60 protein-coding genes and 1 pseudogene (2 of these 61 only partly in view) are annotated in these 55,448 nt (G+C 64.6%); 35 read left to right on the top strand and 26 right to left on the bottom strand.

Going from position 1 to position 55,448, the window contains the following annotated elements; translation table 11 throughout:
* The 4 genes from LL253_RS06380 to LL253_RS06365 all read right to left on the bottom strand — a co-directional run.
* A protein-coding gene (locus LL253_RS06380) for an ATP-binding protein (protein WP_228226602.1) crosses the window boundary here: on the bottom strand, positions 1-1,444 show its 5' portion. 218 nt of this gene lie to the left of the window's left edge; only the first 1,444 of its 1,662 coding nucleotides appear in the window; the start codon lies at positions 1,442-1,444; the stop codon falls past the left edge of the window.
* Between the two features lie 325 nt (positions 1,445-1,769).
* Positions 1,770-3,167: an SIR2 family protein gene (locus LL253_RS06375; RefSeq protein WP_228226601.1), complete on the bottom strand. Its 1,398-nt coding sequence runs from the start codon at positions 3,165-3,167 to the stop codon at positions 1,770-1,772.
* Positions 3,168-3,240: 73 nt separating this feature from the next.
* Positions 3,241-3,636, bottom strand: coding sequence for an XRE family transcriptional regulator (locus LL253_RS06370; RefSeq protein ID WP_456115071.1), 396 nt, complete (start codon positions 3,634-3,636; stop codon positions 3,241-3,243).
* On the bottom strand, positions 3,633-4,004 hold the full coding sequence (locus LL253_RS06365; protein ID WP_228226600.1) for a type II toxin-antitoxin system RelE/ParE family toxin: 372 nt from the start codon (positions 4,002-4,004) through the stop codon (positions 3,633-3,635). Before LL253_RS06365 ends, LL253_RS06370 begins: the two co-directional genes overlap by 4 nt.
* Before the next feature lie 736 nt (positions 4,005-4,740).
* Here LL253_RS06365 and LL253_RS06360 point away from each other — a divergent pair.
* Both LL253_RS06360 and LL253_RS06355 read left to right on the top strand, forming a co-directional pair.
* A complete protein-coding gene (locus tag LL253_RS06360) occupies positions 4,741-6,885 on the top strand; it encodes a ParB/RepB/Spo0J family partition protein (RefSeq protein WP_228226599.1) in 2,145 nt (714 codons plus the stop codon).
* A 105-nt stretch (positions 6,886-6,990) separates the two neighbouring features.
* Complete coding sequence (locus tag LL253_RS06355; protein ID WP_228226598.1) at positions 6,991-7,215, top strand: hypothetical protein; 225 nt, start codon at positions 6,991-6,993, stop codon at positions 7,213-7,215.
* Positions 7,216-7,360: 145 nt separating this feature from the next.
* Here LL253_RS06355 and LL253_RS19765 read toward each other — a convergent pair whose 3' ends face one another.
* The 3 genes and pseudogenes from LL253_RS19765 to LL253_RS06345 form a co-directional block, all read right to left on the bottom strand.
* Positions 7,361-7,483, bottom strand: coding sequence for a hypothetical protein (locus tag LL253_RS19765; protein WP_266100886.1), 123 nt, complete (start codon positions 7,481-7,483; stop codon positions 7,361-7,363).
* A gap of 59 nt (positions 7,484-7,542) precedes the next feature.
* Positions 7,543-7,641, bottom strand: a pseudogene (locus tag LL253_RS06350) (type II toxin-antitoxin system RelE/ParE family toxin); the annotation flags it as partial.
* 2 nt (positions 7,642-7,643) lie between these two features.
* Positions 7,644-7,922 (bottom strand): ribbon-helix-helix domain-containing protein, encoded by a 279-nt coding sequence (locus LL253_RS06345; RefSeq protein ID WP_228226597.1) that lies wholly within the window; start codon positions 7,920-7,922, stop codon positions 7,644-7,646.
* A 678-nt stretch (positions 7,923-8,600) separates the two neighbouring features.
* On the opposite strand from LL253_RS06345, the gene LL253_RS06340 reads away from it, so the two are divergent.
* The 27 genes from LL253_RS06340 (at position 8,601) to LL253_RS06210 (ending at position 31,382) form a co-directional block, all read left to right on the top strand.
* A complete protein-coding gene (locus LL253_RS06340) occupies positions 8,601-8,819 on the top strand; it encodes a DUF736 family protein (protein ID WP_266100885.1) in 219 nt (72 codons plus the stop codon).
* Positions 8,820-8,967: 148 nt separating this feature from the next.
* Positions 8,968-9,351 carry an A1S_2505 family phage non-structural protein gene (locus LL253_RS06335; protein ID WP_228226596.1) on the top strand — a complete coding sequence of 128 codons (384 nt, stop codon included), beginning with the start codon at positions 8,968-8,970 and terminating at the stop codon, positions 9,349-9,351.
* A gap of 322 nt (positions 9,352-9,673) precedes the next feature.
* Positions 9,674-10,519, top strand: coding sequence for a DUF932 domain-containing protein (locus tag LL253_RS06330; RefSeq protein ID WP_228226595.1), 846 nt, complete (start codon positions 9,674-9,676; stop codon positions 10,517-10,519).
* Positions 10,520-10,765: 246 nt separating this feature from the next.
* Entirely contained in the window at positions 10,766-11,017 is a 252-nt protein-coding gene (locus LL253_RS06325) for a helix-turn-helix domain-containing protein (RefSeq protein ID WP_066549555.1), read from the top strand.
* A gap of 139 nt (positions 11,018-11,156) precedes the next feature.
* On the top strand, positions 11,157-11,420 hold the full coding sequence (locus LL253_RS06320) for a DNA -binding domain-containing protein (protein WP_228226594.1): 264 nt from the start codon (positions 11,157-11,159) through the stop codon (positions 11,418-11,420).
* A 159-nt stretch (positions 11,421-11,579) separates the two neighbouring features.
* Positions 11,580-12,356, top strand: coding sequence for a DUF2285 domain-containing protein (locus tag LL253_RS06315; RefSeq protein WP_228226593.1), 777 nt, complete (start codon positions 11,580-11,582; stop codon positions 12,354-12,356).
* 120 nt (positions 12,357-12,476) lie between these two features.
* Positions 12,477-12,743, top strand: a complete 267-nt coding sequence (locus LL253_RS06310; RefSeq protein WP_228226592.1) for a helix-turn-helix transcriptional regulator — start codon at positions 12,477-12,479, stop codon at positions 12,741-12,743.
* Between the two features lie 6 nt (positions 12,744-12,749).
* Positions 12,750-13,643 (top strand): replication initiator protein A, encoded by an 894-nt coding sequence (locus tag LL253_RS06305; RefSeq protein ID WP_228226591.1) that lies wholly within the window; start codon positions 12,750-12,752, stop codon positions 13,641-13,643.
* 238 nt (positions 13,644-13,881) lie between these two features.
* Positions 13,882-14,631 carry a DNA-methyltransferase gene (locus LL253_RS06300; RefSeq protein WP_228226590.1) on the top strand — a complete coding sequence of 250 codons (750 nt, stop codon included), beginning with the start codon at positions 13,882-13,884 and terminating at the stop codon, positions 14,629-14,631.
* Complete coding sequence (locus tag LL253_RS06295) at positions 14,628-15,149, top strand: DUF2840 domain-containing protein (protein WP_228226589.1); 522 nt, start codon at positions 14,628-14,630, stop codon at positions 15,147-15,149. Before LL253_RS06300 ends, LL253_RS06295 begins: the two co-directional genes overlap by 4 nt.
* Positions 15,146-15,724, top strand: coding sequence for a S26 family signal peptidase (locus LL253_RS06290; protein ID WP_228226588.1), 579 nt, complete (start codon positions 15,146-15,148; stop codon positions 15,722-15,724). The genes LL253_RS06295 and LL253_RS06290 overlap by 4 nt, the downstream gene beginning before the upstream one ends.
* Positions 15,705-16,037, top strand: a complete 333-nt coding sequence (locus LL253_RS06285; protein ID WP_228226587.1) for a DUF736 domain-containing protein — start codon at positions 15,705-15,707, stop codon at positions 16,035-16,037. Before LL253_RS06290 ends, LL253_RS06285 begins: the two co-directional genes overlap by 20 nt.
* A 3-nt stretch (positions 16,038-16,040) precedes the next feature.
* Complete coding sequence (locus tag LL253_RS06280) at positions 16,041-16,943, top strand: lytic transglycosylase domain-containing protein (RefSeq protein ID WP_228226586.1); 903 nt, start codon at positions 16,041-16,043, stop codon at positions 16,941-16,943.
* Positions 16,944-17,202: 259 nt separating this feature from the next.
* Positions 17,203-18,933 (top strand): relaxase/mobilization nuclease domain-containing protein, encoded by a 1,731-nt coding sequence (locus LL253_RS06275; RefSeq protein ID WP_228226585.1) that lies wholly within the window; start codon positions 17,203-17,205, stop codon positions 18,931-18,933.
* 235 nt (positions 18,934-19,168) lie between these two features.
* Positions 19,169-21,199 carry a conjugal transfer protein TraG gene (locus LL253_RS06270; protein WP_228226584.1) on the top strand — a complete coding sequence of 677 codons (2,031 nt, stop codon included), beginning with the start codon at positions 19,169-19,171 and terminating at the stop codon, positions 21,197-21,199.
* Entirely contained in the window at positions 21,196-21,615 is a 420-nt protein-coding gene (locus LL253_RS06265; protein WP_228226583.1) for a CopG family ribbon-helix-helix protein, read from the top strand. The genes LL253_RS06270 and LL253_RS06265 overlap by 4 nt, the downstream gene beginning before the upstream one ends.
* Before the next feature lie 139 nt (positions 21,616-21,754).
* On the top strand, positions 21,755-22,741 hold the full coding sequence (trbB, locus tag LL253_RS06260; RefSeq protein ID WP_228226582.1) for a P-type conjugative transfer ATPase TrbB: 987 nt from the start codon (positions 21,755-21,757) through the stop codon (positions 22,739-22,741).
* The gene (locus LL253_RS06255; RefSeq protein ID WP_407696079.1) at positions 22,738-23,073 is read left to right on the top strand and encodes a TrbC/VirB2 family protein; all 336 of its coding nucleotides are present in this window, start codon (positions 22,738-22,740) and stop codon (positions 23,071-23,073) included. The genes trbB and LL253_RS06255 overlap by 4 nt, the downstream gene beginning before the upstream one ends.
* The gene (locus tag LL253_RS06250; protein ID WP_228226581.1) at positions 23,070-23,351 is read left to right on the top strand and encodes a VirB3 family type IV secretion system protein; all 282 of its coding nucleotides are present in this window, start codon (positions 23,070-23,072) and stop codon (positions 23,349-23,351) included. The genes LL253_RS06255 and LL253_RS06250 overlap by 4 nt, the downstream gene beginning before the upstream one ends.
* Positions 23,348-25,804, top strand: a complete 2,457-nt coding sequence (gene trbE, locus LL253_RS06245) for a conjugal transfer protein TrbE (RefSeq protein WP_228226580.1) — start codon at positions 23,348-23,350, stop codon at positions 25,802-25,804. The genes LL253_RS06250 and trbE overlap by 4 nt, the downstream gene beginning before the upstream one ends.
* The gene (gene trbJ, locus LL253_RS06240) at positions 25,801-26,517 is read left to right on the top strand and encodes a P-type conjugative transfer protein TrbJ (RefSeq protein WP_228226579.1); all 717 of its coding nucleotides are present in this window, start codon (positions 25,801-25,803) and stop codon (positions 26,515-26,517) included. The genes trbE and trbJ overlap by 4 nt, the downstream gene beginning before the upstream one ends.
* Positions 26,518-26,526: 9 nt before the next feature.
* Positions 26,527-26,841, top strand: coding sequence for a putative entry exclusion protein TrbK-alt (trbK-alt, locus tag LL253_RS06235; protein ID WP_228226578.1), 315 nt, complete (start codon positions 26,527-26,529; stop codon positions 26,839-26,841).
* Positions 26,838-28,223 carry a P-type conjugative transfer protein TrbL gene (trbL, locus tag LL253_RS06230; RefSeq protein WP_228226577.1) on the top strand — a complete coding sequence of 462 codons (1,386 nt, stop codon included), beginning with the start codon at positions 26,838-26,840 and terminating at the stop codon, positions 28,221-28,223. Before trbK-alt ends, trbL begins: the two co-directional genes overlap by 4 nt.
* Before the next feature lie 6 nt (positions 28,224-28,229).
* Positions 28,230-28,913 carry a conjugal transfer protein TrbF gene (gene trbF / locus LL253_RS06225; protein WP_228226576.1) on the top strand — a complete coding sequence of 228 codons (684 nt, stop codon included), beginning with the start codon at positions 28,230-28,232 and terminating at the stop codon, positions 28,911-28,913.
* The gene (trbG, locus tag LL253_RS06220; RefSeq protein ID WP_228226575.1) at positions 28,910-29,935 is read left to right on the top strand and encodes a P-type conjugative transfer protein TrbG; all 1,026 of its coding nucleotides are present in this window, start codon (positions 28,910-28,912) and stop codon (positions 29,933-29,935) included. The genes trbF and trbG overlap by 4 nt, the downstream gene beginning before the upstream one ends.
* Positions 29,932-31,164: a TrbI/VirB10 family protein gene (locus LL253_RS06215; RefSeq protein ID WP_228226574.1), complete on the top strand. Its 1,233-nt coding sequence runs from the start codon at positions 29,932-29,934 to the stop codon at positions 31,162-31,164. The genes trbG and LL253_RS06215 overlap by 4 nt, the downstream gene beginning before the upstream one ends.
* Positions 31,161-31,382, top strand: coding sequence for a DUF2274 domain-containing protein (locus tag LL253_RS06210; protein ID WP_228226573.1), 222 nt, complete (start codon positions 31,161-31,163; stop codon positions 31,380-31,382). The genes LL253_RS06215 and LL253_RS06210 overlap by 4 nt, the downstream gene beginning before the upstream one ends.
* A gap of 15 nt (positions 31,383-31,397) precedes the next feature.
* Here LL253_RS06210 and LL253_RS06205 read toward each other — a convergent pair whose 3' ends face one another.
* From LL253_RS06205 to LL253_RS06160, 10 genes are all read right to left on the bottom strand, one after another.
* The gene (locus LL253_RS06205; protein WP_228226572.1) at positions 31,398-31,706 is read right to left on the bottom strand and encodes a hypothetical protein; all 309 of its coding nucleotides are present in this window, start codon (positions 31,704-31,706) and stop codon (positions 31,398-31,400) included.
* 5 nt (positions 31,707-31,711) lie between these two features.
* Positions 31,712-32,650 carry a LysR family transcriptional regulator gene (locus LL253_RS06200; RefSeq protein WP_228226571.1) on the bottom strand — a complete coding sequence of 313 codons (939 nt, stop codon included), beginning with the start codon at positions 32,648-32,650 and terminating at the stop codon, positions 31,712-31,714.
* A 115-nt stretch (positions 32,651-32,765) separates the two neighbouring features.
* The gene (gene bktB, locus LL253_RS06195; protein WP_228226570.1) at positions 32,766-33,959 is read right to left on the bottom strand and encodes a beta-ketothiolase BktB; all 1,194 of its coding nucleotides are present in this window, start codon (positions 33,957-33,959) and stop codon (positions 32,766-32,768) included.
* 136 nt (positions 33,960-34,095) lie between these two features.
* A complete protein-coding gene (locus LL253_RS06190) occupies positions 34,096-35,160 on the bottom strand; it encodes a phosphotransferase (RefSeq protein WP_037543599.1) in 1,065 nt (354 codons plus the stop codon).
* A complete protein-coding gene (locus LL253_RS06185) occupies positions 35,157-36,317 on the bottom strand; it encodes an acyl-CoA dehydrogenase family protein (RefSeq protein ID WP_228226569.1) in 1,161 nt (386 codons plus the stop codon). The genes LL253_RS06190 and LL253_RS06185 overlap by 4 nt, the downstream gene beginning before the upstream one ends.
* The gene (locus tag LL253_RS06180) at positions 36,314-36,970 is read right to left on the bottom strand and encodes a 3-oxoacid CoA-transferase subunit B (RefSeq protein WP_228226634.1); all 657 of its coding nucleotides are present in this window, start codon (positions 36,968-36,970) and stop codon (positions 36,314-36,316) included. The genes LL253_RS06185 and LL253_RS06180 overlap by 4 nt, the downstream gene beginning before the upstream one ends.
* Entirely contained in the window at positions 36,970-37,677 is a 708-nt protein-coding gene (locus tag LL253_RS06175; RefSeq protein ID WP_021227695.1) for a CoA transferase subunit A, read from the bottom strand. Before LL253_RS06175 ends, LL253_RS06180 begins: the two co-directional genes overlap by 1 nt.
* Positions 37,678-37,693: 16 nt before the next feature.
* Positions 37,694-38,458: an SDR family NAD(P)-dependent oxidoreductase gene (locus tag LL253_RS06170; RefSeq protein WP_009822998.1), complete on the bottom strand. Its 765-nt coding sequence runs from the start codon at positions 38,456-38,458 to the stop codon at positions 37,694-37,696.
* Positions 38,451-39,479, bottom strand: coding sequence for a 3,4-dihydroxy-2-butanone-4-phosphate synthase (locus LL253_RS06165; protein WP_228226568.1), 1,029 nt, complete (start codon positions 39,477-39,479; stop codon positions 38,451-38,453). Before LL253_RS06165 ends, LL253_RS06170 begins: the two co-directional genes overlap by 8 nt.
* A gap of 10 nt (positions 39,480-39,489) precedes the next feature.
* On the bottom strand, positions 39,490-40,086 hold the full coding sequence (locus tag LL253_RS06160) for an NADPH-dependent FMN reductase (RefSeq protein ID WP_228226567.1): 597 nt from the start codon (positions 40,084-40,086) through the stop codon (positions 39,490-39,492).
* A gap of 150 nt (positions 40,087-40,236) precedes the next feature.
* On the opposite strand from LL253_RS06160, the gene LL253_RS06155 reads away from it, so the two are divergent.
* Positions 40,237-41,307, top strand: coding sequence for a zinc-dependent alcohol dehydrogenase (locus LL253_RS06155; protein WP_228226566.1), 1,071 nt, complete (start codon positions 40,237-40,239; stop codon positions 41,305-41,307).
* A gap of 66 nt (positions 41,308-41,373) precedes the next feature.
* Here LL253_RS06155 and LL253_RS06150 read toward each other — a convergent pair whose 3' ends face one another.
* The 8 genes from LL253_RS06150 to LL253_RS06115 form a co-directional block, all read right to left on the bottom strand.
* Positions 41,374-42,150, bottom strand: a complete 777-nt coding sequence (locus LL253_RS06150; protein ID WP_228226565.1) for an SDR family NAD(P)-dependent oxidoreductase — start codon at positions 42,148-42,150, stop codon at positions 41,374-41,376.
* Positions 42,151-42,177: 27 nt separating this feature from the next.
* Positions 42,178-42,501 carry a DUF4286 family protein gene (locus tag LL253_RS06145; RefSeq protein ID WP_228226564.1) on the bottom strand — a complete coding sequence of 108 codons (324 nt, stop codon included), beginning with the start codon at positions 42,499-42,501 and terminating at the stop codon, positions 42,178-42,180.
* A gap of 18 nt (positions 42,502-42,519) precedes the next feature.
* A complete protein-coding gene (locus tag LL253_RS06140; protein ID WP_228226563.1) occupies positions 42,520-43,278 on the bottom strand; it encodes an SDR family NAD(P)-dependent oxidoreductase in 759 nt (252 codons plus the stop codon).
* The gene (locus tag LL253_RS06135) at positions 43,275-44,078 is read right to left on the bottom strand and encodes an alpha/beta fold hydrolase (protein WP_228226562.1); all 804 of its coding nucleotides are present in this window, start codon (positions 44,076-44,078) and stop codon (positions 43,275-43,277) included. Before LL253_RS06135 ends, LL253_RS06140 begins: the two co-directional genes overlap by 4 nt.
* A 57-nt stretch (positions 44,079-44,135) precedes the next feature.
* Positions 44,136-44,903, bottom strand: a complete 768-nt coding sequence (locus tag LL253_RS06130; protein ID WP_228226561.1) for an alpha/beta fold hydrolase — start codon at positions 44,901-44,903, stop codon at positions 44,136-44,138.
* 12 nt (positions 44,904-44,915) lie between these two features.
* Positions 44,916-46,184 carry an LLM class flavin-dependent oxidoreductase gene (locus tag LL253_RS06125; RefSeq protein ID WP_228226560.1) on the bottom strand — a complete coding sequence of 423 codons (1,269 nt, stop codon included), beginning with the start codon at positions 46,182-46,184 and terminating at the stop codon, positions 44,916-44,918.
* 56 nt (positions 46,185-46,240) lie between these two features.
* Positions 46,241-47,026, bottom strand: coding sequence for an SDR family NAD(P)-dependent oxidoreductase (locus tag LL253_RS06120; protein WP_228226559.1), 786 nt, complete (start codon positions 47,024-47,026; stop codon positions 46,241-46,243).
* A 65-nt stretch (positions 47,027-47,091) separates the two neighbouring features.
* A complete protein-coding gene (locus tag LL253_RS06115; RefSeq protein ID WP_228226558.1) occupies positions 47,092-49,452 on the bottom strand; it encodes a TonB-dependent receptor in 2,361 nt (786 codons plus the stop codon).
* 488 nt (positions 49,453-49,940) lie between these two features.
* On the opposite strand from LL253_RS06115, the gene LL253_RS06110 reads away from it, so the two are divergent.
* Positions 49,941-50,540 (top strand): TetR/AcrR family transcriptional regulator, encoded by a 600-nt coding sequence (locus LL253_RS06110; RefSeq protein ID WP_228226557.1) that lies wholly within the window; start codon positions 49,941-49,943, stop codon positions 50,538-50,540.
* 170 nt (positions 50,541-50,710) lie between these two features.
* On the opposite strand, the gene LL253_RS06105 is transcribed toward LL253_RS06110, so the two are convergent.
* The gene (locus LL253_RS06105; protein ID WP_228226556.1) at positions 50,711-51,748 is read right to left on the bottom strand and encodes an NADP-dependent oxidoreductase; all 1,038 of its coding nucleotides are present in this window, start codon (positions 51,746-51,748) and stop codon (positions 50,711-50,713) included.
* Positions 51,749-51,999: 251 nt separating this feature from the next.
* On the opposite strand from LL253_RS06105, the gene LL253_RS06100 reads away from it, so the two are divergent.
* The 4 genes in view from LL253_RS06100 to LL253_RS06085 are tightly spaced (at most 41 nt apart) and all read left to right on the top strand, a layout consistent with a single transcriptional unit that may run on beyond the window.
* The gene (locus tag LL253_RS06100; RefSeq protein WP_228226555.1) at positions 52,000-52,845 is read left to right on the top strand and encodes an SDR family NAD(P)-dependent oxidoreductase; all 846 of its coding nucleotides are present in this window, start codon (positions 52,000-52,002) and stop codon (positions 52,843-52,845) included.
* 41 nt (positions 52,846-52,886) lie between these two features.
* A complete protein-coding gene (locus tag LL253_RS06095) occupies positions 52,887-53,663 on the top strand; it encodes an SDR family NAD(P)-dependent oxidoreductase (RefSeq protein WP_323133405.1) in 777 nt (258 codons plus the stop codon).
* A gap of 10 nt (positions 53,664-53,673) precedes the next feature.
* The gene (locus LL253_RS06090) at positions 53,674-54,477 is read left to right on the top strand and encodes an SDR family oxidoreductase (protein ID WP_228226554.1); all 804 of its coding nucleotides are present in this window, start codon (positions 53,674-53,676) and stop codon (positions 54,475-54,477) included.
* Positions 54,474-55,448, top strand: partial view of an MFS transporter gene (locus LL253_RS06085; RefSeq protein WP_228226553.1) — the 5' portion only. 564 nt of this gene lie beyond the right edge of the window; only the first 975 of its 1,539 coding nucleotides appear in the window; the start codon lies at positions 54,474-54,476; its stop codon lies beyond the right edge, outside the window. The genes LL253_RS06090 and LL253_RS06085 overlap by 4 nt, the downstream gene beginning before the upstream one ends.

Below are 55,448 nucleotides of genomic sequence, written 5' to 3'. Positions count from 1 at the left end.
TGCGCCGGAAATGGTCGATGTCGTCAGGGTTTTGTAGGCGATGGCTGATGAAGTTGGCGCACTGACTGATGATAGTCTGGCTGATCTCGCTCGGCCGCTGGCTGGCAATGATGAGCGAAAGGCCGAATTTGCGGCCCTCCTTGGCGATCCGCTCGTAGGTCAACCGGGCGAGGCGATGTCCGCGATCCTCATCTGAGCGGGCCGGGCGCGCATAATTGTGTGCCTCTTCGAGAACGAGCACCCACGGATGCTTGTAGCGCGAGGCTGCGGGCAGGCGTTCACGCGCCTCCAGCAGCACCCGCCCGATCACCGCGCACGCATAGGGGAGAACCTCGTTGCTCAACATCGACAAGTCGAGCACCGAAACTTTCGGCCCTGTGGCAGCGCCAAGTCCGAAGCGCGCGAACCACGAGGACAGCTTCTCGATCTTCGTATCGGCTTCCTCATAGTTGAGGAAGGAACGCCACCGCTTATCGTCGAGGCGGGTTTTCAGCCGCAGCTTCAACGTCGTCAGATGGGCATCCACGCGGAACGTATCCTCCTTGGACACGGCGCGATTGATGAGCGACGGATCAGTGAGGGTTGCGCGGGCGATTGGTAGGGGAGAGTCAGCCGTGCGCGCGCCTGCTTCCGTTGTTTCGCTCCCGCTGACAATCAGCGCGCGGATGGCATCTTTGAGTTTGTTCCCCTCCGTCGAGATCGTGGCCTGATTAGCCATCAAATCCTGATTATACTGATCGACAGTGCGATGAGTGGCAAAGAGCGCTTCAAACGCCGCAGTGTCGATGTCCGTATCCGCGAGGTGTCCGACAATGGCATCACAGTAAGAACCGGCAAATTTTCGCTTCACTTTTGTAAGTTCGCTTAGCAACTGGTCGAGCGCGCTCATCGCATTTTGAAGCGCGCTCATGCTCGCAGCAGCCATCTCATCGCCGCCTTTGGCGATTGCCCACCAATCCTTGAGCACCGGCTCCTGCGTCTGTTCCGACGCGCTCAGCCACGCACAGATTTCCTCCGCATTCAGAAACCAGAGAGGAAGGCCGAACTCCTTCCCGTTGAGATAAACCCGATCAGGCAATCGCTGAACCGCTTCGGCGGACGGGAAGGCTTTGGCATACTCCCCATTGATGTCGAGGATGAAAACGTGCGGTTCCTCGGCAGCGCCATCGAGCGCCGCCATCGCCTTTTGGATCAGGCTAGATACGGAAAATGACTTGCCCGAGCCGGTATTGCCCACGATCGCCAAGGGCCTGGAGAACAGGTCATTGTAGGACGCACGGACGACATTGCGATCCTGTCCGGTAGGAAAACCGATTTTCAGATCGCAGTCGAAATCCTTTTCGTCATAGCCTTCAGGCCTGTTGAGCCGAGGCGGAATCTCGAACACTGCACGCAGGATGTCCGGCGACCCGATTTCCGCCGGTGTATCGAGCGTCGGCAGCACGGAAATGCCCGGACTGAAGGCGGGCTCGTCATCGGTATGTTCGATCGTCCCCAGCAACTGCACGCTGGCAGCGCGGCGCGGCTTCATGAGTTCGAGGCTGAGATCATCGCCGCTGCCGGGATCGAACGTCTCGCGGGCTTCGAGATCGGTGATGATGCCAATCACCGTTTCGCCGGCGCCCAGCGAAAATGTGAGGTAGGCGTTGATGGCAATCGCCGCCTGGACCCCATCCGGCGTCGCGCGCAGCGCCGATCGGGTCTCGGGCAGCAGCTCCACCTTCACCCGAAAGCCCTGAACCGAGACGATGTGGCCGACGAGCCGGGGATTATCCATTCGTCGTCTCGGCGTCCGGTTCGGCCAACGTCGCGGACGAAGCAATCTGCTTCTCGAAGCGCCGCAAGCGTAGGAAATCGTCGAGCCACTGCACGTCCGGCATCACCGTTCGCGCGAAATCGTCAAAGGTCGCGTGCTTGAACGGCGCTGCGGCGAAGGCATCCGTCGTCGGACACAGGACGAAGGCGCGCTTGCCGAGATCCTTGTATCGTCGGATGCGCTCGATCACCGCACTGTTCGGATTGGGTTTGACCACCAGCATCACCAGCGACGGATTCATCAGCGCGTTCTCGATGATCCGGCTGACATGATCGTCGCCAAAGCCATATCCGAGCACGAGGAGGAAGGTCTGGGGGATGCCGAGACGGACCTGAAAAGACCGGAACAGATGCGCGTAGGGCATCGTCAGCGTTTGAGCGAATTTGTTGGCGGTCGGCAGGATTCCGACCGAGGGCGTGCCTCCGGCCAAAGCCACGAGCGATCCCGCCTTCTCCTGCGGGGTCAGGGCGGCGTATGACCGAAACGGAGCAAGGTCGGGGTGACGCGCGCGCATTTCATTGCCATGCTCGAACCAGTGGATCGAGCCGTGCAGCTTGTAGAAATGCAGAAACTTGTCGAAGCGTCGGACACGCCCCTCCGCCACCTCGCCGGGATAGTAGATGTCCAACCCATAGACGGAAGGATCGAACCGCGCCGACGCGCGCCCGGTGAACCCGTCGAAATACTGCACGCCGAGCAATTCAAGCGCCTGCTCGAACAGCGTGTCATAATTGAGCGTGAAAAGATGAGTGCGCCCGAGATTGCTATCCCGCGCCACGAGCTTGGACAGGAACGCGAGATGCGGCGCGATCTTGTCGGCGGACGCGGCCGGCCCGATGTCCGGCAGAGAAAGCGCGCATTCGGCGAAGATCGCCATGCGAAGCCGATCGCCGAACCAGCGCAGGTCGGCAACGCTGGGCGCGGGCGTGCTGGGCCAGGTCACGGCGGAAAATGGCCCGCCCGCTGATTCCACAACGACCAGGGCATTGGCGACGAACGAGAGCCATGCCTCGAAACCGATTGGCTCATCGTCATCGAAGGCGGCAAGAAGGACAGCGTTTTTACGGGCTTCGATAATGGGAGTGATCGAGGCCGGAATGTCGGGCAGCGCCTCTATCGCGGCGAATACTGCCGTTTCGAGATTGGCCATCGTCTTGCCGCCGACGGAAACCGACGTGCCCGATCCCGTCAGGACGACGAGATTCTCCATCCGCAGCCATTCGGAAATGAGCGCCTGAAGGCGGACGCGCCCCTGCTTCTGATCGAGGCCCGCCAGCAAATCTCCGACGCCGCCGTCTTCGGCGAGGCCGATGAGCTGATATTCGATAGGCGCTGGCGGCACAGCCGTCATAATTCTCCCCCCCTTACATGCCACCACGCTTACACGCTGATGATCTGAAACCCTTTCCGTGCCGCCAATATCGTCAGCCTGCGCGAGCGGCCGTCTTCGGCTTCGCCCGGCGTTTGGTGGTGATCTTGCCGGACCTGGCTGCGGCCCCGAGAGCAACATCGCCCAAACGCTCGATCCGCAACGGCGCCCGTGATGGCAGCCGCACGATCAGATCGAGTTGCCCACCAACCGCCTCGACATAGCTCCTGAGCGTCGAGAGATACATATCGGCCTGCTTCTCGATCTTGGATACCGAGGGCTGCTTGACGTTGAGCGCCGAAGCGATCTCGACCTGAGCCTTGCCCGCCACGCGGCGCAATTCGCTCAGGCTCTCCACTTGCTCCTTCAGCTCCTGCGCGCGCGCCTCGACACGGGCGCGGCGCGCTTCGGGAAGCGCGGCAACGACATCATTTAGATTCCGGCCCATCACTTCTTTCCCTTCTTCGCGGCCGCCAGCCGATCAAGGTGCGCTTGGTAGCGTTTGTCCGCCTTGGTGATGAGCGTCTTGTAGAAACGCTTTTCACTGCCGCCGGACTTGTCACCAGCTACCAAGAGGATCGCCCTGCGCTCGGGGTCGAACGCGAAGGCCACCCGCCACACACCGTTATCGGCATCGAACCGCAATTCCTTCATGTTCGCGAACGACGAGTCGTTCAGCGTGTCCGCGTGCGGTCGGCTCAGTTGTGGACCGAACGCGGCGAGGAGCTTGGCCGAAGCGAGCAGTTCGTCCTGCACCGCTTCCGGCAATTCCTCGAACTCCGCATCAAACTCGTCGCCGAACGCGACTTTCCATTCCATATATAGCCTCCAAGCTATATCGTCAAGTTTGGCCTGTTGGGCGCTGGCCCATTCACTGGCAGCGTGGCAACCCTTCGGTGAGAAGATGAGCATCGACGGGCCGGCGATGGTTTCGCCCTTGATGTTTTTGCCCCGATAAGTCCTATAGAGTGAGTATCCCCCGGTGGTCCCTGCTCTGCATACCGCCGGGGCACTTTATTTCTAGCCACAGCCGACAGTGTTCGCAACGCGCTTCCAGCGTGCGGATTATGCTGTTGCTGTCCTCATCCTATAGGGTTTTGAGGGGGAAAGCCTTCCCCTGCTGACAAGCCCCGGACGGGTCTCGCCAGACCCCTTCGAGCGGGGACACCCCGCAACACCCCGATATAGAGCGCGGGGATTTAAGGAGCGCACTCTGGCGGCTGACGCCGCGCAGGGGTCGCGCGTCATTTTCTCCAGCGCAGCACTCTCGCTCTGGCGGGAGGGCACGGCGACGGCTGGCCCCCAGGCCCGCGCGCACGCCGCCGCGCCGGCCGTCCGCCGCAAGGGTGCGTCTCTTGGTGGCGCCGCGAGCGGCGCGGTGCTTGGGGCTCCGCCCCTGGCGCACTTCGGAGCGTCTTCCGCCCAGCTTCCTCCGCTTCGCTCCGTGCAGCCGGTTCCCCGCGAAGCCGCCCCTCCGTTTGCACCCCCGGTCTCGCCGACGGGCAGGATTTCAGCGCGGCGCTTCCCGCTGCGCGGAAACCCAAGGAGTAGGAAGATGACCAAGACTGTTCAAATCGAAACCACCGCTGCCGAGCCTGTGTCGGGCATCGAGATTTTCGTGCCCCTCAACAAGCTCAAGAAGTCCCCCAAGAACGCCCGCAAGGTGCCGCATGGAGAGGCCGCCATCGAGGCGCTGGCCGCTTCCATCGGGCATAAGGGCTTGATCCAGAACCTTGTGATCGAACCGGAAATGAAGGGCGACAAGCCGACCGGCGCCTATTTCGTCACCGCTGGCGAAGGCCGCAGGCTGGCCTATCTGTTGCGCGCCAAGCGCAAGCAGATCAGGAGGAACCACCCGGTTCGCTGCCGTCTCGACACCGAGAACGACCCGTCCGAGATCAGTCTGGACGAGAACGTGACCCGGACCCCGATGCACCCCGCCGATCAGTTCGAGCGGTTCCGTGAGCTTGCGGACGGCAAGGGATGGGGCGCGGAGGAAATCGGCGCGCGGTTCGGCGTGTCGGGCGGTGTGGTGAAGCAGCGGCTTCGCCTTGGCGCTGTGAGTCCGAAGCTGTTACAGGTCTATCGCGAGGACGGGCTGACCTTGGATCAGCTTATGGCCTTTGCCATCACCGAGGAGCACGCCCGGCAGGAGCAGGTATTCGAGAACCTGCATCACAACCGGGAGCCGTGGATCATTCGGCGCGACATGACCGCCAACAACGTGCCCGCCGATGATCGCCGTGCCGTGTTCGTCGGAGCCGACGCCTATATCGAAGCGGGCGGCAACATCATCCGCGACCTGTTCAGCGAGGATCGAGGCGGTTTCTTCGAGGATGCCGGTTTGCTCGACATGCTTGCCGTCGAGAAGCTGCGCGAGATCGCGGACGGAGTGCAGGCAGAGGGGTGGAAGTGGGTTGAGGCCCATATCGACTATCCCCATGCCCACGGTATGCGGCGCTTCTATCCGCAGGCCGTGGACCTGTCTGACGAGGACGAGGCCCGGCTTGATGCCCTGTCCACCGAGCATGACGAGCTTGCCGAAAGCTATTCGTCCTATGACGAAATGCCCGAGGACGTGGCGGCGAAGCTGGAAGCGGTGTCCGATGAGATCGACGCCATTTCAGCCAAGCGTTACGCCTACGATGCCAACGTGATCGCGCATGGCGGGGTGTTCGTCGTGCTTCACCATGACGGCACGGTCAGGATCGAGCGGGGTTTCGTCCGTCCCGAGGACGAGGCGCTGGCCGATCCGCAGCCCGAGGACGAGGCCGACGCCATCGACCCGGAGGCCGGAGACGTCGCGCAGGCCGAGGACGGCGACGAGGACGTTCAGGATTTCGAGGATGAGGACGAGGAACCGGGCAAGCCCATTTCCGACAGCCTCATTCGCGACCTGTCCGCCCACCGGACGCTGGCCCTTCGCGTGGCGCTTGGCGAGCAGCCCGGCGTTGCGTTGATCGCCGTGACCCATACGCTGACCGCGCAACTGTTCTACAGCTACGCCGAGGCCGGTTGCCTTGAAATCCGTCCGACCGTGACCCCGCTTGGCGGTCATGCGGCGGGGATCGAGGATACGCCGCTGGCGGCGCGGGCGAGCGAGGCGCATGACGCATGGGCCGAGCGGATGCCGCGTGACGCGGCCGACCTGTGGGGCTTCATCGTCGCGCTGGGCGATGAGCAGCGGTTGGCGTTGCTGGCGCATTGCGCGTCCCGCACCGTCAACGCCCTGCGCCTGCCGTGGGATCGCAAGCCCCGGACGCTGCAAACGGCGGACAGGCTGGCGACCGCGCTGGCGCTGGACATGGCGAAGGACTGGACGCCGACCGTGGACAGCTACCTTGGCCGTGTCACCAAGGCGCATATCCTTGAGGCCGTGGCCGAAGGGGTGTCGGAGGATGCGGCCCGCCGTATCGCGGACAAGAAGAAGCCGGACATGGCCGAAGCCGCCGAGCAGCGTCTTGCCGGGAAGGGCTGGCTTCCCGCCGTGCTGCGAACGCCGGAGCCGGAGGCCGAACCCGTCGAGACGGAGGACGCCGAAAGGATCGCGCAGCCGTCCGAAGCGGAGGCCCCCGATACCGGAGCGCAGGACGGCGAGGCCGTGGAGGTCGAGGCGGTGGAGCAGCCGACCGAACCCGAGGCGGACGCCGACCGTGAGCCGGTGGACGAGGACGCCGCCTACTCGGTTGCCGCCGAGTAGCACGGCAAGAGGCCGGGGCCGCGCGAGCGGTCCCGGCCTTCCTTTTGTTCCGGTGTCGCGCAGCCCTGTCCCGCGCGATGCCGCACCCCGCAAGGAGGCTCCATCATGCGTCGCCGCTTCCGTGTCATTGCCCGCCGCAACAACCAGCCCGGAATATTCTGCTGTGTGCGGTATGGTGAGCCGATCAACGACTTTTCCGAGGATCGCACCATCGTCCACGATTATGTTCTGGACCATTGCACCGCCTTCATAGCCGAGCATCGCGCCTGTGCGGGCCGTCCCTTGTTCAACGCGGCGGCGGCGCGGCGCTGGCGGGAGGCGCACCGCTGATCGACGCCTGCGGCTTCCCTTACACAGCCTGCGAAAAATCGTGGCCGGGCCCCTCACCGGGCGCGGCCGCTCTGTCATGAGGATGATCGGCGCTCGCCGGGCATGGCCCGGCTCGCGATTCTATCAATCCTCGGTCAGCAGGCTCTCAAAATCCCGGCCGCCATAGAAAACCGACTACGACGACCGCCGTGTCTTCCACCGCGAAGGCGATGGTGACGCGGCGGCGCCAGGCCGTCGTCCGCAAGCCCGGCCGCAGATCGTCGCGCATCGTGCCGCGATGGGGAAATCGGTCAGCTTGCCGATATGGCCGACGATGCCATCGGTGAAACGCTGCGCAATATCCGGCGACGCGGCAGCGGCGATATGGTCGTAAATGGCATCGAGATGGTCACGCGCTTCCGGCGTGAGGACGATGGAATGTCCCACGTTCAGCCGCGCTTGGCGACCCCCTTGTGGCGTTCGGCCAGGCCGGCGCGCACGTCTTCGAGCGGAATCCCGCGCGAAGGATCGGCCTTGTAGGCGTCATAGGCGGGAACGACCTCGTTGCGCAGCCATTGCTCGACAGCCCGGTCCCGCGCCTGGAGCGCGCGCAGCCGGTCGCGGATCACTTCGCTTTCGCTGGCATATTCGCCCGACGCCACCTTGGCGCGGACCTGCGCCGCCATGTCGTTCGGCAGCGTCACGCTGAACTGTTGAGTCGTCCGCATGTATGGGCTCCTTTACGGATATGATTTAATCCTATCCGCACTATCCTTCAAGGTCGCTCGCCGCAGCTCACGCGACCAGAGGGCGGGAGCGCCCCGCCCATGTCGGGCGATGCGCTGCGCCGGCCAGCGCAGCTAGCCCCTATTCGCCAGCGTCCCGGTCCCGAGACCACGCTCGACCGGCATCGCACAGGCCGGGCCGGGACCTGTCCGAAACGTAAGGGGCGCCCCGCCCGCCGATCTTCCGTATGGCAGCGCCGCGCTCCTCTGCATCGGCCGCAACGCCGCGAAAGCCGGGGCCACGTCGCCCTTGCGGCTCGCCCGGTCGAAACCCGCCCGTCCCGCCTTGGGCACCGAACCATCGCCGGCGCTGCCACGGCCGGCAGGCGGCAACGCCCCTCCGACCATCTCGTCAGGCCCATGTTTTTGCACGGCACCGCCGCCCACGCGGCCTCTCGAAAGGCTTGTCTGGCCGAAGCCCGCCCGTCTCCCCGCAACGGCGGCGGGCGATTTTTTTTCGCCGCCGACCATGCCGGCTTTGCATCGCGAAGCCAAAAAAACCGCCCGCCGCCGCCAGCCACTTCGTTCCGCCCTTCGGGTGCGGGCCGGTCGTCCCCCGTCCGATCGACAGCCATCGAGGCCGCGATAGGCGCGGTCCCGAAGCAAGAAAGGACTGACGACATGATCCGCGGAACCTTCACCAACTCCGATCGCGGCTACACCGGCGAAATCCGCTCCTTCGGCGTGCGCGAGCAGGTCGAACTGCGCCGGGTCGAGGGCAAGGACAACGACAAGGCCCCCGACTTCCGCATCCATCCGGCCGACGACGATGGATCGACTACGGCGCCGCCTGGGCGAAGATCAGCAAGGAGAATCGCCCTTACGTCTCGTTCAAGCTGACCCTTCTCGGCGGCACGCCGGTCTATCTCCGGCTGTTCAAGAACGAGACGACCCCCGGCATCTACGAGCTGGTCTCCGACTGACCCGCCGCGCCCCGCCCGACATGGGCGGGGCGCTCCTCTTCCGATCGTCCGAAAGGAGCGCGACGATGCACAGCCATTCCACCACACTTCCGGTTTTTGTCTTCGGATCGAACCTCGCCGGCCGTCACGGCAAGGGCGCCGCCTTATGGGCGCGGCGGCATCGCGGCGCGATCTATGGTCGGGGCGTCGGACGGCAAGGCAACGCCTACGCTATTCCGACCAAGGATGCACAACTGAGGCCGCTCCATCTCGGCGAGATACGTGGATATGTCGGAGGCTTCCTCCAATATGCCCGGCTACATCCCGACTTGTCGTTCGAGCTGACGCCGATCGGCTGCGGCCTGGCCGGATTCCGGCCCGACCAGATCGCCCCCATGTTCGCCAATGCGCCCGCGAACGTCCGCTTGCCCGATGTTTTCCGCGCGGTGCTTGCCGCACGCCCGAACTGACGCGCCCGGAACGGCGGACGAGGTAAACGGCCTTGCGGCCGCGCCGGTATCCCGGCGGTCGCGTCGTCTATCCCCCTCCCTTGGGGAAGGATGGCGCATTGATCGGCAATCCGCCGCGCGGGACGCGGCGGGAGGCTTGGGGCTCCGCCCCCAGCGCCCTTCGGAGCGGCTTCCGCCCAGCTTCCTCCACGCTTCGCGTTCCGTGCAGCCGGTTCCCCGCGAAGCCGCCCACTCCGGTTGCACCCCCGGTCTCGCCGACGGGCAGGGTTTCAGCGCGGCGCTCCGCTGCGCGGAAACCCAGACCCAAGGAAAGGAAAGACCCATGAGCATCCATCACCTTGCTACCCGGTTCGGCCGCAACAGCCATCAGATCGGCGGTTATGAGCCGCTCGACAACGAGGCGCTTTATCGCCACGTCCCGTCCATCTTCGCCCGCGAGGCGCACGACAGCCGTTCCGAGCGGTATGTCTATGTCCCCACCATCGATATCGTGGAAGGATTGCGCCGGGAAGGATGGTTCCCGTTCTTCGCCGTGCAGTCCGTTCCCCGCGACGGCAACCGCCACGGCCACGCCAAGCATATGCTGCGCCTGCGCCGGGAGGACGGCATCGGCAAGCCCGAGGCCGCCGAGGCGATCATCGTCAATTCGCATGACGGCACGTCCGCGTTCCAGCTATTCGCGGGTATGCTGCGGTTCGTCTGCACCAACAGCATGATCGCGGGCGAGCGGTTCGAGGAGGTGCGCGTGCCGCACAAGGGCAATATCGAGCACGACATTATCGAGGGCGTTTACACGGTTGCCGAGGACTTCCCCCGGCTGATCGACGCCAGCGAGACGATGAAGGGGGTTCGGCTGTCCGAGGATGAGCAGCGCTTGCTTGGCGAGGTCAGCCTTGTCGCCCGCTATGGCGAGGATGAAAGCCCGCTCACCCCGGAGCAGATCATCGAGCCGCGCCGCTACGAGGATCGGGGCGATAGCCTGTGGACCACGTTCAACGTCATTCAGGAGAACGTCATTCGGGGCGGACTGCATGGCCGCAAGCGCAATGCCGAGGGCCGTATCCGCCGCAGCCGTTCGCGTCCGATCAACAGCATCGACCAGAATGTGACGCTCAATCGCGCGCTCTGGACGCTGGCCGAGGGGATGCAGCGCCTCAAGGCGGGTTGACCCTTCGCGCGCCGCAGGGCTGGACCGTCCGGCCCTGCGGCTTGCCTTTTCCGACATCGCAGAACGCCGCCGACCCGCCCCCGGATCGGCGGCGGCCGCGTGTCCCGATGGTCCGCGCGGCCGCCGGAAGGGTCGCGCTCGCCGGGCGTTCGCCCGGCTCGCGATTGGGATATTCCCATTCCCCTAAGACGACTATAATAGTCGTTTTCGTAGCGAATGACCCGAAGGTTGTGGAGGTGATCTTGCATGATCACTTCCCGCCAGGTGCGGGCCGCTCGCGCACTTCTCGGCTGGACACAGGAGACGCTCGCCGAGAAGGCCATCATTGCTCTGACCGCACTCAAGCGGCTGGAATCGGAGAGTTATAAGCCCGTGAACGACAATACTCGGCATCAGGTGATGAAAGCGCTGGAGGCGGCCGGGATCGTCTTCCTCGATTCGGATCGCGGCCGAGGCGTGCTGCTCGTGACGGATTCAAGTCCCGAACAGCGCAAGTAACCGGCAACGGCGCGGGTCCAACTGTTCGCATAGCATCAGACGGCCATAGCAAAGACGGTGCGATTACTTCGGTCCATTATGGTGTATAGACCATGAATCAGCAGGCGCAGGGGGCTATGGCTGAAAGCGGAACAAGGCGATGGCGATAGCCGCTTTCGAGGATCGCGCCCCGGACGCGAACTATGTCACCGCCTATGACGAGCGCCATCATCGCACCTATTGGCGACTGCTCGATGCGGCCGACGAAAATGCCGACTGGCGCGAAGCCGTTCGCATCATCTTCGGGATCGACCCTGCCGCCGAACCGGAACGCGCCCGCTCCGTCTATGACTCGCATCTCGCCCGCGCCCGCTGGATGACCGAGACCGGCTATCGGCATTATTTGCGCCCGCCACCGAACTGAGAACGGCACCAAGATACGCGCGGCGGCGCCGATAATCCTTTCAAGATGCTGATATGAATCCGCTATGCGGCCGCCTGCCCGGCAGGGCTTCTCGGCAACGGCGGCGGTGAGAAAATCTTCCAACGCGCCCCGCAGAGGGCCATGCTTGGGAGGGTTACGATGCCGCCTGAGAGGGACTGGCGCGCGCCCCTGGACGAGACCGGGGACGACGCGCTGCAATATACGGACATCGCCATCGGCTATCTCGGCCGCAACGCTCGCTATCGCGCCGAATACCGCCGCGCGCTCGGCCGCGTGAAACGGGGCGCGATCTCCGCCGACGATGCGACCGCCGCCCTGGTGGATCGCTGGGGGATCAGCTACCACGCCGCGCCCGGCGCGGCCTTCGACCGCAAGCTGGCGGTCGCGCGCCCGGACCTTTCGCCGGCCAGCATCATCCTCGCGCCCGCGATCGCCGGCATCGGCGCCAGCCCGCTCGACTTGGCGGCGCTCGGCGATGTTCGCGCCCGGATCAGGATGGGCGACGTCCTGCACGTTATCCTCGCCGATCCCGATGGCGACGAGCATCTATGCGTGTGCGGATCATGTCACCGCCCGATGGCTTTGATGGTGCCGGTCGAGCCCGACCCCTTCGCGCGCCTGGCATCGGCCGAGCGCCTGTACCGACGCCTCAGCGGCATGGCGGCCGGCCCGCCGGCGCTGCGCCCGCCGCCCTTCCGGCGCGAACATCTCCTCACCCTGCTGCAAGTGCTCGACGGCCTTCACGCGGGCGCCAGCCAGCGCGAGCTGGCCGCCTCGCTGATCCATCCCATGGTCCGCCGCTACACCCCCACCGAATGGATTGAGAGCAAGCAACGCAAGTGCATCAGACGCTGGATCAAGGAAGCCGTCGAATTGCGTGACGGCGGCTACATCCGGTTGCTGCGCGGCGGCTGAGGGGGACATTCAGAGCCCTGTCTCCGGCGTCCCCTTCTCCGCATAGGGGGCATTTCGCCACAATTCCCTCTTGTCCGCCGGACCTCTTTTCCGGGGCCGGCCGCCACCCGGAGGATCATCATGGCCGAGCCTGTCGCCGCCACAACGCCACGCTATCTCAAGACGCCCGACGCGGCGATCCACCTTGGTCTCTCGGCCCGCACGCTGGAGAAGCATCGCTGCTTCGGCACCGGCCCGGTGTTCCGCCGCCTTGGCGGCCGCATCGTCTATGCGATCGCCGATCTCGACGCCTGGGCCGCCCTCGGCACGCGCCGTTCCACGTCCGATCCGGGCAACGGCGTGGTCCATCCCGCCAAGCGCCTGCCCACCGACTGCGTGCGCCGCTGAGCACCGATGCCCACCGCACGCCCCCTTTCCGGCCGGTCGAGCGCCGAGCGCACGCAGCTTGAGCTGTTCCGCTCGGTCCCCGGCGACCTTGCGGCCCGCGACGCGCAGGACTTGATGGCCTGGCCGTTCTTCAGCCTCGCCAAAGCCCGCCGCACCGCGCCCATCGACTTCCGCATGGGCGCGACATGGATCTCGGTCGAGGCCGTGCCCGAGCATGGCATGGCGACTATTTGGGACGCCGACGTGCTGATCTGGGCAGCGAGCCAGCTCATCGAGGCGCGCGACGCCGGACGGCCGACCTCGCGCCTCATGGTGACGACGCCGCACGAGATATTGGCCTTCACCCGGCGCGGCACCGGCAAGGCGAGCTATGAGCGGCTGAAAGCGGCGCTCGACCGGCTGCAATCCACCACCGTCGCCACGTCGATCCGGCAAGAGCATCAGCGTCGCCGCCATCGTTTCTCATGGATCAACGAATGGCGCGAGCTGGCGGACGGCAACGGCCGCGCGCTCGGCATCGAGTTGATCCTGCCCGACTGGTTCTATGCCGGCGTGCTCGACCGCGCGCTCGTGCTGACCATCGACCGCGCCTATTTCGACCTGACTGGCGGGCTCGAACGCTGGCTCTACCGCATCGTGCGCAAGCATGGGGGCCGCCAGCAGGGCGGCTGGAGCTTCGACGTTCCGCACCTTTACCTCAAGTCCGGCGTGCTCTCGCCGCTGCGCCGTTTCGCGTTCGAGCTGCGCGCCATCGTCGCGCGCCAACCGCTTCCCGGCTACGTCCTCACGCTCGAACATGCGCTCGGCCGCGACCGGCTGAATTTCACGCCCGTCGCGCAAGATCCGCTCGACGCCGCCATGCGCCGCGTCGGCCTCAAGCCTGTGGAGAACTGGCCATGAGGTTCGGACTATCGGGAACGCCCGGATTCGGACGATCGGGAACGCGCGACACGGACTTTCGGGAACGGACGGGCCTCGCAAACCCGCAGAAATCCTCGCGGAATCGCGCCCCCTCTAACAGTGCTAATAGAAAAGAATCCTTCGGATTCTTGCTAACGCGATCGCGCGTCGTGGATTTCGAGCCGGGTCTCGCAGATCGCGTCCGCCGTTCGGCCGATCGGGGCGGGAGGCGGACGCCATGACGATCCTCGTCGGCGACTGCCGCCAGCTCATGCCCGAGCACGCGCCCTTCGACATGATCCTCGCCGATCCGCCCTATGGCGACACGGCACTCAAATGGGATCGCCGGGTCGAAGCCTGGCATCGCCTGTCCGTGCAGTGCCTCAAGCCGACCGGATCGCTGTGGGTGTTTGGTTCGCTGCGCTACTTCATGGCGGACACGCCCCGCTTCGAAGACGCCGGCCTGAAATATGCCCAGGAGATCGTCTGGCGGAAACCGAACGGCAGCGGGATGGCCGCAGACCGCTTCAAGCGCGTCCACGAACACGTGGTCCAGTTCTATCGCCGGGACGCCAAATGGAGTGACATCTACAATGATGTCCAGCGTGTCCCAGCGCTGCACAAGAGCAAATCGGTAAGGAGACAGCGACCCGATCGCGTTGGGCACGCTGGCAGGATCGGCGCCCACGAATATCACGATGACGGGATGCGGATCATGAAATCCGTCATCGACGCGAAAAGCCCTCGCGGCGGCATCCATCCGACCGAAAAGCCGATCGGACTGCTGGAAGTCCTGATCCGCACATCCTGCCCGCCAGGCGGAACCATCGGCGATTTCTTCGCTGGATCGGGCGCGGCGGGTGAGGCCGCCACGATGATCGGCCGCGTCTATGTGGGCTGTGAGATCGACCCCTTGATGGCGTCGCGAGCGCAAGCGCGGCTCGCCGCCCTGTTTCCCTTTTTCGACCAGCCCGGAGACGAAAGATGATCGACGACCGGCCCCCCGCCGTGCGCGGCGGCGGCGCGTTCAGCGCGCTCGCCCGCGACGGCCTCACCCATGTCGAGCTGACCTGGATCGAGAAGAAGCTGGAGCACTGGATACGCTTCGGCCGCATCGCCCAGGACCGCATCCTGACCCGCCGCACCCGCGTCGTCGGCTTCCGTCCGGGCGCCGTCTTCGCGTTCGTGCGCTGGGCGGCCAACGACTTCGGAACGATCGTCTCGCGCATCGACGTGGTGCGCGCGGTCGCAGCCAACGAGCCATACACGACGCTGCCGTTCGTGCGGCCGGGCGGCGACATCCTGCTCAAGATCGAAGGTTGGCCGAAGGTTAGCCAAGTGCTTGCCGCGATCGACGCGGTGGAAGCGGCCGGCGTCGATCCCTGCGACGCGGCGGCCGACCATTGGCGGCACGTCCACAACCGCATCGCCGCCGGCCAGCAGCCGCGCCTCTACACGACCGAGCGCCATCACGCCTGGCTCAAGCGCCGGGAGATCGAGGGATGACGCGCCGCCGCTCTGTCATGGCGACGGCCATCGCCGCGTCCGCCTTCGCCGCGGCCTTCGTCGCCATCGCCGTCGCCGATCCGGTCCCGCGCGTCATCTGGAACGCCAGCGCGAGCGCGCCGATCGGGCTCTACCGCATCCATCCCGAGAGCGATCCCGCCATCGGCGCGCTGGTCGCCATCACGCCGCCCGAACGGCTTGCCCGCTGGCTTTCGGCGCGCGGCTATCTGCCCGAAGGCGTGCCGCTGCTGAAGCATGTCGCGGCGAAGGCCGGGCAGCGGGTTTGCCGTGCCGGCGTCATGGTGAGCGTCGATGCCCGGCGCGTCGCCATCGCCCGCACGCGCGACGGTCAGGGCCGACCGCTGCCGGTCTGGCAGGGGTGCCGCACGCTCCAATCGGGCGAGCTGCTGCTGCTCAATCCCGCCCATCCCGACAGTCTGGACGGCCGCTATTTCGGCCCGCTGCCGGCCTCCGCCGTCATCGGACGCGCCACGCCGCTCTGGCTGCGCGCGCCGTCCCCAACTCCTTCAACCCCCGAAGCCAAGGAGATCGGCCATGCAAACCAACATCTTTGAATCCACCGCCGACGGCTATGCCGGCCGCGTTCGGCTGTTCGGCATCAACGAGCAAATCGTGCTTGTCGCGCTCGATCCGAGCGACGCCGAAAACGCGCCCGACTACCGCGTTCACCTCGACGACGAGGACGGCCCCGACGTCGGCGGTGCGTGGAAACGGGTCGGCGAACGCGCGGGCGACTATATCGCGCTGGAGATCGACAGCCCGCTTTTCCCGGCGGCGTTCCGGCCGGTGCTGTTCCGCGCCGATGACAATGGGCGGACGTTCCGGCTGTCGTGGAAACGCCCCCGGCCGCGCGACGATCGGAGCTGATCGGTGCCTTTCCCGATCATCCCTCTGTTCGCGGAAAGGCCGCATCATCCCTCCGTCCCGCTCGGTCGCAGGCCGGCCGGCGCGCGCAGCGAAGGTCAAGGGCGGCCCCCGGCCGGCGCATCGCGCGCACCCTTTACAGCAGCGAGCACGCTGGCCGGCTGGCGGCGGAGCGGGGGCGGGTCGGCCGTCCTGCTCGCGGTCCTGCTGCTGCTCACGCCGGGCGCTGCGCCCGTCGCCGCGCTGGCGCAGGACGCGCCGCCCGAGCGATCGGCCGCGCGCCATCCCTATGCCGCCCATGTCTCCGACGCGGCCCGGCGCTTCGGCATCCCCGAGCGCTGGATATGGGCCGTCATGCGCGTCGAGAGCAACGGCGATGTTCGCGCTGTCTCGACGGCCGGGGCGATGGGCCTCATGCAGATCATGCCCGGCACCTGGGCGGGGCTGCGCGCGCGCCATCGCCTCGGGTCCGACCCGTTCGATCCGCGCGACAACATCATGGCGGGCGCGGCCTATCTGCGCAAGATGCACGACCGCTACGGCAACGTGACGGCGATGCTGGCCTCCTACAATGCGGGGCCGGGCCGCTACGACGAACACCTGTCGCGTGGTCGGCCGCTGCCCGCCGAGACGCGCGCCTATCTCGCAAAGCTGGCGTCGATCACGGGTGGTTCGGACGACACTCAGTTTGCCACCGCGCCGCCATCCGATCCGTTCGTATGGCGCCGCGCCGCGCTATTCGCGGTGCGGCCGGGCGCGGTTTCGCCAGCGCCGCTATCCGCCGATCGCACGGCATCCGAGGTGCAGCCGGAACGACCGGCCGACGCCCGCACCGGGCTTGTGCTGGCCGATGCTGCCCCGCCTTCCAACAGCCTGTTCGTCCCGCTTTCCGGCCGCTCACCGCCATGAGCGGCTCTCGCGCGCTCTGGCGGGTTTCGGCGCAGGCTTTCGCAACGCCGGAAGGGAGCAGTGCTGTCTTTCTGAAGGGGGAAGGTCGAGGGCAAGATAAAGGGCGGCAATGTGCGGAGCCCCTGCGCCTCGGTTGTGGCCTTGATTCTCAAGGCTTTCGGGCATTGCTGCGCAATGTGTGCGGAAATCCCGCACTGTGCGGCGCAGGGCCAAAGCCTGCCGCCATCAGGGTTCGCCGCACATTGCGGCCTGTCGCGCCATGAGCCTCGACGACGATTTCCGCATCCGGCCTGGCCGCATCCGCTCGCGGGGCAGCCAGCGGGCGCTGCCGATCATCAACCAGGCGCTCGCCGCTGCGCAGAGGGCGGGCGGCCATGTCTCGCGGCAGGGCCGGATCATCGCGCCGGGCCGCTCGACCTTCGGCCGGGGCCGCGTGGCGAGCGTGCGCGCGACCCACCGGCTCGGGCACCGATCGCGCCAGGTCGTCGTAAAGGCGCGCGTCGTCCGGCACGGCGGCCGCGCCTCGCTCGCCGCTCACCTCAATTACCTGCAACGCGATGGCGTCACCCGCGACGGCGAAAAGGGTGTGCTGTTCGGCGCGGAGGCGGATGGCCTCGACCGCCACGAGCTTGCGGCGCGCTGCGAGGACGATCGCCACCATTTCCGGTTCATCGTCTCGCCCGAGGACGCCGAGCAGATGCGCGACCTCAAGGGCTTCACCCGCGAGCTGATGACGCGGATGGAAAAGGATCTTGGCACCCACCTGGACTGGCGCGCGGTCGAGCATTGGAACACCGACAACCCGCACGTCCACATCATCGTGCGCGGCGTCGCCGAGGACGGGCAGAACCTCGTCATCTCGCGCGACTATATCCGCGAGGGGATGCGGGCGCAGGCGCGCGAGATCGTCACCCAGGAACTCGGCCCGCGCACCGACCTCGAAATCCGGCAATCGCTGGAGCGGCAGGTCGAGGCCGAACGCTGGACCGAGATCGACCGCGACCTTTCGCGGACCATGCAGCGCAACGGGCTGATCGACACGGCGCCCGAGCCCGGCGTCCGGCCCGACGGCGACCATGTGCTGAGGATGGGACGGCTGCGCAAGCTGGAGCGGCTCAGCCTCGCCAGCGAGATCGCACCCGGCCAATGGACGCTGGCGGATAACGCCCAGGCCGCCTTGCGCGAGCTGGGCGAGCGCGACGACATCATCAAGCGGATGCACAAGGCGATGAGCGACCGCGGCATCGACCGGGGCGCCGGCAGCTACGTCCTCGACGCCGATCCGGCTCAGCCCGTTGTCGGCAGGCTCGTCGATCGCGGCCTGCATGACGAGCTGACCGGCAAAGCCTATGCGATCGTGGACGGGATCGACGGCCGCACCCACCATGTCCAGCTTCCCGACATCGAGGCGACCGGCGATTGCCGGCCCGGCGCGATCGTTGAGCTGCGCCGCTTCGAGGATCGGAAAGGCCGGCAGCGGGTGGCGCTGGCGGTGCGCTCCGACATGGACATCGAGGCGCAGGTCCGCGCGCCGGGGGCGACCTGGCTCGACCGGCGCAACCTGTCGAGCGACGGCCATGATCTCGGCGGCGGCTTCGGGACCGAGGTGCGCGCCGCGATGGAGGCCCGCGCCGAGCATCTCGCCGACGAGGGACTCGCGCGTCGGCAAGGCCAGCGCATCATCTTCGCGCGCAACTTGCTCGACACGCTCCGCCGGCGCGAGCTGGACGCGGCCGCCAAGGACTTGTCCGCCGAGATCGGCCTGCCGCACGCGCCGTCCAAGGCCGGGGAGTATGTCGCGGGCACCGTGCGCCAGCGCATCACGCTTGCCTCGGGCCGTTTCGCCATGATCGACAACGGCCTGAGCTTCCAGCTCGTGCCTTGGTCCCCCTCGCTCGACCACCAGATCGGCAAGCACATCTCCGGCGTCATGCGCGCGGGCGGCGGCGTCGATTGGTCGTTCGGGCGCGCCCGGGGGCTGGGCCTGTAGGGCAGATCGCCCCGCGCCGCATACATCCCGATGGCGCGGCGCATCGTCATTGACCCCGAGCGCGCAGAGAGTCGGGCCGTGATCCGGCTATCGCATGAATATTCTCCCAATAACGTCGATCACGCTCAGAAATATAACAGTCCAAACTACGCTACTCCCTGTCTTTCTACGCTAGACTTTCCTTCATAATAACAGTGACTTGATTTGGTGTTCGGCACGCATCGACTTCGATGCCATGTCGGCAACCAAAATCCTTTGGGGTCAGGTCTTCGCGGTCTTCCTGATCGTCCTCGCCGCCCTGTGGACCGCGACGCAATGGACGGCCGCGGCGCTCGCCTATCAGCCCGAGCTTGGGTCGCCGTGGTTCATGCTCGGCGATTGGCCGGTCTATCCGCCGCCGGCCTTCTTCTGGTGGTGGTTCTCCTTCGACGCCTATGCGCCGGAGATATTCCAGACCGGCGCGTTCATCGCCGTGTCGGGCGGGTTCGCCGCGATCGTCGTCGCCATCGGCATGTCGGTCTGGCGTGCGCGCGAGCTGAAGAACGCCGAGACCTATGGCTCGGCACGCTGGGCGACGCGCGGGGAGATCGCCGCCGCCGGGCTGACGGGCGACAGCGGCGTCATGCTCGGTCGGCTCGGGCGCGACTATCTGCGCCACGACGGTCCCGAGCATGTGCTGTGCTTCGCGCCGACGCGGAGCGGCAAAGGGGTCGGCCTCGTGGTGCCGACGCTGCTCACCTGGCCGGGCTCGGCGATCGTGCATGACATCAAAGGCGAGAACTGGCAGCTCACCGCCGGCTTTCGCGCCCAGCACGCGCGCGTGCTGCTGTTCGATCCGACCAACGCCGCGTCCGCCGCCTACAACCCCCTGCTCGAAATTCGCAAGGGCGCCTGGGAAGTGCGCGACGTGCAGAACGTCGCCGACGTGCTGGTGGACCCGGAAGGCTCGCTCGAAAAGCGCAATCATTGGGAAAAGACATCCCATGCCTTGCTGGTCGGCACGATCCTGCATGTCCTCTACGCGGAGGCCGACAAGACGCTGGCGGGCGTCGCCGCGTTCCTGTCAGACCCGCGCCGTCCGATCGAGAGCACGCTATGGGCGATGATGACGACGCCGCATCTGGGCGAGGCGGGCGTGCATCCCGTCGTCGCCTCGGCCGCGCGCGAGCTGCTCAACAAATCGGCCAATGAACGATCGGGCGTGCTCTCGACCGCCATGTCGTTCCTCGGCCTCTATCGCGATCCCGTGGTCGCGCAGGTCACGCGCACCTGTGAATGGCGCATCAAGGATCTGGTCGAGGGCGAACTTCCGGTGACGCTCTACCTCGTCGTGCCGCCCAGCGACATTTCGCGCACCAAGCCGCTCATCCGCCTCATCCTCAACCAGATCGGGCGCCGGCTGACCGAGGACTTGAAGGCGCGGCAGTCGCGCCACTGGCTGCTGCTCATGCTCGACGAGTTCCCCGCGCTCGGCCGGCTCGACTTCTTCGAGAGCGCGCTGGCGTTCATGGCCGGCTACGGCATCCAGAGTTTCCTCATCGCCCAGAGTCTCAACCAGATCGAGAAGGCTTACGGGCCGAACAACGCGATCCTCGACAATTGCCATGTGCGTGTGTCGTTCGCCACCAACGACGAGCGCACGGCCAAGCGCATTTCGGATGCGCTCGGCACAGCGACTGAGATGCGGGCGATGAAGAACTACGCAGGGCACAGGTTGAGCCCCTGGCTCGGGCATTTGATGGTGTCGCGTTCCGAAACCGCCCGCCAGCTTCTTACCCCCGGCGAAATCATGCAGCTCCCACCCGACGACGAGATCGTCATGGTCGCGGGCATCCCGCCGATCCGCGCGAAGAAGGTCCGCTACTTCAAAGATAGGCGGTTCACGCAGCGGGTGATGTCGCCGCCCGACAGCAATGTCGGAGGCGGCCCGCCGCGCCCCGACGACTGGAGCGGCCTGGCGCCGATCGAGGCGCCGCCGATGCCCGAACCGATCGAGCATGAAGCGCCGAAGAAACCAAAGAAGAAAAAGGCCGCCAAAAAGGCGGATGCCGAGGACGATGCCGACAATGCGGACCTGCGCCGCGAGCCAGCGCTGGAGCGTCATATCGATATTGCGCCGACGCCCCGGCCAGCGCCCACGAACGAGTTCGAGCTGGACGAGCCCGATCCCGACAGCGACGCGGCGCGGCAGGCGGCGGTGCGCCGCCAGATGCAGCGCGTGGCCCGGCAGGCGTCGCTCGATCCCGATGATGGCATCGAGCTATGACCACCAAGACGCCGCTATCTGTCTATCTCGATCCCGAACTGATGCGGGCGCTCGCCGCCTATGCCGATCGGAGGGATAAGTCCCGCTCGCTGATCGCCGAGGCGGCCATCGCATCCTTCCTGTCACCCGACGCCGATGAGCAGCGCGAGGCCGCCATCGCCAAGCGGCTCGACAAGCTGGACCGGCGCATCACCCGGCTGGAGCGCGATGTCGGCATCAGCCTCGAGATGATCGCGCTGTTCGTGCGCTTCTGGTTGTCGAACATCCCGCCGCCGCCCGAGAGCGAGCGGGCGGCGATGCGCCGCTTGGGGAACGACCGCTACGACGCCTTCATGGAGGCGCTGGGCCGCCGACTCGCGAAAGGCCCGAAGGTCAGACAAGAAATCGGCGAGGACTTTGGCTCCCAAGAAGACTGAGCCGACTACGCCAGTTCTTGTCTCTCTACGCCAGACTACGATGACCGCATTTACTTGTTGAATCTCGGTCTTTCCTACCTCTCTTGATGTGCCCTGACGCCGGGCGGCGGTTCGCCCGGCCCTCATCAGGGGCTTTTTCTTGACCGTCCACCCGATCCGTTCCGAGGCAAAGTCACGCGGCGCGCGGATGCTGCGCACGGCGCTGGGACCGTCGATCGCGGCCTGGCTCGACGATGCCGCAGTGATCGAGGTGATGCTGAACCCGGATGGGCGGCTGTGGGTCGATCGGCTCGGCGAGGGCATCAGCGACACCGGCATGACGTTGGCCGCCGCAGACGGCGAGCGCATCGTCCGCCTGGTCGCGCACCATGTCGGCGTCGAAGTCCATGCCCGGTCCCCGCGCGTCTCGGCCGAGCTGCCGGAGGGCGGCGAGCGGTTCGAGGGGCTGCTGCCGCCCGTGGTCGCTGCGCCGGCCTTCGCCATCCGCAAGCCCGCAGTCGCGGTGTTCACGCTCGACGACTATGCGCGTGCCGGGATCATGTCGGCCGCACAGGCGGAAACGCTCCGCCAGGCTATTCCTGCCCGCGCCAACATATTGGTGGCGGGCGGCACCGGCAGCGGCAAGACCACGCTGGTCAACGCTCTGCTCGCCGAGGTGGCGAAGACCACTGATCGCATCGTCCTGATCGAGGACACCCGCGAGCTGCAATGCGCCGCGCCCAACCTCGTCGCCATGCGGACGAAGGATGGCGTCGTCTCGCTGTCCGATCTTGTCCGCTCCTCCCTGCGCCTTCGCCCTGATCGCATCCCCATCGGCGAGGTGCGCGGAGCCGAGGCGCTCGACCTCCTCAAAGCCTGGGGCACCGGCCACCCCGGCGGGATCGGTACGATCCACGCCGGGACCGCCCTCGGCGCGCTGCGCCGCATGGAACAGCTTATCCAGGAGGCCGTCGTCACGGTCCCGCGCGCGCTGCTGGCCGAGACCATCGACCTGATCGCCGTCCTTGTCCGCGACGGCCACGGCCGCCGCCTCGCCGAGCTGGCCCGCGTCGAGGGGATCGACGCCGCGACCGGCGATTACCGCCTCACGCTGCTGACCACCCCCCAACCCGGAGACCTGCCATGATCCATGCCTTGTCGCATGGCGCACGCCGCGCCATGCTCGCCGCCACCGCCAGCGTGATCGCGCTAACCATCTCGGCTCCCGCCCAAGCGGGCGGATCGTCGATGCCGTGGGAAGCGCCGCTGCAAAGCATCCTCGAAAGCATCGAGGGGCCGGTGGCGAAGATCATCGCGGTCATCATCATCATCGTGACCGGCCTGACGCTGGCGTTCGGTGACACGTCGGGTGGCTTTCGCCGCCTCATCCAGATCGTGTTCGGCCTGTCGATCGCCTTCGCCGCGTCGAGCTTCTTCCTGTCGTTCTTCTCGTTCGGCGGCGGAGCGCTGATCGCATGATGGGCGCGGCCGATCCCGTCGAGCCGATCGCGGGCTTCTTTGCCCCGGTCCATCGGGCGCTGACCGAGCCGATCCTGCTCGGCGGCGCCCCGCGCGCGCTCGCCATCGTCAACGGCACGTTGGCCGGCGCGATCGGCCTCGGCCTGCGCCTCTGGATCGCCGGCCTCGTCATCTGGGTGATCGGCCATGCGGTCTCGGTTTGGGCCGCGCGCCGCGATCCGCAATTCGTGGACGTAGCCCGCCGTCACCTCCGTTACCCGAGCTGGATGCAGCCATGATGAGTCTGCGCGAATATCGCAGCAAGGCCGCGCGCCTTGCCGACTTCCTCCCCTGGGCCGCGCTGGTCGGTGAGGGCGTCGTTCTCAACAAGGACGGCAGCTTTCAGCGCACGGCTCGTTTCCGTGGCCCCGATCTCGACAGCGCAACGCCGGCCGAGCTGGTCGCCACCACAGCGCGGCTCAACAACGCGCTGCGCCGTCTCGGTTCGGGCTGGGCGATCTTCGTCGAGGCGCAGCGCACGCCCGCGCTCGACTACCCGGAATCGGAGTTTCCCGATCCGGTCTCGGCGCTCGTGGACATGGAGCGGCGCGAACAGTTCCGCGAGGAGGGCGCCCATTTCGAGAGCGGCTATTATCTGACGCTGCTGTGGATGCCGCCGGCCGAGGAAGCCGCGCGGGCCGAGGGCTGGCTTTACGAGGGCCGGTCCACCAGCGGCGTCGATCCGTGGGAATTGCTCAAGGGCTTCACCGATCGCAGCGACCGCGTTCTCAATCTGGTCGAAGGCTTCGTGCCCGAGGTCCGCTGGCTCGATGACGCCGAGACGCTGACCTACCTGCACAGCACGATCTCGACCCGCCGCCAGCGCGTGCGCGTGCCGGAAACCCCGATGCACCTCGACGCGCTGCTCGCCGACGAGCCGCTCACTGGGGGACTCGAACCGCGCCTGGGCGACCATCATCTCCGCACGCTGACGATCACGGGATTCCCCAGCGTCACATTCCCCGGCCTGCTCGACGAGCTGAACCGGCTCGCCTTCGAGTATCGCTGGTCCACCCGCGCGATCATGCTCGACAAGGCCGACGCGACGAAGCTGCTGACGAAGATCAGGCGGCAATGGTTCGCCAAGCGCAAGTCGGTCGCCGCGATCCTGAAAGAAGTGATGACCAACGAGGCGTCCACGCTGCTCGACAGCGACGCCTCCAACAAGGCCGCCGACGCAGACACCGCCTTGCAGGAGCTGGGCGCCGATTATGCCGGCATGGCCTACGTCACCGCCACGGTGACGGTGTGGGACCGCGATCCCGCCGTTGCCGCAGAGAAGCTGCGGCTGGTCGAGAAGGTCATCCAGGGCCGCGACTTCACCGTCATTCCCGAGGGGATGAACGCCGTGGAAGCGTGGCTCGGCTCGCTCCCCGGCCACACTTACGCCAACGTCCGGCAACCGCCGATCTCCACCATCAATCTCGCCCACCTGATCCCCCTGTCAGCAGTATGGGCGGGGCCGGAACGGGACGAGCACTTCGGACAACCCCCCTTGCTCTACGGCAGGACCGAAGGCTCGACCCCGTTCCGGTTTTCCCTTCACCCCGATGGCAGCGATGTCGGGCACACGCTGATCGTCGGCCCGACCGGTGCCGGAAAGTCGGTGCTGCTCGCACTGATGGCGATGCAATTCCGCCGCTACAAGAACGCGCAGGTCTTCGCCTTCGACTTCGGCGGCTCGATCAGTGCGGCCGCGTTGGCGACAGGCGGGGATTGGCAGGATCTCGGCGGCGGGCTGTCCGACGACAGCGACGGCGGCGTCCAGTTGCAGCCGCTCGCCCATATCGACGATCCGGCCGAACGCGCCTGGGCGGCCGAATGGTTGGCGGCGATTCTCGCCAGCGAAGGCGTCGCGGTCGATCCCCAGGCCAAGGAGCATATCTGGTCGGCGCTGGGTTCGCTCGCCAGCGCGCCGATGCCGGAACGGACGCTGACAGGGCTCGCGGTCCTGTTGCAGAGCCAGCAGCTCAAGCAGGCGCTCGCGCCCTATTGCATCGGCGGGCCGTGGGGCCGGCTGCTCGACGCCGAGGCCGAGCGGCTTGGCGAAGCCGACATGCAGGCGTTCGAGACCGAGGGGCTGGTCGGCGCCGGCTCGGCCGCCGCGGTGCTCTCCTATCTGTTCCATCGGATCGAGGGGCGGCTGGACGGCTCGCCGACGCTCATCATCATCGACGAGGGCTGGCTGGTCCTCGACAGCCCGGACTTCGCCGCGCAGCTCCGCGAGTGGCTGAAGACGCTGCGCAAGCGCAATGCCAGCGTCGTCTTCGCGACGCAGAGCCTCGCCGACATCGAGACGTCGAGCATCGCGCCGGCCATCATCGAGTCCTGCCCGACGCGCATCTTCCTGCCGAACGAGCGCGCGGCCGAGCCGCAGATCGCGGCCATCTACGAGCGGTTCGGGCTCAACGCCCGGCAGATCGAAATCCTCAGCCGGGCCACGCCCAAGAGGGATTATTACTGTCAAAGCAGGCGCGGCAATCGCCTGTTCGAGCTGGGGCTGGGTGAGGTCGCGCTGACCTTCGCCGCCGCGTCGTCGAAGACCGACCAGCTCGCCATCGCCGACATCATCGAAACCCACGGGGCGCCCGCCTTCGCGGCCGAATGGCTGCGTCATCGCGGCTGTGCCTGGGCCGTCGAGCTTCTTCCCCCCGATCCCCCACGCCAACCCCAGCAGGAGTTACCTCTATGACCGGATTCCCCCTGCGCCGCGCCATCCTGGCCGGCGTCCTCGCCAGCGCGGCCGTCGTGCCGATGATCGCGCCCATGCCTGCCTACGCGCAGTTCGGCGGCATCGTCTATGACCCGACCAACTACGCGCAGAACGTGCTGACGGCCGCGCGGTCGCTTCAACAAATCAACAACCAGATTCAGCAAATCCAGCAAGCAGCGACGAGCCTCACCAACGAGGCGCGCAACCTGACTTCGCTGCCGTTCTCCTCGCTCCAGCAGCTCCAGCAGCAGGTGCAGCGCACCCAGCAGCTTCTGAGCGAAGCCCAGCGCATCGCCTACGACGTGCAGGACATCCAGCAGGCATTCAACGGCCGCTACAAGGGCGCGGCGCTGACCGGCGATCACGCGCAGATGGTCGCCAATGCGAACGCTCGCTGGGAGGATAGCGTCGGCGCCTTTCAGGATGCCTTGCAGGTGCAGGCCGGTGTTGTCGGCAACATCGAAGGCACGCGCACGACGATGGACAGCCTGGTCTCGACCAGCCAGTCCGCGACAGGCGCGCTCCAGGCGGCGCAGGCGGGCAACCAGCTTCTCGCGTTACAATCGCAGCAGCTCGCCGACCTGACCGCCGCCGTCGCGGCGCAGGGCCGGGCGCAGGCGCTGCAATCCGCCCGTCAGGCGGCCGAGGAAGCCGAAGGGCGCGAGCGGTTCCGCCGCTTCATGGGCAACTGAGACTGCCCCATGCTGCATGGAACCTCGCGCACGGCGAAAATCGCAGGGATGGCGGCGCTGGCCGGGCTGATGATGACGGTGGCGATCGTCGCCGCCGTCCAGCCCGATGAGCCCGCGCCCACGCCGCCGCTCGTCCTGCCGGCGGATGAAGGCCAGGCCAGGCTCGCCCGCGAGCTGGACCGCTGCGCCTCGCTCACCATGCCGGACTCGGGCTGCGAGGCGGCCTGGGCCGCCAATCGCCGCCGCTTCTTCCGTCAGGACGAGCCCGCGCCCGCGACGGAGCGCGGCGGCGACACGGCGCCAGACGAAGGCGCCCGGCCATGAACGACACCGGTGTTATCGACAATTTCCTCAATGTCTTCACCGGCTACATCGACAGCGGATTCGGACTGCTCGGCGGCGAGGTCGCGTTCCTCTCGACCACGCTGATCGCCATCGACATGACGCTCGCCGGCCTGTTCTGGGCCTGGGGCGCGGACGAGGACGTGCTTCAGCGCCTCGTCAAGAAGACGCTCTACATCGGCACCTTCGCGTTCATCATCGGCAATTTCGCGCTGCTCGCCACCATCGTGTTCGAGAGCTTCGCCGGGCTCGGCCTCCAGGCCAGCGGCGGGGCCATGACGATCGACGAGTTCATGAAGCCCGGCACGATCGCGGCGAAGGGGCTCGAAGCGGCCAAGCCGCTGCTCGATGCGGCGGGGCAGTTCTCCAGCCTGTGGGCCGTGTTCTCGAACCTCGCGCTGATCCTCGTGCTGCTGCTCGCCTGGGTGATCGTGGTGCTCGCCTTCTTCATCATCGCCGTGCAGGTCTTCATCACGCTGATCGAGTTCAAGCTGGTGACGCTGGCCGGCTTCGTCCTGCTGCCCTTCGCCTTCTTCAACAAGACCGCCTTCATGGCCGAGAAGGTGCTGGGCCATGTCGTCTCGACCGGCATCAAGGTGCTGGTGCTCGCCGTCATCACCGGCATCGGCACCACCCTGTTCAGCCAGTTCACCGGCGCAGCGCTCGGCCCCGCGCCCGACATCAATCAGGTCATGGCCATCGCGCTCGCCGCGCTGTCGCTCCTCGGCCTGTCGATCTTCGGCCCTTCGATCGCCAACGGCATCGTCTCGGGCGGCCCGCAACTCGGCGCGGGTGCGGCGGCCGGCACCGCGCTGGCCGCAGGCGGCGCGCTGGTCGGCGGCGCGGCCGCGGCTCGCCTTGGCGTCGGGGCCGCCGGTTCCGCCCTCGGCGCGGCCGGCCGGATGACCGGCGCCGCCGCGCGTGGCGGCGCGCAGATGGCGGGCGGTGCGACCAGCGCTTATAGCCTCGGCTCGCTGGGCAAGAGCGGCGCGGGCGCTGTCGCGGGCGGCATGGCCGCTGTCGGTCAGGCGGCGGCGGGAAGCGCGGTGAGCGCCGTCCTCTCGCCCTTGCGCAAGGCGGCCGCCAAGGGCGGCGCGGCGATGAAGGCCAATTTCCGCTCGGGCGCCCGCGCCGGGTTCACCGCCACGGGCGGCACGATCACCGGCGGACCCGAAGCCGCCACCCCGGCCGCCGCGACCGCTGAAGGCTCCGGGGCGGCCGGCACGTCGGCCCAGCCCGCATGGGCGGCCGCGATGAAACGCCGCCAGGCCGTCAGCCACGGCGCGACCGTCCTCGCCCACACCATGAAGGCCGGCGACAGCCACGGCGGCGGAGCCGGTCCCGACATCAAAGAGAAGGACTGACCCTCCATGTTCCGACGCCCCACCATCCGCTACGACCAGCCCCCCGAACCCACCACGCCCTATCAGCGCGCCGCGCAGGTCTGGGACGACCGCATCGGCTCGGCGCGCGTGCAGGCGAAGAACTGGCGCCTCGCCTTCTTCGGCGCGCTGGCCCTCTCGGGCGGGCTCACCGCTGGGCTCGTCTGGCAATCCGCCCGCGGCCATATCGTGCCCTGGGTGGTGCAGCTCGATCGGCTGGGCGAGGCCCAGGCCGTCGCGCCCGCCGAAGCCGGCTACCGTCCGACCGACCCGCAGATCGCGTTCCATCTCGCCCGCTTCATCGAACAGGTCCGGGCGATCCCGGCCGATCCGGTGATCGTGCGCCAGAACTGGTTGCGCGCCTACGACTTCACGACCGACAAGGGGGCGATGGCGCTCAACGACTATGCCCGCGCCAACGACCCATTCACACAGGTCGGCAAGGTTCAGGTCGCGGTGGACGTCTCCAGTGTGATCCGGGCCTCGCCCGACAGCTTCCGCGTCGCCTGGACCGAGCGCCGCTATCAGGACGGGAGCCTCGCCGCCACCGAACGCTGGTCGGCCATCCTCACGGTCGTCGTGCAACCGCCGCGCACGCCCGACGCGCTGCGCAAGAACCCGCTCGGCGTGTTCGTCAACGCCCTCAACTGGTCCAAGGAGCTGTCGCAATGACCGGCATACCCATCCGCCGCGCGGCCACGGCCGCGCTGCTCGTCTCCGCTGCCGCGCTCGCCGGCTGCGCTACCACGTCCGCGAAGCCACCGGCCATCGCCTATGACGATCCGCCGCGCGAGATCGCGGCGACGCCGGCCGCACAGCCGCCGCGCGCCGTCGAGGTGGTGACGATCCCCGAACCGCTGCCTCTGCCCGGCCAGTTGAAGCCGCTCGCGACCGGCACGGCGACGTCCGAGCACGCCGATCCGCGCCGCCGCGTCGGGGCGGCCAATGCCGCCGCCCGCGTCCAGCCCACCCGCGACGGCTATGTGAACGCCATCCAGCAATATCCGTGGTCGGACGGCGCGCTCTATCAGGTCTATGCCGCGCCCGGCCAGGTGACGGACATCGCGCTTCAGGAAGGGGAGCAGCTTGTGGGACCGGGGCCGGTCGCGGCCGGCGATACCGTGCGCTGGATTATCGGCGACACGGTGAGCGGCAGCGGCCTCACGGCCCGCGTGCATATCCTGACGAAGCCCACACGGCCCGACATTTACACCAACCTCGTCATCAATACCGACCGGCGCACCTATCACATCGAACTGCGCGCGACGGCCTCGACCTACATGGCGTCGGTCTCCTGGACCTACCCGCAGGACGCGCTGATCGCCCTGCGCGGTGCTAATGCCGCCGCTGCCGCCTCGGCCCCCGTCGCCGCCGGCATCGACCTCGCGGCGCTCAATTTCCGCTACCAGATCGAGGGCGACCGCGTGCCGTGGAAGCCCGTTCGCGCCTTCGACGATTCCGCGCAGGTCTTCATCGAGTTTCCGGCCGGGATCTCGCAGGGCGAGATGCCGCCGCTGTTCGTGACCGGCCCGGCCGGCGACGCCGAGCTGGTCAATTACCGCGTGCAGGGCCGCTACATGGTGGTGGACCGGCTGTTCGCCGCCGCCGAGCTGCGCCTGGGCGACCGGCGCAGCGAGCAGCGCGTCCGCATCGTGCGTGACGATGCGGAATCGCGCCGCAGGGGGCGGCCGTGACCGATCCGGCCGACACTTCCCCGCCCGAGGCGGCCGCACCGCAGACGCCGCGCGCCGACCCGCAAGCCTTCCAGCTTCGCGGCGATCCGCCGCGCGTCATGCGGCTCTCGCGCAAGGCGCTCGCCGTGATGGGCGTCGTGGCCGGTCTCGGCATCGGCGGCTCGCTGATCTACGCGCTCAAGCCGCCGGGCGAGAAGGAGACCAAGGAACTCTACAGCACCGACAGCCGCGCCACGGCCGAGACGATCAATTCAGGGCCGAAGGACTATGGCCAGGTTCCGAAACTTGGGGCGCCGCTTCCCGGCGACCTCGGCGGCCCGATCGTCTCCGCCCAGCAGCGCGGGGAGAATGTCCCTGTCCCGCCGGTCGGCGGACAGCCCGATCCGAGAGCGCAGGCCGCAGAAGCCGCCCGTCAGCGCATCAGCCAGGAACGCGACCCGGCGCGCACGAGCGGCGTGTTCCTCGGCGGCGGAAGCGCCGGAGCCGCCGCGATGCCGTCCGTGCCGAATCTCGCAATGGCAGCGCCGGACACCGCCGCGCCGCAGCCTGCGGCGCAGCCCAATGACACGGCGCCGCGGGGTGACCAGGCCGGAAAGCGGGCTTTCATGGCGCAGGCATCCAATGCGCGCACGGCGAGCGTCGAGCGCCTGACCGCGCCGGCCTCGCCCAACATTGTGCAGGCCGGCAGCATCATCCCCGCCGCGCTCATCACCGGCATCCGTTCCGACCTTCCGGGGCAAATCACCGCCCAGGTGACGGCCAATGTCTATGACAGCCCTACCGGCCGCGTCCTGCTCATCCCGCAGGGTGCGCGGCTGATCGGCGAATATGACAGCGAGATCGCCGCCGGACAGACCCGCGTGCTGCTCGCCTGGGATCGCCTCATCATGCCGGACAGCCGCTCGATCGTTCTCGAGCGCCAGCCCGGCGCCGATGCGGCCGGCTATGCTGGCCTACAGGATCGCGTGAACCAGCATTGGGGCAATCTGCTCAAAGCCGCCGCCGTCTCGACGCTGCTCGGCGTCGGCGCCGAGCTGGGCGCGGACAGCGAGGACGACCTGACCCGCGCGCTGCGCCGCGGCTCGCAGGACACCATCAACCAGGCCGGCCAGCAGATCGTGCGTCGGCAGCTCAATGTGCAGCCGACGCTCACCATCCGACCGGGGCATCCGTTGCGCGTGGTTCTGACCCGAGACCTTATATTGGAGCCGATCGGAGGCGCACGATGAGCAAGTTGAAGCTGGGGCCGCTGGCCGACGACCGGCCGGTCAAGCTCTCCGTGGAGCTGCCCGCCGCCGTGCATCGCGACTTGCAAGCCTATGCCGCCGCGCTCGCGGCCGAGACCGGGGGATCGCCCGTCCCGCCCGACAAGCTGGTCGCGCCGATGCTCACCCGGTTCATGGAAACCGACCGGGCCTTTCGCCGGCACCGCGCGCAGGAGAAGTGAACGCGCCGCCTGCCGTTAGTTGCCCATGAATTTCTTGAAGCGTTCTCGGCCTTCCGCTTCGATCACGGCCTGTTCGGCGTTGGCGCACTCGTCGTCGCGCGCCGCTCCTTCCGCGCATTGCGCCACGACCTGCCGCGCTTCATCGAGATGCGCCGCGAAATATTGCGTCCCGCGCGGCTCAGCCGGTGTCGGCGTGGCGGCCGGCGGGCCGGCGACGATCACCGTCCGCTCGACGGGGACGATCACCGGACGAAGGACGAAGCCCGCCCCGAACCCGATGATGAGCGTGACCAGCACGATGATGAGTGTCTTTCCTTGCGTCATGACGGCTAATTTCCCGCTTGCTGAGAGAGTGGCTGCGGCACAGGCACGGACGGCATCGAATAGCGGGCGGTGACGAACTCAAGGAACCGGCGCAGCACCGGATTCTCATTGTCGTCGCGCCAATAGCCCGAGAAGCCGATGCGCGTGTGCCCGTTGGTCTCGTGGACCTCGCGGAAGACCACGCCTGGGACGTGGATGCCGAGCGCCGATTCCGCGACGATCGAGATATGCCCGCCGAGTGCGATGACGCTCAGCGCGGTATCCCGCCTGATGTCGTCCATGTCGATCTCTGGCGAATAGCCCGGCATCCCCAGCTTGCCCAAGAGCATGTTGCGCGTCTCGGGACCGGGATCTCGCTCGGTGAGCAAGAACCGCTCGCCCGTCAGGTCGGTCCAGTGGATGCGTTCGCGCGTCGCAAGCGAATGGCTTTCAGGCATCGCCACCAGGACGCGCTCGCTCCAGAAGGAGCGGCTCATCAGGCCAGGATAAGGCGTGTCGCCGATCATGATGGCGATGTCGAGCAGCCCGTTCTCGATGCCGGCCAGCAGCATGTCACGGTCGCGCTCGAACCCGCGCAGCTTCACGTCGCGATGGCGCTCGCCGAACTCGCTCAGCGTCGCGCGCAGGTTGCCGGCCGAGAGGGAGGTGTAGAAGCCGACCGCCAGCTTGCCGGCATAGCCGTTCGTCGTGGCGCTGACCCAGGCGTCCAGCTCGTCCCATTCCTTTATGATGCGCTTGGCGACGCGCAGATAGGTCGCGCCGTTAGCCGTTAGCGTCGCGCCGCGCGTCTTGCGGTCGAACAGCACCATGCCCAGCCGCTTCTCGGTTTCGAGGATGTAACGGCTCAACGTCGGCTGCTTGATATTGAGGTTGCGTGCCGCCCGGCTGAAGCTGCCCGCCTCGGCCGCCGCAACGAGGTAGCGAAGTTGACGGAGTTCGATCACTCGCTACCTCTTCAGGATAGTATCGAGCGGTATGCAGCCATGATTGGAGGTGATGCTGCGGATATTGCGTGAGCGAAGCGGCACTATGTTCTTCTACGTCGTCCACGATGGATTACTAAGTGCCGCTCTTAAACCGCTCAATTACCAGTGCGATGCCTTGTCCCCCGCCAATGCACATCGTGATCAAGCCATACCGACCTTCGGATCGTTCGAGTTCATGAATCGCTTTCACGACGAGAATCGCACCGGTGGCGCCGATCGGATGCCCAAGCGAAATGCCCGAACCGTTGACGTTGGTCTTCTCCGGATCAAATTCCAGTTCGCGCGCAACCGCGCAGGCTTGAGCCGCGAACGCTTCGTTCGCTTCGATGACATCGATCTCCTCAAACCCGATGCCCGCGCGCTCAAGCGCGATCGGAACGGCTTTCACGGGGCCTAGCCCCATCACGGATGGATCGACTCCGGCATGCCCCCACCCCAGGATGCGGGCGCGCGGAACCAGTCCCTTGGCGGCGGCTGCCGCCGCCGTGGCGAGAACCAGGGCGGCGGCGCCATCGTTGACCCCAGAGGCATTGCCGGCCGTTACCGTTCCTTCCTTCTGGAAGGCCGGGCGCAGCTTGGTGAGGCCTTCGGCCGTTGTATCGCCACGAACATGCTCATCCGTGTCGAAGACGATCACACCTTTGCGGGTCGAAACTTCAACCGGCACGATCTGCTCGTTGAATCGGCCTTCCGCAATGGCTCGGGCCGCGCGCCTCTGACTCTCCAGTGCGAGGGCATCCTGATCCTCGCGACTGATCTTGCACTGTGCGGCAATATTCTCCGCCGTCACCCCCATATGATAACCGTCCAGCGGATCGCTCAAGGTTGTGGTGAGCGCATCGACCATCTCGATCGGTCCCATCTTCTGACCGAACCGGGCGGATGCCACGAGATGGGGCGCGCGACTCATGTTCTCGGCGCCGCCCGCGACCACTAATTCAGCCTCGCCAAGACGCAATGTCTGTGCCGCGGAAATGATGGCTTGAACACCCGATCCACAAAGCCGATTCATGGTAAGCGCCGGCGCAGACACAGGGATGTCCGCACCGAGCGCGGCCACTCTTGCGAGATACGCATCCTGAGCGATCGTTGGGATAACCTGTCCCATGAAGACGTGATCGACATCGGCAGGCTCGATCCCGGCCCGCGCCATGGCTTCGGCGATAACAATGCTGCCGAGCTTTGCGGGTGGAACGTCTTTGAGCGCTCCGCCGAAGGTGCCGATCGCCGTTCGGACGCCGGACAAGATCAGAATATCATCGCTCATTTCCGTTCCTCAATGTTGAAGCCGGCCTTGCCGGACACACCGCTTCCCTCCCTGCCGGAAAGCATCGAAGAGTCTTGCCTGGCCTTCCATCCGCCACGCTGCGAGCCAAGCGTATTTCTGTTCGATTATCGCCGCTTCACACGCATCGCTTGGCTTGCGTCCAGGCAAGCGCCGCGAGTTCAGGTAATACCGCAACCCGTTCGCGAGCCTGGGCGGATGCTGCGGTCCCCCGGATCACGCGCCCCTTGATCCCATGAAAGATCGCTGCCAGGCGGAAAAAATTAAATGCGATATAGAAGTCGTAGCCGGGCATGGCTCCCAGGCCGCGTCTGCGGCAATAGGCCGCAAGATAGTCTTGCTCGTCAGGAATACCGAGCGCTGCGAGATCGGCATTCGCAAGCCCCGCGACGATATGTGGGGGCATGCGATACATCATCGCATGATAGGCGAAGTCTGCGCCCGGATGGCCAAGCGTTGACAACTCCCAGTCCAGCACGGCGAGCACGCGCGGCTCACTGGGATGGAAGATCATATTGTCGCATCGAAAGTCGCCATGGACGATGCTGGTCTCATCCCCGGCCGGGATGTTTGCCGGCAGCCAATCGACCAGAAGGTCCATGTTCGGGTCGCGCCCGGCCGCCTCATCTTCCAGATATTGCCTGGACCAGCGCGCGATCTGCCGCTCGAAATAATTGCCGGGCCTGCCATAATCGCCCAGGCCGACAGCCTGATAGTCGACATTGTGGAGGGCGGCGATCGTGGCGTTCATGGCATCGAAATAAAGGGCGCGCTCGGACCTTGGCACGTCGGGGAAGGTCGCGTCCCAGAAAATGCGGCCTTCGACCATCTCCATGACGTAGAACCAGGTGCCGATCACCGCATCCTCTGTGCATAGCCCATAAACATGGGCCACTGGAAAGCCCGCCCTGGCAAGCCCGGTCAGCACCTTGGCCTCCCGTTCGATGGCATGCGCGCCCTTCAGGAGCTGGCCCGGTGGCTTGCGCCGCAGGACATAGGATCGGTCAGGCGTCACCAGCTTGTAGGTCGGATTGGACTGCCCGCCCTTGAACTGTTCGACATGAAGCGGTCCGGCATAGCCGTCGACATTCGTCCGCATCCAGAGGTCGAGCGCATCGATATCGAAACCATAGCCCTCGCGAACGGGAGCCGTGCCGACATTGCCATCCTGCGCAACCGTCATGCCTGAGCCGCCTTCCAGTCGCGCTTGATCTTCTTGGCGAGCGACCATTTATGAACCTCGGTCGGACCGTCGTAGATGCGGAAGGCGCGGATTTCGCGGAAGGCCTGCTCGACGATGGTGTCGCCGCTGACGCCATTGCCGCCCATCACCTGCACGCAGCGATCCGCTACCCGGAACAGGGCGTCCGCCACGGCCGCCTTCGTCATCGAGCTTTCCACCGTGGCCAGCGACCCCGTGTCGAGTACCCCGGCGCACCAGTCGATCATCAATTCGGCCTGCTTCAGTTCGATGAGGTTGTCGGCCAGCATGAAGCCCACGCCTTCATGGTCGACAAGCGGTTTGCCGAATGCATGGCGCCGATTGGCATAGTCGGTGGCGATCTCATGGGCGCGTGTCGCTACGCCATGCCAGCGCATGCAGTGCGAGAGGCGCGCGGGCGAGAGACGCACCTGGGCATATTTGAAGCCTTCGCCCGAAGCTCCCAGCATCTGGTCGGCAGGGACACGCAAGTCGACAAGATCGATCTCGGCATGCCCTCCCGGCATCGAACTGTCGATCGTATCGAGCACGCGCGCGATTCGGATGGCGGGATCGGGCAGCTCCACCAGGAACATGCAGGCGCCGTCGTCCGACTTCGCCATGACGATGCCGACCTTGGCGCCCTGCGCGCCGGTGATGAACTTCTTGCGCCCGTTGATGACCCAGTGATTGCCATCGAGCCGGCAGGTCGTCCGCATCATCGAAGGATCGGAGCCAGCGCCATCCTCCTCGGCCGGTTCGGTCATGAAAAAGGCCGATCGCGCTTCACCCCTGACAAGCGGTTCTAGGAAGCGCGATTTCTGCTCGGGGCTCGCGACCTTGCCCAGCAGATACATGTTGCCCTCGTCTGGGGCGGCCGTGTTGCAGGCAAGCGGTCCAAGCGGCGACAGGCCCGTCTTGCGCAGGACGATCGCTGTCTCGCCCTGTGTCAGATGCGAGCCGTCCGCCAGGATATGCGGCGTCAGCACCCCGGCCTCCCGCGCCTTCCCGCGCATCTCCATCACAAGCTCGTCGGTCGGCCCATGATGGTCCCGGCGGCTATCCTTCTCATAGGGGATCACCACCTCGCGGACGAATGTTTCCACCCGCGCGGCCATGGCGTGCGCTCTATCCGTCATGCCTCGAAACTCGCTTCGGTTTTGGCGCGGACTTCCTCGATCGTCACGCCAGGAGCGAGTTCGATCAGGCGGAAGGCGACGTTACGGGATTTGCGGTCGAACACCGCCAGATCAGTAATCAGCATATCGACGACATTGGCGCCGGTCAGCGGCAGGGTGCAGTGGGTGCGAAACTTGGGACTGCCGCTTTTCGACACATGATCCATCAGCACGATGATGCGCCGGACGCCGGCCACAAGGTCCATGGCACCGCCCGGTCCCTTGATCATCTGACCGGGGATCATCCAGTTTGCCAGATCGCCATTCTCGGCCACTTCCATAGCGCCCAGCACCGACAGGTCGATATGGCCCCCGCGAATCATTGCGAAGCTGTCGGCTGAAGAAACATAGCTGGTCCGGTCCAGCTCGGTGATCGTCTGCTTGCCCGCGTTGATGATGTCCGGGTCCACCTCCCGCTCGGTCGGGAATGGACCGAGCCCCAAGATGCCATTCTCCGATTGAAGGGTGACATCGACGCCGGGCGGAATGAAATTGCCGACCAGCGTCGGTATCCCGATGCCTAGATTGGCGGTGAAGCCGTCGTGCATCTCGAGCGCCGCGCGGGCAGCCATTTGATCGCGGGTCCAGCCCTTTACGGACGTGTCGGTCGCCATCACGCCGCCTCCGCCCTGATCGTGCGCCGTTCGATGCGCTTTTCGTTGCTGGTTGCGCGAATGAAGCGTTGGACAAAGACGGCCGGCGTATGGATGCTGTCCGGGTCAAGGCTGCCCGCTGGCACCAGTATTTCCGCCTCGGCCACCGTCACCTGTCCGCATGTCGCGACCATCGGATTAAAGTTCCGGGCGGATTTGCGGTAGACGAGGTTGCCGTAGGGATCGGCCTTCCAGGCTTTCACCAGGGCCAGATCGGCGACGATCCCGGTTTCCATCACATAATCGCTATCGCCAAAGCGACGCACTTCCTTGCCTTCGGCAATCATCGTGCCGACGCCGGTGCGTGTGTAGAAAGCCGGGATGCCCGCGCCTCCCGCCCGCATCCGCTCGGCCAAGGTGCCTTGCGGATTGAACTCCACCTCCAGCTCTCCGGCCAGAAACTGGCGCTCGAATTCCTTGTTCTCGCCGACATAGCTGGAGATCATTTTGCGAACCCGCTTCTCGGCGAGGAGGATGCCAAGGCCGAAATCGTCGACGCCCGCATTGTTCGACACCAATGTCAGGTCACGCACGCCGCTTTCTAGCACTGCATAGATCAAGGTCTCGGGAATGCCGCAAAGCCCAAAGCCACCCGCCGCGATCGTCATCCCGTCGAACAAGAGCCCTTCAAGGGCGATGTTCGCATCCACCTGGAGCTTTTCAGCCATCTGCTTCTCCTTCATTTTACAGGCTGCTAACGAGATGTCCCCCGTCCACGGCGATCACCGCGCCTGTCATGAACCGCGAGCCATCCGAGGCAAGCAGGAGCAGCGGTCCGTCCAGATCCTCCAATTGGCCCAGGCGTCGCTGGGGCACCCTGCGAATCAACGCACGCCCCGCGTCCGTTTCCCAGAAGGCCCGGTTGAGTTCCGTGTCGAGATAGCCGGGCGCGAGGGCGTTCACTCGGATGCCATGACGCGCCAGTTCGAGCGCCATCACCTTGGTCATCTGCACCACGCCGGCCTTGGAAACCGCATAGGGAAGCACGGCTCCCGCCTGCCGCAAGCCAAGAATGGAGGCGATATTGATGATCGATCCGCCTCCGCGCGCCTTCATGGCCCGTCCGGCGGCCTGCGCGACCAGGAACATGCCCTTGAGATTGGTATCGATCACCGCATCCCAATCGGCTTCGGTCTGGTCGAGCGCGGGGCCATCGCGGACGATCCCCGCATTGTTCACCAATATGTCGATATCGGCCATGGCAGCGGGGAGCGCGTCAAGCGACGCAGCGTCGGTGACGTCGAGCGTCACGACTTTCGCGCTTCCGCCGAGGCGTGCGATGCGTTCAGCAACATCCGCCAGAGCCTCCTTCCGCCGCGCCGCAAGTGTCACCGCGGCACCTGCTTCGGCAAGGATCATCGCGAAATGCGCGCCAAGCCCGCTGGACGCGCCCGTCACCAGCGCGTGCTTGCCGGCCAGCGAAAAAAGTGGAGTGATTCCGTCAGCCATTAAGCACCATATCCTCAAGTATCTGTCCGCCGATCGCCTCGTTGACGATGTCGCCAGCCAATCCCTGCTCACTTCCGGAGATGAGAATGAGGCTCGCGCCCGGTTCGGACACGCTTTCGCAGATTGCGGCGGCCAGCGCTGCGACCGTATGAATATTCTGTCCCGCATCATTGTCGCGGCAGATGCGGATCACACTGCGCTCACGATCGGGCCGCGATCCGTGCAGCAGCGCATAATGCTCCCGTGCCCCTTCCTGCTCGCGATAGATCCGCAATTGAATCGAGGCGTTCGCCCCCACGAAGCGAGGCGCATCGTCACGGTGAACCAGGCGGGTCCGCGCACATTGCGCAGCGAGCAGCGTTCCGATATCGACGGCCTCAAGCGACTGCATCCAGCCCAGACCGGGCATGTCGGCCAAAGTCGCGACTTCCCCATCATCCCGCAATATCCGGCACAGTACGGCTGCAAAGCCCCGGTTCGCCAACCGCACAAGCTCGATCGCCGCCTCGGTGGCGCCGCAGCGGCCGATCAAGCCATTCTCATGGCCGATAATGGGGAATACGTGACCGGGACTGACAATGTCATGAGGGCCGGCGCCGACCGCAGCCGCCACAGACATCGTTCTCGCACGATCATCCGCCGATATACCCGTCGAAACACCGCTGCGGGCCTCGATAGATCGGGCAAAGCCGGGACAGCGGGGATTATTGTCCACCGCTCCTGCCATGGCCGTCAGGCCGATCTGGCGCGCCTGCTCCGGTGCGATCGGCATGCAGATAAGGCCCCGACCATTGCGAGCCATGAAGTTCACGACATGGGCGTCGACGTCGCGCGCCGCAGCAATCAGGCTGATTGGAGCATCACCGGAGATACCTTCAGCCAGAATCGCAACACCTCCCGCCGCGATGGCCGTGACGGCCGCGTCGGCGTCGAAGGTGGGGACGGACACAAGCGACGGACGCACACGCCGGCGCAACGGTGACGATACATGGTCGGGATCGAAATGAGGCTGGGTCGCCATGGTGGATTCCTTAAGCCGCGGTCGCCAACGCGGAGTGCGCAGCAACGAATTCCAGCAATTGCTCGGCCATCGCATCGAACGTCCGGGCGAGTTCGGGCGAAAGACATTCTCCATCGGGCGCAAAGACCGGCTCGATCGTATTGATCGCAACGCCCAATGGCGTCGGCCAGCCCCGCAGAGCATGGACAACGGCTCGCAGCGCTCCCAGCGTCGCTACCGCGCCCTGCCAGCCCGCCCCCGTGGCAACACAGCCAACGGGCCGACCATCGAAATAGCAGCGCGCGTCGCCGCGCATGTCTTCCGTATAGTCGAGCGCGTTCTTCACCAGCCCTGAAATGCCGCCATGATAGCCAGGCGATCCGATCAGGATCGCGTCCGCGCGCCGCAATGAATCGACCAGGAACCGCGCCCGTTCGGTCCGCTCCACCCGCTCCGGCGCATAAGCCGGCAGGTCGAGATCCGCGCCACTGATCAGAACAGTATCCGCGCCCAGCGCGACACACCGACGCAGAACCAACTTCAAGGCCTTTTCGGTCGAGCTATGTTCTCTGAGAGTGCCTCCGACCGCAACAACAACGGGCCGACGGACCCCAAGCGACACCTTCATCACATCCCTCCAGCCGGTTTGACCGGACTTGCCTAAATCTTTAACGTGTTTCATGTTCTTGATCGAGGTCGCGCCAGAAGTCAACCATCGAATGGGTTTGCATGTTCAGCATTTAGAAATGTAACATGTTATGGTTTTAAGGAGAGAGAAATGAACGGTCTGGCATTACCCAAGCGCATGCGTGCGGCAGTTTATAACGGTCCCCATGATATCACTCTGGAGGAGGTGGAAACGCCTCGTCCAGGAGCAGCGGACATTCTCATTCAGGTGGTCACCTGCGGAATCTGCGGGTCCGACGTCCATAGCTATAAAACCGGGCTCTACGTCCAGCGTGGCCAGATAATGGGCCATGAATTCATGGGCCGGGTCGTGGCCGTCGGCGAGGACGTGAAGGGAATCGGACTCGGCGATCGCGTCACCGGTTTCTCTGCCGGGGTCTGCGGTCGCTGCCGCGCCTGCGACGATGGCGGGCACATTCTCTGTGCCGATCTGTTCGAAAATTCGACGGGCTATGGCCGCCCCGGCGCATTCGCCGACTATGTGCGGATCGAGAACGCCGCACCTGGCGTCAACGTCCACCGCTTACCCGATCATCTGCCGGACATCATAGCCGCCACCGTCGAGCCTGTCTCGATCGGTATCACGGCCGTTGCGAAGTCGGGCGTCAAGCGTGGCGACAAGGTGGTCGTGCTGGGCGGCGGCATGATCGGCAACGCCTGCCTGCAAGCCGCGCGGCGCGTCGGCGCCGAAGCGGTGATGGTAGAGGTTTCGCCACGTCGCCTGGCACTTGCCGAGGAAAGCGGCGCCGACGGCATATTCGATGCGCGCACGGGCGATGCGCTGGAATGGGTCATGGATCGTTTCGGCGTAAGCCGCTATCATTTCGGACGTGGCGGATCAGCCGATGTCGTGTTCGAGGCGGCGGGTAATCCCATCACAATTCGCCAGTCGCTCGAAATGGTCAGGCCCGGCGGCACCATTTGCATCGTCGGCTTGCCTGAGGAAGCCGCGCCTATCGACACGACCAAGATCGTTCATAAACTGCCGACCATCATCGGGTCTCTCGGTGGTGACTTCACGCAAGCGATTGCGGCGCTGGCGGCAGAGGAAATCCGTACCGACCATCTTGTCAGCCATCGGTTCCCGCTGGAGGAGAGCCGCAGGGCGTTCGATACCCAGCTCGATGCACTCGACAGCTTCAAGGTCATGATCCACGGCTGACCAAAAACCGTAAAGAGGGGGGCGGCACGTCGAGTGCCGCCCCCCTCTTTCCTCGGATTTCCGCTATTAGAAGTCCAGCGGTTCGGCAGCGCCAGCAGAGCCGCCGCCGTCACAATGAACGATCTGGCCATTGACGAACACAGCGTCATCGGAGGCAAAGAACACGACCATGCCCGCGATGTCGGCGGGGGTGCCGGCGCGATCGAACGGGGTCGTGCGGCGATAGATGCGGTCGGCATCCGGGACATTCTGCTTGATCTGCTCGGTCATGATCAGGCCGGGCAGAATGCAATTGCTGCGAACATTTGCGCGACCATATTGCACCGCAAGATATTTGGTGAGCGTGATGACGCCGCCCTTGGTGGTGCCATAGGCGATGAGGGTCGGCGCCCCTGCCTCTCCCGAACCGGAGGACATGTTGATGATGGAACCACCACCTTGGTCGATCATGATCGGCAGGACCGCCTTGCAAGCGATGAACATGCTCCGCAAGTTGATGGAGTAGCTCAGGTCCAGCGTCTCCACCGAGGTTTCGAGCAGACTGGTATCACGCGACCACGCTTCGGCCGTCATCGCCACATTATTATGCAATATGTCGATGCGGCCGAATTGATCCTTGGCGGTCGCGATGAGTTTATTGATCGAGTCTTCGTCGGTAGCATCGAACTGCACAGCCAGCGCCTGGCCATTGCCGATGCGGTGGGCGACCTGCTCCGCACCAGCGATATTACGATCCGCAATGACGACCTTCGCGCCTTCCTGACCAAGGCGCTCGGCCGTTCCAGCGCCAATGCCCGCCGCGCCCCCGGTTACGATCGCGACCTTCCCGTCCAATCTTCCCATTACCCTCTCCTTCCTTACGTTGACCGTTCAGGCCGGGACGTGCTCGAATATTTCCTCGACCACGAGAAGCTGCATCTCCGGCGCGGTGGCGTCGGTCTGGGTGAGATCGGGCGCGGACTTGCCAAGCGCGGCTACAGCCGTCTCGACGTCGTCAAGCTCATAGAGCGCGAGATATTGGAACTGCGGATCGCCGCCTAGTTGGCTGGCGCTCGCCTTGAAGCGCTTGGCGCTCCTGAAACCCGGCAACGCCACCACTTCCGGCAAATGCGTGCCGTTATACCATTCATTATAAGCCTGTTCTTGCTCCGCCGAGACCGGATTAGTGAACGCAATCAGATATTTCGTAGTCATACATGCTCTCCTTCTATGTTATTGCGCGGTGGCACCGCCATCGACCGGCAGAATAACCCCGGTGACATAAGAGGCATCCTCCGAAGCCAACGCCAGCGTCATCCGCGCGATCTCCGCCGGCTGCGCGATGCGTCCCAACGGGATTGGATGCAGCTCCCTGTTTTCCGCGGCCAGCTGCTCCACCACGCCCGCGATCATCGGCGTGTCAACGCCGCCGGGACAGATGCAGTTGACGCGAATTCCCTTGGGCGCCCAGTCTCGCGCAAGAACGCGGGTCAGCGCGACGATCCCGCCTTTGGAGGCGGTGTAAGCGTCCGCGCCGGGCATCGCGACCAATGCGTTGATCGAAGCGATATTGACAATGGCGCCGCCGCCCTGGGCAGCCATGATGGGCAGCACATGCTTGCAGCCCATCGCGACCCCTTTGAGATTGATCGCCAGAATGGCATCCCATGCCTCTTCCGGGGTATCGACAACACTTGCCATCCTGAAGCGTCCGCTCTCGGAATAGCCGACGCCTGCATTGTTGACGAGGATGTCGAGCCGGCCAGCGGGTTGCGCCGCAGCCGCAATCATCTGTTTGACTTCCGCCTCGCGCGATACGTCCACAGCGATCGCGCGCGCGCCAATTTCGTCGGCCACGGCACGGGCGGCATCTGCGTTCCAGTCGGCAACCGCGACATCTGCGCCTTCCGCGGCAAACAGGCGACAAGTCTCCGCACCCTGCCCCGAGCCGCCCCCGGTAACGAGCACGACCTTACCTTGGAAGCGGCTCATTTAGCATCGCCTAGGAAAGACATGACCGCCCCCACGGTGTCCTGGGTATATTCAAGGACCATCCCGTGCCCGCCACGCGGAAGGATCTGCAGTTTCGCCTCTGGGATCAGCGCCGCCATCTCGACCGATTGCGCCGGAGGCGTGAGCGTATCCTCCGCCCCGATCAGTATCAGCGTGGGCGTCGCAACCTTGGGCAGGTCGCCGCGGCTGTCATAACGCCGCAATCCATGCGCCTGCGCTTCAAATCCTTCGGTCGTGACGGGCGTCGGATCTTGCTCGACTCCAACGCGGGCAGCCGCTTCCACAAAGTCGTGGTCGAAGAGGAAACGCGGCGTAAAGCCCCATGCCATGCCGATTATCGCCTGGGCGACCGGGGACACATCGCTGCGCTTGAGGGAGAGGAGGCAATCGAGCCAACCTTCCTGAACGGCTGTGTAGGAAGGAAACGCGCTCAACAACACGGCACGGCGCAAAAGATGCCCATGCCGGATCAGCAGCGATTGAAGCACCGATCCGCCAAGTGACCAGCCCACTACATGGACTGGCCCCAGGCCCAGCCCTTCGATCAGGGCGGCCGTGTCATCGCCCATCTGGTCGATGGTGTAAGGCCCTGGCGGCACGTCACTCTGTCCCGTCCCGCGATTATCGAAGGTGATTACCTTGTAGTGCGGGGTCAACAGGGGCTTGACTGTCGCCCACACGCCCGAATGCCCGCCAAGACCACTGATAAGCAGCAGCGGCGGCCCCTCGCCCTCAATCTCATAATGAAGCTTGATGCCGTTGGCGTTAATGGTCGCCATGTTCTACTCCCGAAAACAAGGGCGCCGAACCGGATGACCCGGCCCGGCGCAGGTCAATCAAGCCAGGAAGTCTTCGACGACCTTGAGGAACGCCGCTTCCTGCTCAACCATCGGCAGGTGCCCCGCCGCCGCGATACTCTCGGTCTTCGCGCCGCCAATGCCGGCGGCGAAGGCGTCCGTATAGGAAGCAGGCACAAGACCATCGGCCTCACCCCGCACCACAAGCGTCGGTGCCTTGATATGGCGCAGGCGGCGGTCCAGTCCGCGATCCGGGATGGGCCACATGAACTTGGTTGCCGATCCCAGATTCTTCACCCGGAAAACCGCCAATTCCAGCTTGTCGTTGTCGGTAAAGGCAGACGTCTCTGATCCCGCGCTTGAGGGATCATGCCATTTGGCGCTCGCCATTGCGTCGGCGGGCAGGACGAACGGGTCTGGCGCAGGTTCCGTGTCCAGCCACAGCCCATAGGGCGAAACCAGCACCAGCTTGCGTACCAGATGCGGTGACACGGCCGCGAACTCTGCCGCGAACATACCGCCTAGCGAATGGCCTATGACGTCGACCGGTCCCTGGCCCCAATCCTCGACCAGTTGACGATAGTGCAGGGCGATATCGAGAATATGCTCTAGATCCTCGATCCCGGTAGATTCTCCGTAACCGGGGTGCTCGGGCGCGATCACCTTGTGCTTGCTGGCCAGCTTCTGCAGATAAGGCGCATTGCCGGGATGCTGCTCGAAGCCGTGAAGATAGAGCAGGGGCGCGCCACTGCCACCGCTCCAGCGGCGAATGTCATAGGCGCCGACCTTCGACATGGTCATGGTCATGGTCGTTACTCCTTATTTCGCAAATTCAGGTGCGCGCGCGATGCCCGGCGAAATTGCCGCCACACGCTTCTGGCTGGTTTCCGGAGTCCAATGGTCGGGATATTCGGACCACAGATCACGCAAGGTGGGGATGACGCGCTCACCCATGAGGCGGGTATTTTCAGCAGCCACATCTTCGGCAAGGTCGCCGACATGGCAGCAAGCGATGAGCTGACCGATACGCAGATCCTTGGAAAGCTCACGTAACCGCTGGCTCACGCGCTCGGGAGAACCTGCAATGATGAAGCCCTTTTCATCATATTCCCAAAACGACATTTCCCCGCTCGCCGCACGCGCCTTGTCCTCGGGGGTCAGTTTGCTTTCGCCGACCTTCATCAGGGTGTTTTGCGAGCGCATGGACTTCGCCGTGGAATAGCCGGGAGGCATGGCAAAGTTAGGATCAACCGTATTCGTGCGATAGAAATATCTGACCGCATCATAATATTTGGCTTCCGCTTCCGCATCCGTTTCCGCACAGCAAACGATCTGCGTAAACGCCATGCGGTTCGGATTCATGTCGCCGCCGCGCTTGTCGCAATATTCCCAATAAGCGTCGACGGTCGGCTTGGCCGAATACAGGCCTGAAAAGCTCAAATGCCCGTAACAATAGTTCTCGTCGATCACCAGATCCCAGGTTTCGACGCTGCCCGAGCCAGGAACCCACACGGGAGGACGTTTTTGAACGGGTCGCGGCAGGATGTCGACATAGCGCAGCTTTGTATATTTGCCGTTAAAGGCGAACGGCTCCTGCTCCTCCCAAGCGCGCAGGATGAGGTTGCGCGCCTCATGGAAACGGTCACGCACCTCGATCGGCGGATTACCATAGGCAAAGGCCGAGTCCATCGGCGTACCAAACACGAAGCCGGCAATAAGGCGCCCATCCGAAACGCAGTCCAGATAGGCCATTTCCTCCGCGATCCGGACAGGCGGGTTGTACAGTGCGAGCGAATTACCGATCACCAGGATCGCGGCATTTTCCGTCGTGCTGGCGAGGCTTGCCGCAAGCAGGTTCGGGGAGGGCGTCATCGCGAAACCAGTGGCATGGTGCTCGTTTACGGCAAGCCCGTCGAACCCGACCTTATCGGCTCCCTGCATAAGGCGGATGAACATGCGATACATCTCGCCGCTCTCGCGCGGGTCAAAGAGCGACGGATTGGGCTTGACCCAGTTCAGCTCTCCGCTCTCTACGAAATCCTTCGGAACATTCGGATATGTTACCTCCGCAAACCAATGAAATTTCATGGGACTATCCTTCCTTCAATTAGCAGGCCGCGGCGGCGTCCGTCGCGACGACATTCTCAGTTCATGAGCTTCCCTTGCGCCATCCACGGCGTGATAACGGCATCCAGGCCGCCGTCGCAGCTGATCATCGCGCCGTTGGTGTAGGCGGCCTCATCGCTGGCGAAATAGGCAACGAGCGCGGCTATGTGCTCCGGTCCGCCGAGTTCCGGCACATAAACGGCGTTGAGTGTGGACTTCAGGGTTTCCGGCGCATGTTCGCGAAGCGCCTGCGTGGCGATGGGGCCAGGGCAGATCGTGTTGCAGCGAATGCCCTGACGGCCATATTGTGCGGCGACATAGCGGCTGAAGTTGACGACCGCCGCCTTCGACGACCCATAGGCAACCAACGCACAATCACCACCAAGCCCTGAATCCGAGGCGATATTGACGATCGACCCGTTGCCATTTTTAAGCATGTGCGGGAGCGCATACTTGGTGGCGATGAAATAGCTGCGGACATTGACCGCGAAGGACTGATCCCAAGTCTCGATGGATGTTTCGAGAACGGTGGTATCGGCACCCGTGCCGCCCGTATGGGCCACATTGTTGTTGAGGATGTCCAGCCGGCCGTATCGTTCAATCGCGGTATCTACCATCGCTTTGATGGAAGCCGGATCGAAGGCATCGAGATGGACTGCGGACGCGCCGCCGCCAATCTCATTTGCCACTTGCTCCGCAGCATCCACCGCGATGTCTGCGATCAATACCGTCGCGCCCTCCGACGCCAGCCGCCGCGCCGCCGCGCTGCCCAGACCACCGGCACCTCCGGTAATGATGGCCACTTTTTCTTCGACTCTCCGCATATCACCCTCTCTGGAAATTCTTGGGCGGGGCGCACCGGCGTACGAAGCCGAGCGCCCCCGCCTGATCAGAACCGCGTGCTCAACTGGATGCCGTAAGTGGCGGGCTTGCCGGCGTAGCGGATTACCGCGTCCTGCTGCTTCTCCACCGTGGTCCAGTAATATTTGTTGAAAATGTTCCGGCCAAAAAGACCCACACGCCACTTGCCGTCTGGCGACTTCACCCCGGCCCGCAGATCGACCAGAACATAGGGATTAAGGTCATAATTGCCCTTGCCCCCGGCGATCAGCAGATCGTTGCCGAACGCGGCAGTCGTACGACTGTGATAGTTCACCGCGCCGCCGACATAGGCTTCCATGCTGCTGGAGATCGGGAAGTCATATTGGGCATCGCCGGCCAGTTGCCATTTCGCGGCATAGGGGAAGCTCTCGCCCGCATAGTCGGCAAAGATGCCGCCCGCATTATAGCCGGTATATTCCTTGATCTTGCTGTCGAGATAGGTGCCGGACGCGCTGATGTTCAGGCCGCGCGCCGGCTGCCACACCAGTTCCAGCTCCGCGCCCTGGAGACGTGACTTGGGAATGTTGACGAGTTGCTGGATGCCGCCAAACACCAGATCCTGAAGAAGCACGTAGATTTGCTTGTCGCTATAGTCATAGTAGAAGGCGGCACCATTGAGCTGCATGGTGCGCCCGAATAGCGGCGCCTTGAAGCCGACTTCGTAGGCAAGCAGAGACTCCTGCTTGACTGGAATATTGGAAGTGTATGTCGAAGCGGAGAAGGCTGGTATGCTGCCTGCCTTATAGCCACGGCTTACATTTGCGTAGAGCAAAGTGCTCCCTGGCGTCTTGTAATTCAGTCCCACGCGCCATGAGACATTGTCCTCCCGCAGACGACCAAACGATGGCGCCGGGTTGAAATTTTCGTCCAGGGTCGTGCAGTCACCGGGCGAAACAGGCATGATCGGCGTGGTCTTGGTGCCGATATTGGTGTAGAATTGCTGCGTTCCCAGACTGAGAGCGGCGCCTGAAGCATCCGTCGCTACAGCACAACTCCGGCCATCCCGGTTGGTCTTTGTATAGCGAAGGCCGCCCTGCAAGGTGAGGCTTGGCGTGATCTCCCACTCGGCATTGGCGAAAACGGCGTAGGACTTGATCGTATTGTCACTCAAGCCATTAGACGTCGCAAAGTCCAGGCCCTCCGGCCCGATAAAGCCCAGTTCGCCATTCGGCCCGATCGGGCCAAGGCCGGCGAACACGCCATGCGCGTTGGAAGCGTCCTTCAAATAGTAAGTGAAAAGCTGGTGCACCTTGTGATGGGAATAGTTGCCGCCCAAAATCCACTGAATCGGCCCATTTTCCCCTTCAACGCGTAATTCCTGGCTGAATGCCTCGACGGTTCCGGTACCGTAGCGATCACCTGTCAGGAAAGTATAACCATCATTGTCATAAAAGGCCTTCGTGCTGAACTTCTGGTAGGCCGTGATCGAGACAAGTCTGACATCATTGGTCAAATCATAATTTATCCGGCCAGCCGCCATCCAAAACCAGTCATCGCGCGCATAGTCACGGTCAGGTGTCCAGTCGGCTGCGCGCGGATCAGCAGGCGGCAATGGATAGTTGGCGACCCCCGGGATCACACCAGCGGGCACCTGGGGATCGATCTTGCGCACCTGCGGCGCGATCGTATCGGACTTATCGATCCAGCCAGTGGCGTTGATTTGGACGGACAATCGATCGGTCGGCTCCCAATCAAGCAATGCCCTTCCTTGCCATTGCTCCTGACGGCCTAGCCTGTCATTGCGCGTGTAGCTTTTTTGCCAGTCGCCGCCCTGCACCGTCCGAACGGCGAGCCGCCCTTTCAATGTGCTGCTTAGCGGTCCGCTGACGAACCCGGTCACGTCGAGCGTGTTGAACCGGCCATATTCGGCATCAACGCCCGCCGAGAAATCATTGGTGGGCTTGGCCGCGATATAGTTGAACGCGCCGCCCGTGGAGTTCTGACCATAGAGCGTGCCCTGCGGCCCCTTGAGCACCTCAACCCGCTCCAGATCAAAGATGGCGCCCTTGGTCATGAAGCTGTAGGGCAGCGGGACTTCATCGACATAAACGCTCACTGTCGGACCAGCCGACAGACTCTGATCGACGAAGCCAACGCCGCGCAAAGTGTAGATGGGAACCCCCAGCGCGGTCTCCGCATAGGCGAAGCCTGGAACCGTCTTGACCAGATCGGCCGCCGTCGAAATACCGCGCTCAATCAGGGCATCCCCCGAGATCGCAGCGATCGACATGCCGACATTGTTGATCGACTGAGCGCGCTTTTGCGCTGTGACGACAATCTCTTGAATACCCGGCTGGGCAATCTCATTAGCCTGAGGAGGCGTCGCGGAAACGGGTGCGCTCTGTGCATAAAGTGGCGATGTCGACAATGCCAATGCTAAAAGAGAAATACCACCCGATATAGAAATTCCCATTCTATTCATAACATCTCCTCCCAGTCTTGAGGCCGTAATAATAGAATACCTCGACATTAAGTCATGGATTCCCGGCGTTCAATTCATCCTCACCACTTTTCGTCATGTTGCGACCATCATTATATTTTTGGCATCTACACTTCTTACATGAGTTCGGGATAGGTACATCTCGATCTCAAGGTGCAACCGCAAATCGGCCACGCCAATACCGTAACATGTTGCAGTATTTTTTTCTTAAACACGTTACAGGTTCGGCATACAGCCGCTCGCAGAATGCTGTCAAGCCGGCATCTGGCGATTTTTTCGCGGATCACCGTGGCACTTGCCTTACGGGCGAAGCACACGTTTCATTTTTGCCAAAAACCCCATAAGACCGTGGGATGAACAAGCGAGAAGCCAACAAAAGGGAGCGCCGCGCGCGGGTGATGGCCGCCGCACGGAGCATGATCCACGACGATTCCTTTTCCATGCGCACGCTGGCCGAAAGGGCCGAGGTCAGCGTGGTTACGGCCTACAGCCTCTTCGGATCGCGGCAGAATATCATTTCCGCCATCTATGAGGAGGATCTGGCCGTTTTTGAGGCAGAACTGGAAGCGCTCGGCGTCGACGCGGTCGAACGGATGTTCGCGGCGCTAAGCCTGGCAGCGCAACATTTCGGGGAAAGTCCAGTCTTCAACCAGGCGATGTTTCGCGCCATTTACGGGAGCGCTGATTCAGCATTGAGCGACGGCTTCATCACGCCCCGTATCCGCTCATGGGAAAAGCTCGTCGCAGAGGCGGCGGCGACCGGTCTGCTTGACAGCGACGTCAACGTCAACGCCATGGCCAAGAACATCATCCATATGCTGATCGGCTCGATACTGGATTGGGTCCGGGACAACATCACGCTCGAACAGATGCACGCCGAAGTCGCCTATGGCCTCAGCCTGATCCTGATTCCCGTCGCCACGAAGAAGGCCGTGCCAGGACTGTTCGCTCGCTTCGCCGACCATGATGCGACCTTGAGAAGGTTGACGGAAACGACGGGCGGAACAGCCGATTGAGCGGCCATATTTGTCTCCGTACCGGACTTTCCCGACGACATACCCCTCAACCGGATAGGCAGCATTCCGGCTTGTGCGCATAGCACGGCCTTGCAAGAACGCCCCTGCCTTTCAGGTGGTGAGCCTACGGAGTCTTTTCAGGAAGACGGCGCTCCGTCTTCGCTCCTTGCTCACAAGGCCCTCCCTTCCTCGTCCGCGATTCGTCCCAACAGCGTGCCTTGGTTACTGCCACTGAACAGCGCCATAAACGTCTCCGGGAGGCGATCGAATCCATCCCGCAAATCCTCCCGGTGGGCAAGCAGGCCCTGCTTCGCCCATTCTCCGATCTTCTGCTGCGCCTCCGGAATATCGGCCGAAAAGTCATTCAACAGAAAGCCGTTCAGGCTTATGCTGCCATAAATGATCCGCATCATGTCGAGGGGACGCCCCGCATATGGATCGTCTACATCATAAGTGGCGATCTGGCCGCACAGGACGATGCGTCCATGACGGTTGGTGTGCGCCAGCGCCTGATGAAGGAATTCACCTCCGACATTGTCGAACACGACGTCCACTCCATCGGGGCAAAGCGCCGCAAGGCGATCTGGAACATTCTCGCGCGCATAGTCGATCACTGAAGCAATGCCGCAGTCCTCGCGCAGCCAGCGAGCTTTTTCAGGCGATCCGCACAGGCCCACGACCCGACAGCCCAATATGCGTCCGAATTGTGCCGCCATCGCCCCTACCGATCCGGCAGCGCCGGAAACAAGCAATGTCTCGCCCCTCCTGGCCCGCCCAACGGCGATGACACCAAAATAGGCCGTCAGCGCGTTCATACCGAACAAGCCCATTGCGGTACGCGAAGATATGCCGTCCGGGATAAGTCGGATGCCGCGGTCTTCCGGGCTTACCCATTCATAATCCTGCCAGGTGCCGAGGCCAACGACAAGCGCGCCCACCGGCCAAGCCGGATCGTCAGAAGCCACAATCCGGCTTGCCGCAGGTGCAAGTATAGGATCACCGATCTCGATAGTGGGATAGTAGCTTTCACGCTTGCCGCTTATCCAATTGCGGATGGTAGGCGCGCAAAGCAGCAGTTCGTGCCGCACCAGCAATTTTCCCGGCCCCGGAGACGGCGCCAGCGGCGCCTTGTCCAGCACGAAATCTTCGCGCCGGACTGGCCCTTCCGGGCGGCGCGCCAGCCGCCAGCGACGATTTATCACGTCCATTTTCTCCCTCAAGACCAGGCCCTCCCACTCTAATTATATAACATGGTTCAACTTTAAACCATCAGCCGAGAATCCGCTGTAAATCGCTCTTTATCAGGCATTTGAAAGCCAGATGCACGTCCCACTCAGTCGGCACAACCTAAAGGGGTTGATCCGCCTGCCAAGACTCGATAGTAATCTGTAACGCGTTAAAGTCAAAATATAGCGCGGCATCCCGGTCGCTATGTCCGATCGGGGACGGAGAGGTGCCGATGAGTATGGAAGGCGCAGTGCGTGCGCAGCCTAATGGGCTGGCGCGCGTCGACGGTCGGTTAGCCGGCAAGGTAGCCGTCATCACCGGTGGAGCGAGTGGTATCGGTCAGGCGTGCGCGGTGCGTTTCGCCCGCGAGGGCGCCGCCATTGTCATTGCCGACCTTGCTGACGCACGTCGAACCGTTGCTCTTGTCGAAGAAATCGGTGGCACAGCCCTTGCCATTTCAACCGACACCACAAACGCCGAGCAATGCGAGGCGTTGATCGATCAGGCAGCGGAAGCTTTTGGCCCGGTCAATATCATTGTCGCCTCCGCCGGCATCGCGACGGCCGCTGGCCGCAGCAACGTGCAGAGCCGCGCCGCGTCACCGGGCGCCAGCGACGTGGTCACGCTCGCGGCAGCCGATTTCCGCCGCGTCATCGATGTCAATGTCACGGGCGTGATGCAGACCGCGCGCGCCGGCGCGCGCCAGATGCTGCGCCAGGGCTCGGGCGGCACGATCATCTTCGTCGCTTCGACCGCGGGCCGCATACCTCTGGCCGGCGCCGCACCCTATTGCGTATCCAAAGCCGGCGTCTGGATGCTGACCAAGGTCATGGCTCTTGAACTCGCCCAGACGGGCATCCGCATCAATGCAGTTGGCCCAGGCTATACGGCAACACCTCTTATCGCCGGTATCGAAGACGATCCCCATGCCCTTGGGATGGCCATGGCGATTACGCCGATGAAGCGCCTGGGCCTTCCTGAAGAGGTGGCAGACGCCTGCCTCTATCTCGCCAGCGACGAATCCAGCTTCGTTACCGGCCAGATCCTGCATCCGGCAGGGGGTCAATTCACCGACTAACCAACATGTCGAAAGAGGAGTGGGGAATGATTGGAGATAGATTGCAGGGCAAGGTCGCGGTAATTACCGGCGGCGCGAGCGGCATTGGCCAGGCTTGTGCGGTGCGCTTCGCCGAGGAAGGCGCCGACATCGTCGTCGCGGATCTCCAGCCCGGCGATGCGACAGTCCAGCTCGTGGAAAAGCTCGGCCGCAAGGCGATCGCCGTCAGGGTCGATACGACGTCCGAAGCCGACTGCGACAACATGATCGCCGAAGCGGTGCGCCAGTTCGGACATGTCGATGTCGGCGTGATGTGCGCTGGTGTCGCCTCCCTCCCGGAAGATGAGAAGGAGGGTGTGGACCCCCAGGATTCCGGCCATGTCATCCATCTCACCACCGCGAAATTCCAGAAGGTGATCGACATCAATGTCACCGGCGTGATGCTGAGCGCCCGCGCGCTCGCGCGGCAGCTCCTCAAGCAGGGCACAGGCGGCTCGATCGTCAACATCGCCTCGACCGCAGGGAGGATTCCGGTGGCCGGGGCCTCCGCCTACTGCGTCTCCAAGGCCGGCGTAATCATGCTAACCAAGGTAATGGCGCTGGAACTTGCCCAGACGGGCATCCGCATCAACGCCGTCGGGCCGGGTTTCACGACAACGCCCATGTGGGACGTCCCCCAGGACAGCGACGCCTATCGCTGGGCCATGAGCATCACGCCGATGAACCGCAATGGCACCCCCCGCGAGCAGGCCGACGCCTGCCTGTATCTTGCCTGCGATGAGAGCAGCTTCATGACGGGCCAGACCCTGCACCCGGCCGGCGGCCAGTTCACCGGCTGAGGTACATTCGATGGGAAATCTGGAAGGGCGCGTCGCGCTAGTCACCGGAGGCCTAGGGGGCATCGGCCTTGCGATTGCGCAGCGCTATGTCGCCGAGGGAGCCACGGTATGGGTAACGGATATCGCGCAGGAGGGCACGCCGCCTGTGCTCTCGGCCCTGGGCCGGCTCGGCAACGAGCTGCGCTATTTCCATCTCGACGTCACCGACGAGACGGAATGGCGGGCGGCCGAGCAACGCCTGCGCGAGGCAGGGCAAGGCCTGGATATCCTTGTCCTTAACGCCGGCGTCGCCAGCGGCGGCGCGACGACCGACGTCGAGCTGGCCGAATGGCGTCGCATCATGGCGGTGAACGCGGATGGCGTGTTCCTTGGCATCCGGTCAATGACGAACCTGCTTGTGGAAAGCGGAGCGGGGCGGCGCGGTGGATCAAGCATCGTTGTCCTGTCCTCGATCCTTGGGCTGGTAGGCTATGCCGAGACAGCCGCCTACAATGCGAGCAAGGGCGCCGTCCGGCTGCTCGCGAAGGCAACCGCGGTCGAATTCGCGACCGCGCAACGGCCGGTCCGGGTCAATTCCATCCATCCGGGCTTCATCCGCACGGAAATGGCTCTGGGGGAGGCTCGAACACGCGAAACAGCCGGCGAATCCGGAGCGCTCACCGACCTGATGGCGACGCTCGAGGGCAAGACCCCCATGGGTCGGCTTGGGGAGCCCGAGGAAGTCGCCGGCGTCGCCGCCTTTCTGGCATCCGAGGATTCCAGCTTCATGACCGGATCGGAACTGATCGTCGATGGTGGATGGACGGCGTGGTGACGGCCCAAGATGACGCCAGCACGGTCATGGACGCAGGTCCACTACCGACCGGAACAGCGGAACCCGTGAAGCGTGTTCCGCTCATTCCCCTCATTGGCGCCCTTTGGCTTTCGGAAACGATCGCAGCCTTTGGCTCCTCGATGACCTATGCGGCGACACGCTCGTTGATCGCCGCCTTTGGCGATCCGGTCTCGATCGGTTGGCTGGTGACGCTGTTCCTGCTGGTGGGTGCTGCCGCGACCCCTGTCGCCGCTCGCTTCGGCGATATGTTCGGTCGCAAGCGGGTACTGCTCGTCGTTTTGGGCATTGGCGGTCTGGGGTTGGCCATCGGCGCCGCGACGGATTTCTATCCGCTCGTTCTACTGGGCCGCGCGCTCCAGGGCCTTCACCTGGCCGCCATGGCGCTCTCCTTCGGCATCCTGCGCGAATGTGTCAGTCCCGCGCGCCTGCCGCTGTCGATAGGGATCGTCTTGTCAGCCGTGGCATCGGGCACCTTGTCGGCCATGCTGCTGGGAGGCTGGGCCGCCGACCTATATGGATGGCGCGCGGTATTTGCCCTTGGCGTGATCGGAACCGCCCTGGCCTGGTCTGCGCTGGCGCTCTTCGTGCCAGCGGGGCCTCGCGGCAAGGATAGCGGCCCGGTGGACATGATCAGCATCTGGCTGAGCGTTCCATCCATCGCCGGCACGCTGTTCGTGGTCAGCAATCTGCGGAGCTGGGGTTGGACAAACCCCGCGCTGATCGGAATTTTGGCCGGCAGCATCCTCCTCGCCCTGTTTTGGGTGCGGCACAGCTTGCGCACGCCACAGCCATTGATCGACCTGCGCCTTTTCGCGCGCAAGCAGGTGCTGATCATCAATATCGTCTATATCTGCGCTTCGTTCGGAGCATTCCAGGTCATATTGCTCATGTCGATGCTCATGCAGACCCCTGCCTTCACAGGGATCGGCCTCGGCGTGTCCGCCAAGGCG

The organism is Sphingobium soli (assembly GCF_020782245.1).
Classification (GTDB): Bacteria; Pseudomonadota; Alphaproteobacteria; order Sphingomonadales; family Sphingomonadaceae; genus Sphingobium; species Sphingobium soli.
Note: the sequence above shows the minus strand (reverse complement) of the source record. Positions and strands in the feature narration are given on the sequence as shown.

Bases quoted from the DNA above. Each gene is read 5' to 3' on its own strand.
- LL253_RS06375 (WP_228226601.1), bottom strand. From the start codon at position 3,167: ATGACGGCTGTGCCGCCAGCGCCTATCGAATATCAGCTCATCGGCCTC.
- LL253_RS06365 (WP_228226600.1), bottom strand. From the start codon at position 4,004: ATGGAATGGAAAGTCGCGTTCGGCGACGAGTTTGATGCGGAGTTCGAG.
- LL253_RS06360 (WP_228226599.1), top strand. From the start codon at position 4,741: ATGACCAAGACTGTTCAAATCGAAACCACCGCTGCCGAGCCTGTGTCG.
- LL253_RS06355 (WP_228226598.1), top strand. From the start codon at position 6,991: ATGCGTCGCCGCTTCCGTGTCATTGCCCGCCGCAACAACCAGCCCGGA.
- LL253_RS19765 (WP_266100886.1), bottom strand. From the start codon at position 7,483: ATGCGCGACGATCTGCGGCCGGGCTTGCGGACGACGGCCTGGCGCCGC.
- LL253_RS06345 (WP_228226597.1), bottom strand. From the start codon at position 7,922: ATGCGGACGACTCAACAGTTCAGCGTGACGCTGCCGAACGACATGGCG.
- LL253_RS06340 (WP_266100885.1), top strand. From the start codon at position 8,601: ATGATCCGCGGAACCTTCACCAACTCCGATCGCGGCTACACCGGCGAA.
- LL253_RS06335 (WP_228226596.1), top strand. From the start codon at position 8,968: ATGCACAGCCATTCCACCACACTTCCGGTTTTTGTCTTCGGATCGAAC.
- LL253_RS06330 (WP_228226595.1), top strand. From the start codon at position 9,674: ATGAGCATCCATCACCTTGCTACCCGGTTCGGCCGCAACAGCCATCAG.
- LL253_RS06325 (WP_066549555.1), top strand. From the start codon at position 10,766: ATGATCACTTCCCGCCAGGTGCGGGCCGCTCGCGCACTTCTCGGCTGG.
- LL253_RS06320 (WP_228226594.1), top strand. From the start codon at position 11,157: ATGGCGATAGCCGCTTTCGAGGATCGCGCCCCGGACGCGAACTATGTC.
- LL253_RS06315 (WP_228226593.1), top strand. From the start codon at position 11,580: ATGCCGCCTGAGAGGGACTGGCGCGCGCCCCTGGACGAGACCGGGGAC.
- LL253_RS06310 (WP_228226592.1), top strand. From the start codon at position 12,477: ATGGCCGAGCCTGTCGCCGCCACAACGCCACGCTATCTCAAGACGCCC.
- LL253_RS06305 (WP_228226591.1), top strand. From the start codon at position 12,750: ATGCCCACCGCACGCCCCCTTTCCGGCCGGTCGAGCGCCGAGCGCACG.
- LL253_RS06300 (WP_228226590.1), top strand. From the start codon at position 13,882: ATGACGATCCTCGTCGGCGACTGCCGCCAGCTCATGCCCGAGCACGCG.
- LL253_RS06295 (WP_228226589.1), top strand. From the start codon at position 14,628: ATGATCGACGACCGGCCCCCCGCCGTGCGCGGCGGCGGCGCGTTCAGC.
- LL253_RS06290 (WP_228226588.1), top strand. From the start codon at position 15,146: ATGACGCGCCGCCGCTCTGTCATGGCGACGGCCATCGCCGCGTCCGCC.
- LL253_RS06285 (WP_228226587.1), top strand. From the start codon at position 15,705: ATGCAAACCAACATCTTTGAATCCACCGCCGACGGCTATGCCGGCCGC.
- LL253_RS06275 (WP_228226585.1), top strand. From the start codon at position 17,203: ATGAGCCTCGACGACGATTTCCGCATCCGGCCTGGCCGCATCCGCTCG.
- LL253_RS06270 (WP_228226584.1), top strand. From the start codon at position 19,169: ATGTCGGCAACCAAAATCCTTTGGGGTCAGGTCTTCGCGGTCTTCCTG.
- LL253_RS06265 (WP_228226583.1), top strand. From the start codon at position 21,196: ATGACCACCAAGACGCCGCTATCTGTCTATCTCGATCCCGAACTGATG.
- LL253_RS06255 (WP_407696079.1), top strand. From the start codon at position 22,738: ATGATCCATGCCTTGTCGCATGGCGCACGCCGCGCCATGCTCGCCGCC.
- LL253_RS06250 (WP_228226581.1), top strand. From the start codon at position 23,070: ATGATGGGCGCGGCCGATCCCGTCGAGCCGATCGCGGGCTTCTTTGCC.
- trbE (WP_228226580.1), top strand. From the start codon at position 23,348: ATGATGAGTCTGCGCGAATATCGCAGCAAGGCCGCGCGCCTTGCCGAC.
- trbJ (WP_228226579.1), top strand. From the start codon at position 25,801: ATGACCGGATTCCCCCTGCGCCGCGCCATCCTGGCCGGCGTCCTCGCC.
- trbK-alt (WP_228226578.1), top strand. From the start codon at position 26,527: ATGCTGCATGGAACCTCGCGCACGGCGAAAATCGCAGGGATGGCGGCG.
- trbL (WP_228226577.1), top strand. From the start codon at position 26,838: ATGAACGACACCGGTGTTATCGACAATTTCCTCAATGTCTTCACCGGC.
- trbF (WP_228226576.1), top strand. From the start codon at position 28,230: ATGTTCCGACGCCCCACCATCCGCTACGACCAGCCCCCCGAACCCACC.
- trbG (WP_228226575.1), top strand. From the start codon at position 28,910: ATGACCGGCATACCCATCCGCCGCGCGGCCACGGCCGCGCTGCTCGTC.
- LL253_RS06210 (WP_228226573.1), top strand. From the start codon at position 31,161: ATGAGCAAGTTGAAGCTGGGGCCGCTGGCCGACGACCGGCCGGTCAAG.
- LL253_RS06205 (WP_228226572.1), bottom strand. From the start codon at position 31,706: ATGACGCAAGGAAAGACACTCATCATCGTGCTGGTCACGCTCATCATC.
- bktB (WP_228226570.1), bottom strand. From the start codon at position 33,959: ATGAGCGATGATATTCTGATCTTGTCCGGCGTCCGAACGGCGATCGGC.
- LL253_RS06190 (WP_037543599.1), bottom strand. From the start codon at position 35,160: ATGACGGTTGCGCAGGATGGCAATGTCGGCACGGCTCCCGTTCGCGAG.
- LL253_RS06185 (WP_228226569.1), bottom strand. From the start codon at position 36,317: ATGACGGATAGAGCGCACGCCATGGCCGCGCGGGTGGAAACATTCGTC.
- LL253_RS06180 (WP_228226634.1), bottom strand. From the start codon at position 36,970: ATGGCGACCGACACGTCCGTAAAGGGCTGGACCCGCGATCAAATGGCT.
- LL253_RS06175 (WP_021227695.1), bottom strand. From the start codon at position 37,677: ATGGCTGAAAAGCTCCAGGTGGATGCGAACATCGCCCTTGAAGGGCTC.
- LL253_RS06170 (WP_009822998.1), bottom strand. From the start codon at position 38,458: ATGGCTGACGGAATCACTCCACTTTTTTCGCTGGCCGGCAAGCACGCG.
- LL253_RS06165 (WP_228226568.1), bottom strand. From the start codon at position 39,479: ATGGCGACCCAGCCTCATTTCGATCCCGACCATGTATCGTCACCGTTG.
- LL253_RS06160 (WP_228226567.1), bottom strand. From the start codon at position 40,086: ATGAAGGTGTCGCTTGGGGTCCGTCGGCCCGTTGTTGTTGCGGTCGGA.
- LL253_RS06155 (WP_228226566.1), top strand. From the start codon at position 40,237: ATGAACGGTCTGGCATTACCCAAGCGCATGCGTGCGGCAGTTTATAAC.
- LL253_RS06150 (WP_228226565.1), bottom strand. From the start codon at position 42,150: ATGGGAAGATTGGACGGGAAGGTCGCGATCGTAACCGGGGGCGCGGCG.
- LL253_RS06145 (WP_228226564.1), bottom strand. From the start codon at position 42,501: ATGACTACGAAATATCTGATTGCGTTCACTAATCCGGTCTCGGCGGAG.
- LL253_RS06140 (WP_228226563.1), bottom strand. From the start codon at position 43,278: ATGAGCCGCTTCCAAGGTAAGGTCGTGCTCGTTACCGGGGGCGGCTCG.
- LL253_RS06135 (WP_228226562.1), bottom strand. From the start codon at position 44,078: ATGGCGACCATTAACGCCAACGGCATCAAGCTTCATTATGAGATTGAG.
- LL253_RS06130 (WP_228226561.1), bottom strand. From the start codon at position 44,903: ATGACCATGACCATGTCGAAGGTCGGCGCCTATGACATTCGCCGCTGG.
- LL253_RS06125 (WP_228226560.1), bottom strand. From the start codon at position 46,184: ATGAAATTTCATTGGTTTGCGGAGGTAACATATCCGAATGTTCCGAAG.
- LL253_RS06120 (WP_228226559.1), bottom strand. From the start codon at position 47,026: ATGCGGAGAGTCGAAGAAAAAGTGGCCATCATTACCGGAGGTGCCGGT.
- LL253_RS06110 (WP_228226557.1), top strand. From the start codon at position 49,941: ATGATCCACGACGATTCCTTTTCCATGCGCACGCTGGCCGAAAGGGCC.
- LL253_RS06105 (WP_228226556.1), bottom strand. From the start codon at position 51,748: ATGGACGTGATAAATCGTCGCTGGCGGCTGGCGCGCCGCCCGGAAGGG.
- LL253_RS06100 (WP_228226555.1), top strand. From the start codon at position 52,000: ATGAGTATGGAAGGCGCAGTGCGTGCGCAGCCTAATGGGCTGGCGCGC.
- LL253_RS06090 (WP_228226554.1), top strand. From the start codon at position 53,674: ATGGGAAATCTGGAAGGGCGCGTCGCGCTAGTCACCGGAGGCCTAGGG.